Raw genomic sequence first — 42,860 nt, forward strand, 5'->3', positions numbered from 1 at the left:
CTTCGGTCTTGCGTTTCCGACTCTATCAGATCTTTTCTCGACCCGATTTCCTCGGTGCTTTCCAGGTTCCCGCTCTCGCGGTTTCCTTTCCGGCGGTTCCGACTTTATCAGAAGTTCTGAGTCGGTTTTCCGCCCCCTCCGGGCACCTGTGTTCAGCGCATGAAGTGCTGGGGTTCCCGGTTGGGCGGAGCCGTAAACGTACTGGAGCGGGGCTCCCCGATGCAAATCGAGGGGCCCCGCTCCAGGATCGCGCGTGCGAGCGGTCGTGGGACCGTCAGACCTCCACGACCACCGGGAGGATCATCGGCCTGCGGCGATACGTGTCCGAGACCCACTTGCCGAGGGTGCGGCGGATGAGTTGCTGCAGCTGGTGAGGCTCCACGACGCCGTCCTGGGCGGAACGCTCCAGGACTTCCGTGATCTTCGGGATGACGTCGGTGAAGGCCGAGTCCTCGATGCCGGAGCCACGGGCCTGGACGTGGGGGCCGCCGGTGATCTTGCCGGTGGAGGAGTCCACGACCACGAAGACCGAGATGATGCCCTCGTCGCCGAGGATCTTGCGGTCCTTGAGGGCCGGCTCGCCGACATCACCGACGGAGAGGCCGTCGACGTAGACGTAACCGGCCTGGACCTTGCCGGAGATCTTGGCCTTGCCCTCGATCAGGTCCACCGCCACGCCGTCCTCGGCGATGACGATCCGGTCGTGCGGGACGCCCGTCATCGCGCCCAGCTCGGCGTTGGCGCGCAGGTGGCGCCACTCACCGTGGACCGGCATCAGGTTCTTCGGGCGGCAGATGTTGTAGAAGTACAGCAGCTCGCCCGCGGACGCGTGCCCGGAAACGTGCACCTTGGCGTTGCCCTTGTGGACGACGTGGGCACCCCAGCGGGTGAGGCCGTTGATCACGCGGTAGACCGCGTTCTCGTTGCCGGGGATGAGGGACGACGCCAGGATCACCGTGTCGCCGTGGACGATGCGGATCTGGTGATCCCGGTTCGCCATGCGCGACAGCGCGGCCATCGGCTCGCCCTGGGAGCCCGTGCAGACCAGGACGATCTCGTGGTCCGGGAGGTCGTCGAGGGTCTTGACGTCGACCACCAGGCCCGGGGGGACCTTCAGATAACCCAGGTCCCGGGCGATGCCCATGTTGCGGACCATCGAGCGGCCGACGAAGGCGACCCGGCGGCCGTACTCGTGGGCCGCGTCCAGGATCTGCTGGATGCGGTGGACGTGGCTGGCGAAGCTTGCCACGATGATCCGCTTGCGGGCACCCGCGAAGACCTGGCGCAGGACGTTGGAGATGTCCCGCTCGGGCGGGACGAACCCCGGAACCTCGGCGTTCGTCGAGTCGGAGAGGAGAAGGTCGATTCCCTCCTCGCTGAGCCGTGCGAACGCATGGAGGTCGGTGAGGCGGTTGTCCAGCGGCAGCTGGTCCATCTTGAAGTCGCCGGTGTGGACCACCATGCCGGCGGGCGTGCGGATGGCGACCGCCAGGGCGTCGGGGATGGAGTGGTTGACCGCGACGAACTCGCAGTCGAACGCGCCGATCCGCTCGCGGTTCCCCTCCGCCACCTCCAGGGTGTACGGGCGGATGCGGTGCTCCTGGAGCTTGGCCTCGATGAGGGCGAGGGTCAGCTTGGAGCCGATCAGCGGGATGTCCGGCTTCTCGCGCAGCAGGTAGGGGACGCCACCGATGTGGTCTTCGTGGCCGTGCGTGAGGACGATGCCCTCGATGTCGTCGAGGCGATCCCTGATGGACGAGAAGTCCGGCAGGATCAGGTCGATTCCGGGTTGCTCCTCCTCGGGGAAGAGCACTCCGCAGTCGACGATCAGCAGACGGCCGCCGTACTCGAAGACCGTCATGTTTCGGCCGATCTCGCCGAGACCGCCGAGCGGGGTGACCCGCAGTCCGCCCTCGGGGAGCGGCGGGGGCGAGCTGAGTTCAGGATGCGGATGACTCAAAAGACTCTCCTCACCACGCACGCCACGTACCGGTAGGGCACGTGGCGCGCATGACGTTCGTGCAGAAGCAGTTGTCGTTGTGGGTTCAGGCACCGGTGGCCTGCGTATGCGGTTGTTCTTCAGTTGTGAAGCTCGGGTGGTGCCAAGTCTGTTGTCAGAGCTGTACCCCGCCGGCGGCAAGATCGATCTTGAGCTGGGCGATCTCCTCGGCCGAGCACTCGACCATGGGGGCGCGCAGGGGCCCGGCGGGCAGGCCCTGGAGGGCGAGCGCGGCCTTGGTGGTCATGACGCCCTGGGTGCGGAACATGCCGGTGTAGACCGGGAGCAGCTTCTGGTGGATCTCGGTGGCCTTGACGACGTCGCCCGAGGTGTACGCGTCGACGAGGGCGCGCAGGTCGGGCGTGACGACGTGGCCGACGACCGAGACGAAGCCGACCGCGCCCACGGAGAGCAGGGGCAGGTTGAGCATGTCGTCGCCGGAGTACCAGGCGAGGCCGGACCGGGCGATGGCCCAGCCGGCCCGGCCGAGGTCGCCCTTGGCGTCCTTGTTGGCGACGATCCTGGGGTGCTCGGCGAGGCGGACGAGCGTCTCGGTGTTGATCGGCACGCCGCTGCGGCCGGGGATGTCGTAGAGCATGACCGGCAGGCCGGTGGCGTCGGCGATGGTGGTGAAGTGCCGGTACAGGCCCTCCTGCGGGGGCTTGTTGTAGTACGGCGTGACGACGAGGAGGCCGTGGGCGCCGACGCGCTCGGCCTCGCGGGCCAGCTCGATGCTGTGGCGGGTGTCGTTGGTTCCGACGCCGGCCACCACATGGGCGCGGTCGCCGACCGCCTCCAGTACGGCTCGTACGAGGTCCGATTTCTCCGCGTCACTGGTGGTGGGGGACTCGCCGGTGGTGCCGTTGATGATCAGGCCGTCGTTGCCTGCGTCCACCAGGTGGACGGCGAGCCGCTGGGCGCCGTCGAGGTCGAGTGCGCCGTCCGCCGTGAAGGGCGTGACCATGGCGGTGAGGACCCGCCCGAAGGGGGTCTGCGGAGTGGAGGTCGGAGCCATGGGTAACACGCTACTCGGTGCTCCATGCGTGGTCTGCCCGTGGGGTGCCGGGAAAGTCATGACAAATGCGGAGCCCGGCACTGCCTGCTCGGGGGTTCAAGCAGTGCCGGGTCCGTTTGATCAGGCTAGATGAACTTCTCCAAATGCCGCAATCCGGACGCTTCGCGAGGCTGACTCGTACATCCGTTCCGGGTGGGCGAACAGGGCTTCGTTACGGGGCCACACGCCCGTTCGCGTTGAAGGCGGCGTACGTCAGCGGCATGAGCTTCGCCCACTCCGCCTCCATCTTCTCGCCGACCATCTCGATCTCCCGCTGCGGGAAGGACGGCACCTTGGCCAGCTCGTGCTGGGTGCGCAGGCCGAGGAAGTGCATCAGGGAACGGGCGTTGCAGGTGGCGTACATCGAGGAATAGAGGCCCACGGGGAGGGCCGCGCGGGCGACCTCCCGGGCCACGCCCTCGGCGAGCAGCTTCTGATAGGCCCCGTACGCCTGCTCGTAGGACTCCTCCAGGGTGCCGCGGACCGTCTCGTGCTGGGCGGCGGTGCCCTCGACGAAGACGTACTTGCCCGGGCGGCCCTCCTGGACGAGCTTGCGGGAGGTGTCCGGAACGTAGAAGACCGGCTCCAGCTCCCGGTAGCGTCCGGACTCCTCGTTGTACGACCAGCCGACCCGGTGCCGCATGAACTCGCGGAAGACGAAGATCGGGGCGCTGATGAAGAAGGTCATCGAGTTGTGCTCGAACGGGCTGCCGTGCCGGTCGCGCATCAGGTAGTTGATCAGGCCCTTGGAGCGCTCGGGGTCCTTCTTCAGCTCGTCCAGGGACTGCTCGCCGAGGGTCGAGACTCGGGCGGCGAACAGGACATCGGCGTCCGAAGCGCTGGACTTCACCAGCTCGACGGTGACGTCACTACGGAACGTGAGCGACTCGGTGGTCACGGGGGTTGGGGTCCTTCCCATCACTTCTGTGGTTCGCGCCCACCTTACGGGGCACCCGCTGGGCCCGGAGCAGCACCTCGCCCCGGAAGACGCACCGGCGATTTTTTCGGACATGGGCACCCTTTGTGCCACTCGATCGTCTGTATCGGTGAGGACTGCACGTTTGATCCGAAACCCTGAAAGGAGAGGCAACCGCGATGTTCCGTCGCCGCGAGCCCGTACCCTTCGCCTTCCTGGCCGAGGCTGACCGGTTCCGCAGCAATGTCACTCCCCCGCCCCGTCAGCGGGGGTCCTTCGGCGAGATAGCCGGGCGCTGGCTGCTGGGCCTCGCCCTCGTCGCCGGGCTGGTCGGCGCACTGATCCTCGGCATGCCGGCGCTCTCCACGCCGTCCGGTACGCCGGTTCAGCAGTCCCAGGCGTCCCAGGGGCACTGACCCTTCCGGACCCTCAAGGCTGGTGAGCGTGAACCGGGCCGGATAGCCTCACCGGGCACAGCCCACGCGAGGACCGAGTGAGGACCAGCCGTGCCCCTGCCCTTTCTGACGGCCGACCGTACCTTCGAGGCGGCATCCGAGAGCGCGCTGCCGTACGACGACCGGGAGCGCTGGCGGCGCCCCTACCGGCCCGGGCCCTGGCGTGTGGGCGTGGCCGCGCTGGGGCTGCTGCTCGCCTCGTTCGTGCTCTTCGCGGCGGTCCTCATCGCCCTGACCGGCTCGGCGTCCTCCGCCGGGGTGATCCTCGGCATGGGGCTGGCCCTCATCGCCGGTGCGCTGCGGCTGCTGCGCATGGGGGCGTGGGTGAGCGGGCACGGGGTGCGCCAGGTCGGTCTTCTGGTGACCCGGACGGTGCCGTGGGCGCGGGTCGTGTCCGTGCGGACGGTGCAGCAGCCGGTGCGCTGGCTGGGGCTGCCGCGCACGGTGCAGGGGCAGGCGCTGGTACTCGTCCGCAAGGACCGGCGCGCCGAGGACGCTGCTCCCCTGCTGACCACGCACGGCCTGGACTTCCTGGGCCGTCCGGCGGCCTTCGACCGGGCGGCGGACTCGGTGGAGGCGTGGGCCGCGGAGTACCGGCGCGGCTGACCCGCCTGGACACGGCGAAGGGGCCGGCCGCTGTGCTGCGGCCGGCCCCTTCGGCGTATCGGTCCGCTGATCCGGGCAACTTCCGCCAGGCGGTGCGTAGGGAGCCCGTGCGGCTAGGCCTGGACGGTCCTGTCGTCGTGCAGGGCGATGGCACGCTGCATCGCCTTGCGGGCGCGCGGGGTGTCGCGGGCGTCGTGGTAGGCGACGGCGAGCCGGAACCAGCAGCGCCAGTCGTCGGGGGACGCCTCGGTCTCGGCCTTGCGCCTGGCGAAGACCTCGTCGGCCGAGTCACGGTCGATGCGGCCGCTCTCGGTGCGCTTCAGCTCGTCGACGGGCAGGCCGCCCTCGGCGTCGAGTTCGGCGGCGAGCTGGTTGGCCCTGCGGACGAACTGGGTGTTCTTCCACAGGAACCACAGGCCGATGACCGGCAGGATCAGCACCGCCACGCCGAAGGTGACGGTGAGCACCGTGCCGGACTGGATGAGCATGACGCCGCGGCTGCCGACCAGAAGGAAGTAGAAGACGAGGACGGCGGCCGTGACGAGGTAGGTGATCTTCGCGCGCATCGGAGTGTCAGCTCAGGTCCAGGAAGTTCTCCAGGCCGAAGGTCAGGCCCGGAGTGGTCGCCACGCGGCGGGCGCCGAGCAGGATGCCCGGCATGAAGCTGCTGTGGTGCAGGGAGTCGTGGCGGATGGTCAGGGTCTCGCCCTCGCCGCCGAGCAGCACCTCCTGGTGGGCCAGGAGACCGCGCAGCCGGACGGCGTGCACCGGGACCCCGTCGACACTGGCGCCCCGCGCGCCGTCCAGGGCGGTGACCGTGGCGTCGGGCGCCGGGGCGGTACCGGCTGCCCGGCGTGCCTCGGCGATGAGCTGGGCCGTGCGGGTGGCGGTACCGCTCGGGGCGTCCACCTTGTTCGGGTGGTGCAGCTCGACGACTTCCACCGACTCGAAGTAGGGCGCGGCGAGCTGGGCGAACCTCATCGTCAGGACGGCGCCAATGGAGAAGTTCGGCGCGATGAGCACGCCGGTCTCCGGAGACTGGGCGAGCCAGCCCTTCAGCTGCGCGAGGCGCTCCTCGGTCCAGCCCGTCGTGCCGACGACCGCGTGGATGCCGTGGCGCACGCAGAAGTCGAGGTTGCCCATGACGGAGGCGGGGGTGGTCAGCTCCACGGCGACCTGGGCGCCGGTCTCCGCCAGCGTCTCCAGCTTGTCGCCCCGGCCGAGGGCGGCGACCAGTTCCATGTCCTCGGCGGCCTCGACCGCCTTGACCGCCTCGGACCCGATCCGGCCCTTGGCACCGAGGACCGCCACGCGCAGCTTGCTCATCTTTGCTTCCTTACCGACTTACCGAATCCGACGACGGAGGGGCTCAGGCGACAGCATCGCGCAGTCGCGCGGCCTGTTTGTCCTTCAGCGGGCCGATGACCGACAGCGACGGGCGCTGTCCCAGGATGTCGCGGGCGACCGAGCGGACCTCGTCCGGGGTGACCGCCGCTATCCGGGCCAGCATGTCGTCCACGGACATCTGCTCACCCCAGCACAGCTCGCTCTTGCCGATGCGGTTCATCAGCGCGCCGGTGTCCTCGAGCCCGAGGACCGTGGAGCCCTGGAGCTGGCCGATGGCGCGGCTTATCTCGTCGTCGGAGAGGCCGTTGACCGCGACGTGGTCGAGTTCGTCCCGGCAGATCCTCAGCACATCGTGGACCTGGCTCGGGCGGCAGCCGGCGTACACGCCGAACAGACCGCAGTCGGCGAAGCCGGAGGTGTACGAGTACACGCTGTAGGCGAGGCCGCGTTTCTCCCGGACCTCCTGGAAGAGGCGGGAGGACATGCCGCCGCCGAGGGCGGTGTTGAGCACACCCATGGCCCAGCGGCGTTCGTCGGTGCGGGCGAGGCCCGGCATGCCGAGGACGACGTGCGCCTGCTCGGTCTTGCGGGCGAGCACCTCGACCTGGCCGGCCGTGCGGATCGTACGGCGGCCGTCGCGCGGGGCGACGGGTCGCGCGTCCGGATCCTTGAGGACGCCCGCCTTCTCGAAGGCCGCGCGAACCTGCCGTACGACCTTGTTGTGGTCGACGTTGCCGGCGCAGGCGACCACCAGGTGAGTCGGGTCGTAGTGCTTCTTGTAGAAGCGGCGGATGCGGTCGGCGGTCAGGGCGTTGACCGTGTCGACGGTGCCCAGGACCGGGCGGCCGAGGGCGTTGTCGCCGAACATGGTGTGCGCGAACAGGTCGTGCACGCAGTCGCCCGGATCGTCCTCGGTCATGGCGATCTCTTCGAGGATCGCCCCGCGCTCGACGTCGACGTCCTCTTCGAGGATGAGCGAGCCGGTCAGCATGTCGCAGACGACGTCGATGGCGAGCGGCAGGTCGGTGTCGAGCACGCGCGCGTAGTAGCACGTGTACTCCTTCGCCGTGAACGCGTTCATCTCGCCGCCGACCGCGTCGAGGGCGGAGGAGATGTCCAGCGCGCTGCGCCTCGAGGTGCCCTTGAAGAGCAGGTGCTCCAGATAGTGCGTGGCGCCGTTCAGGGCGGGGGTCTCGTCGCGGGAGCCGACGTGCGCCCAGATGCCGAAGGTCGCCGAGCGGACCGAGGGCAGCGTCTCGGTGACGATGCGCAGGCCGCCCGGGAGGGTGGTCTTGCGGACCGTGCCGATGCCGTTGGCCCCCTTGATGAGGGTTTGGGTACGGGCGACGGCCCGCGCCTCCGAAGAGGTGCGGGCCGTCGCCTTGGAGCTACGGGACGTCACTGGTCGGCGTCGTCCTTCGTGGTCTCGTCGGAGGAGCCTTCCTCGCCCTCGATCACGGGGATCAGGGAGAGCTTGCCACGGGAGTCGATCTCGGCGATCTCGACCTGGACCTTCTGGCCCACACCGAGGACGTCCTCGACGTTCTCCACGCGCTTGCCGCCGGCGAGCTTGCGGATCTGCGAGATGTGCAGCAGACCGTCCTTGCCGGGCAGCAGGGAGACGAACGCACCGAAGGTGGTCGTCTTGACGACCGTACCGAGGTAGCGCTCGCCGACCTCGGGCATCGTCGGGTTGGCGATGCCGTTGATCGTGGCGCGGGCGGCCTCGGCGGCGGGGCCGTCGGAGGCGCCGATGTAGATCGTGCCGTCGTCCTCGATGGTGATCTCGGCGCCGGTGTCCTCCTGGATCTGGTTGATCATCTTGCCCTTGGGGCCGATGACCTCACCGATCTTGTCGACCGGGATCTTGACGGTGATGATCCGCGGAGCGTTCGGGGACATCTCGTCCGGACGGTCGATGGCCTCCATCATCACGTCGAGGATGTGCAGGCGGGCGTCGCGGGCCTGCTTGAGGGCCGCGGCCAGGACGGAGGCCGGGATGCCGTCCAGCTTGGTGTCGAGCTGGAGGGCGGTGACGAACTCCTTGGTGCCGGCGACCTTGAAGTCCATGTCGCCGAAGGCGTCCTCCGCACCGAGGATGTCGGTGAGGGCGACGTAGTGCGTCTCGCCGTTGATCTCCTGGGAGATCAGACCCATGGCGATACCGGCGACCGGGGCCTTCAGCGGCACACCGGCGTTCAGCAGCGACATGGTGGAGGCGCAGACCGAACCCATGGACGTCGAGCCGTTGGAGCCGAGGGCCTCGGACACCTGACGGATCGCGTACGGGAACTCCTCACGCGTCGGCAGGACCGGCACGATGGCGCGCTCGGCGAGAGCGCCGTGGCCGATCTCGCGGCGCTTCGGGGCGCCGACGCGGCCGGTCTCGCCGACGGAGTACGGCGGGAAGTTGTAGTTGTGCATGTAGCGCTTGCGGGTCACCGGCGAGAGGGTGTCCAGCTGCTGCTCCATGCGGAGCATGTTGAGGGTGGTGACGCCCAGGATCTGCGTCTCGCCACGCTCGAACAGCGCGGAACCGTGCACCCGCGGGATGGCCTCGACCTCGGCGGCCAGGGTGCGGATGTCGGTGACACCGCGGCCGTCGATGCGCTTCTTCTCCTTGATCACGCGCTCGCGGACCAGCTGCTTGGTGAGCGAGCGGTACGCGGCGGAGATCTCCTTCTCGCGGCCCTCGAACTCCGGCAGGAGCTTCTCGGCGGCGAGCGCCTTGACGCGGTCCAGCTCGGCCTCGCGCTCCTGCTTGCCGGCGATGGTGAGCGCCTGGGCCAGCTCGGGGCGGACGGCGGCCGTCAGGGCCTCGAACACGTCGTCCTGGTAGTCCAGGAAGATCGGGAACTCGGCGGTCGGCTTGGCGGCCTTCGCGGCGAGGTCGGCCTGCGCGCGGCAGAGGACCTTGATGAAGGGCTTCGCGGCGTCCAGACCGGCGGCGACGACCTCCTCGGTCGGCGCCTCGGCGCCGCCCTCGACCAGCTTGATGGTCTTCTCGGTGGCCTCGGCCTCGACCATCATGATCGCGACGTCGCCGTCCTCCAGGACGCGGCCGGCGACCACCATGTCGAAGACGGCGTCCTCGAGCTCGGTGTGCGTCGGGAAGGCGACCCACTGGCCGCGGATCAGCGCGACGCGGACGCCGCCGATCGGGCCGGAGAAGGGCAGACCGGCCAGCTGCGTGGACGCGGACGCGGCGTTGATCGCGACGACGTCGTACAGGTGGTCGGGGTTGAGCGCCATGATCGTGGCGACGACCTGGATCTCGTTGCGCAGGCCCTTCTTGAAGGACGGGCGCAGCGGGCGGTCGATGAGGCGGCAGGTGAGGACCGCGTCCTCGGAGGGACGGCCCTCACGGCGGAAGAAGCTGCCGGGGATCTTGCCGGCGGCGTACATCCGCTCCTCGACGTCCACCGTGAGCGGGAAGAAGTCGAGCTGGTCCTTGGGGTTCTTGGATGCGCTGGTGGCCGACAGCACCATGGTGTCGTCGTCCAGGTAGGCCACGGCGGAGCCGGCGGCCTGCTTGGCCAGGCGGCCCGTCTCGAAGCGGATCGTACGGGTGCCGAAGGCGCCATTGTCGATGACGGCCTCGGCGTAGTGGGTCTCGTTCTCCACTAGTGTTTTCTCCTCGTCTTCGTCCCTCGGCTGCCCGTGTGGCAGGGGGACGGTTGCGGAGAAGCGCTCCGTCTGGTGCGGGCCGGTCTTCGATCGAAGCACCCGGGGCTCGCTTCCCCCCGGGGGCCACTACCGAGGACCGGCGGCGGCGAGGTGCGCTTCTCCTCGTTCTCAGTCGTACGTGTTCTGTCTCGTGCCTATTGCGTTGTGCTACCACACTACAAAGCGTGTGTGACACTCCGCACGTTTCCGCGCGTACGGCAAAGGGAGCGGCCCCCGATCCTCTCGGGAACCGCTCCCTTACGGCGTCTTACTTGGCGCCCGCCGCACCGCGGCGGATGCCGAGGCGGTCGACCAGCGCACGGAAGCGCTGGATGTCCTTCTTCGCCAGGTACTGCAGCAGGCGACGGCGCTGACCGACCAGGATCAGCAGACCACGGCGGGAGTGGTGGTCGTGCTTGTGGGTCTTGAGGTGCTCCGTCAGGTCGGAGATCCGACGGGAGAGCAGAGCGACCTGGACCTCGGGGGAGCCGGTGTCACCCTCCTTGGTACCGAACTCGGCGATGATCTGCTTCTTCGTAGCGGCGTCGAGCGACACGCGTACTCCTCATAGTCTGTGAGTGGCCACCGAGTGCCCCTGGTCTTCTTCTCAGGGGGGCTTCCGTTACTCGGGAGGCGGGGATCCGCTGGGCGCGGCCGCCAGAACCCTGAGGGTTCCGGGGGTGCGTACACGAACGGCCGTCGACCAGGGTACCAGGGAGTGGCGGGCGCTCTCTCCGGCGTTCCGGATCGGCATGGGTCCGGCAGAGGCGGCCACTAGGGTGAGCCTGCTGATCGTACGCACGTCGGGAAGGGGTCGCTGCGGCATGGCGGAGACGGAAGAGGAACTCAAGGCGCGCAAGGAACGGGAGCGGGACGAGCTGTACGCGCTCGACATCTCCGGCGTCGAGTGGCAGAGCGCGCCGGGTACGGAGGAGCACGAGGAGCGGGTGGAGATCGCGTACCTGCCCGGTGGTGCCGTGGCGATGCGTTCCTCCCTCGACCCCGACACCGTGCTGCGCTACACCGAGGCGGAGTGGCGGGCGTTCGTCCTGGGCGCGCGGGACGGGGAGTTCGATCTGAAGCCGATGCCGCACAACGGGGGGCTCGGGGCGCAGTGAGCGGTGCCGGACAGCGGTGACCGAAGCCCCGGCTCGTTCTGCGCCGGGGCTTCTTGCCGTCACTTGCTCGTCATCGCCCGCGCGGTCGCGTACACGTCGAAGACCGCCAGGGTGAGCGGGATCAGCGTCAGCAGGAGGAAGCCCTCGCAGATCTCCAGGAAGCGGCCCCAGAACGGGGTCAGCCCGCCGCGCGGCAGGATCAGGCCCAGCGCCGTCACCAGGGCGGTGGCCGCGGCGATGACCGCGATCAGCCAGATGGTGCGGATGTCCAGGTCGGTTCGGTCGCCGGCCAGCGCCGCGAGCATCACGTGCCGCGGCGGGTTGAGGGCGAGGCCGAGGCCGAGCAGGACCAGGGAGCCGAGACCGGCGGCGAGGACGGGCGCGACCTGGGCGGTGTAGCGGAAGAGCCCGGCGCGCATCAGCATCGCCACACCGGTGGCGAAGGCGAGCAGCTGGGCCCAGATGTCGTCGGAGAAGCCCAGTACGGCCGAGGCACCGACGGCGAGGAGCGCACAGCCGCCGACCAGGCCGACGAGGAGTTCGTGGCCGCGCCGGGCCTGCGCCTCGATGCGCTCGGTGTCCACGGGCTCCGGCGCGGCGGACTCGGTGCCGTAGGCGGAGCGGGGGGCACTGCTGCTGGGGTTCTCGAAGCCGATCGGCAGCCGGGCGAAGCGCATCGACATGCCGGGCAGGAAGGCGAGAGCACCGACGGCGACGGGCGCGCACAGGCCGGCCATCTCGGTCGGGGCCCAGCCGGTGAGGGTGGCGACGAAAACGACGATCAGGGCGATCGCCGACGCGAAGACGAAAGCCACGAAGGGGCCGTCGCCGTGCGGCGAGCACAGGGCGAGGATCAGCGCGGCGACGAGGACGGCCGCACATGCCAGCAGGAACTGCAGTCTGCCGATGCCCTCCCCTCCGTTCAGGGGCAGCAGTCCGCTGCCCGCGACGCCGATGTTCGGCAGCGCGCCGAGGCCGAGGGCGAGGGCCGAGCCGCGGTCGTCGTAGACCCGGGCGCGGACCGCGGACAGCACGACCAGGAGGACGCCGGTGACGGCGGCGAGGATGCCGGCCAGGCCGTGCATGTCGTGGCGCGGGTCGGCGGTCCAGGCGACGAACGCGAGCAGCGCCGGCAGCACTCCGCCGCCGACGAGGCCCGCTGCCCGGGTCAGGTCGCCGCTCCACAGCTTGTGCTGCTTCGTGACGGCGGAGGCGACGGCCTCGGCGACGTCGTCGAAGACGGCCGGCGGCAGAGACTCGGCGAACGGGCGCAGGGTGAGGAGTTCGCCGTCGAGAATGCGCTGCGCCGCGAAGGAACGGGCGCTGTCCAGCACGGTGCCGTCGGTGCGGACCAGGTGGTAACCGACCGGGGCGCCCGCCTCGGAGCTCTGCTGGGACAGCCGGAGGATCTCCGGATAGAGGTCGGCGACCGGGACGTCGTCGGGCAGTGCCACGTCGATACGGCTGTCCGGCGCGACGATGGTGACCCGGCAGAAGCCGAGTCCGGTGCCGGACCCGGAAGGGGCTCCCGTCCCGGGTCCGCCGGTGGCGGCGGCCGTCATGCTCACCTGCTGCTCCCCCTCAGTGGTGGTGGTGCGTCTATGTCGTGAAGGTCTCGTGCCGGTTCGCGCCGCGCACGGCGGCACGGGTGCCGTAGGGCGGGGTTCCGGGGCTCTCCTGCTCCGACATCGGGCGGGTTGACCCGGTTTGTTCAGTCTGCTCGGCGTGTGCTCACGCGAACATCCGGCACCCTACCGCTCACCCGTGTTCCGTGAACTCAGTAGGATCACGCGGCGGCCTGCGCCCGCCGGACACGGGGCGGTGGGGTGGAAAGCCTGGGTCGGGCAAGGGAATTGGTGAGCGGTGAGCCAGATTGTCGTCAAGCGCCCTGCTAGGGCGCTGCCGTCCGAAGTGCCCACGGACGAGGTCGTTGTCCAGCCACCGCCCGAATTGCCGCGGGGGCCACAGGAGAGCGTGCTGATGCAGCTCCTGCCCACGCTGGGCATGGGTGGCTCGGTGGTGTTCTTCTTCACGAACGGCCAACCGTTCATGAAGATCATGGGCATGATCATGATCGCCTCGACGGTGGCGATGTCCATCGCGATGGTGGTCCGCTTCCGCCGCGGCTCGCAGGGCCAGCTGGCCGACATGCGGCGCGACTACCTCAGTTATCTGTCGCAGACGCGCAAGTCCGCCGTGGAGACGGCGAAGGCGCAACGGGACGCGCAGTACTACCTGCACCCCTCCCCCGAGCAGCTGTGGGCGTTCGTCGCCGAGGGCAGCCGGGTGTGGGAACGGCGGCCGGGTGACGAGGACTTCGCGCATGTGCGCATCGGCCTGGGCCCGCAGCCACTGGCCACTCCGCTCGTCGCCCCGGAGACCGGGCCGGTCGAGCAGCTCGAGCCGCTGACCGCGGGCGCGATGCAGCGATTCCTCGCCGCGCACCACACCGTCGGCGACCTGCCGATGGCGGTGTCGCTGCGCGCCTTCTACCACGTCACGGTGAGCGGTGAACCGCAGTCCGTCCGGGCCTCGGCGCGCGCCCTGGTCGGCTCGCTGGCCTCACTGCACTCCCCCGAGGACCTGGTCATCGCGGTGGCCGCGGGCCGGGAGGCGCTGCCGCACTGGGACTGGGCCAAGTGGCTGCCGCACGTGCAGGCGTCCGGCGAGGTGGACGGCGCAGGCTCCCGCCGGCTGATCGGCCCCGACCCGCGCGAGTTGGAGGACCTGCTCGCCACCCGGCTGACCGGCCGCCCCCGCTTCCATCCCGGCGCGGCCCCGCTGCTGGACGAGCCGCACATCGTGCTCGTCCTGGACGACCTGTCGCTGCTGCCGGACTCGGTGCTCGCCAACCCGGAGGGTCTGCAGGGCGTCACGGTGGTCGAGGTGGTGCCGGGCGAACTCACCACAGCGGGCGGTGACCTGTCCGTCGTCGTACGGCCCGGCGCCCTCCGCCTGGACTCCGGGCACGGCATGGTCTACGAGGGCGTCCCCGACGCCCTGTCGTACGAGTCCGCCGAGGCGCTCGCCCGGCAACTGGCGCCGCTGCGCATCGCGTCGGGCGGTGACGACGACGAACCGCTGCTCGCCAACCTGGAGTTCACGGACCTGCTCGGCCTCGGCGACGCGGCGTCCGTCGACACCAAGCGGACCTGGCGGCCGCGCGCTCTCGCGGAACGGCTGCGGGTGCCGATCGGTCTCGGTGAGGACGGCCGGCCCGTGATGCTGGACCTGAAGGAGGCCGCGCAGGAGGGCATGGGCCCGCACGGCCTGTGCGTCGGCGCGACCGGTTCCGGCAAGTCGGAGCTGCTGCGCACCCTGGTGCTGGGACTCGCCGTCACGCACTCCTCGGAGACCCTGAACTTCGTCCTCGCGGACTTCAAGGGTGGTGCGACCTTCGCCGGCATGGCGCAGATGCCGCACGTGGCCGCAGTCATCACCAACCTGGCCGACGACCTGACCCTGGTCGACCGCATGGGGGACTCGATCCGCGGTGAGCTGAACCGCCGCCAGGAGATGCTCCGCGACGCGGGCAACTACGCCAACATCCACGACTACGAGAAGGCGCGCGCGGCGGGTGCCCCGCTGCAGCCGATCCCCTCCCTGGTCCTGGTGATCGACGAGTTCAGCGAACTGCTGACCGCCAAGCCGGACTTCATCGAGATGTTCGTGCAGATCGGCCGTATCGGCCGTTCGCTGGGCGTACACCTGCTGCTGGCCTCGCAGCGCCTGGAGGAGGGCCGCCTGAGGGGGCTCGAGACCTATCTGTCGTACCGCATCGGTCTGCGCACCTTCTCCGCGGCGGAGTCCCGCGCGGCGCTCGGTGTACCCGACGCCTACGAACTCCCGAACGTCCCCGGTTCCGGCTTCCTGAAATACGGCACGGACGAGATGGTCCGCTTCAAGGCGGCGTACGTCTCCGGGGTCTACCGCTCGGGTTCGCAGCGCGCGGCGGTGGGCGGCGGGCCGCTGCCGGTGGACCGGCGGCCGGTACTGTTCACGGCCACCGAGGTGCCGGTGCAGTACACGGCCATCCCGCAGCAGCGCCAGGAGCCCCAGCCCGAGGTGGACGAGGCGCTGGCCGACACCGTTCTCGACGTCATCGTGCGCCGGCTCGAGGCGCAGGGCCCGGCGGCACACCAGGTGTGGCTGCCGCCGCTGGAGAGTCCGCCGTCACTGGACGCTCTGCTGCCCGGCCTGGCCGCGGTGCAGGGACGCGGGCTGACCCAGCCCGGCTACGAGAGCGCGGGCCGCCTGATCGTGCCGGCCGGCCTGGTCGACAAGCCGTACGAGCAGCGCCGCGACCGGCTGATGCTCGACTTCTCGGGCGCGGCGGGCCACATGCAGATCATCGGCGGCCCGCAGTCCGGCAAGTCCACCCTCCTGCGCACGCTGATCTGCTCCTTCGCGCTCACCCACACCCCGTACGAGGTGCAGTTCTACGGCCTCGACTTCGGTGGTGGCGGTATGGCCGCGCTGGACGGCCTGCCGCACGTCGGCGGTATCGCCTCCCGCCTGGACCCGGAACGCGTCCGGCGCACGGTCTCCGAGGTCTACGGCGTGCTGACCCGCCGCGAGGAGCACTTCCGCTCGGCCGGCATCGCCTCGATCGCCGACTACCGCGCCCGCCGTGCCCGTGGCGAGATCTCGGTCACCGACCAGCCGTGGGGCGACGTGTTCCTCGTCATCGACGGCTGGGGCAACTTCCGCACGGACTACGAGGCCCTGGAACCGGCGGTCCTCGACATCGCCGCCCGCGGTCTCGGCTACGGCATCCACGTCGTCATCACGGCCTCGCGCTCGATGGAGGTCCGCGCGAATCTGAAGGACCATCTGATGAACCGCCTGGAGCTGCGCCTGGGTGACGTCATGGACTCGGAGATCGACCGCAAGGTGGCGGTGAACGTCCCCGCGGGTGTCCCGGGCCGCGGTCTGTCCCCCCAGAAGCTGCACTTCATGGCGGCGGTCCCACGGATCGACGGCCTCACCTCCGACACCGACCTGGCCGAGGCCACGGCGGCGCTGACCACCGAGGTCGGCCGGCACTGGCAGGCGCCGGGCGCCCCCAAGGTACGGCTGCTGCCGCGTCAGCTGGAGGCGGTCAAGCTGCCGTCGGGCGACCGCTTCCCGAAGCGGGGTATCGCCTTCGCGCTGGACGAGGACAACCTGGAGCCCGTGTTCCTGGACTTCGAACAGGACCCGTTCTTCCTGATCTTCGGCGAGAGCGAGTCCGGCAAGTCCAACCTGCTGCGGCTGCTGATCAAGCAGCTGACGCTGCGGTACGGGGGCGACGAGGCGAAGTTCTTCGTCGTCGACAACCGGCGCTCGCTGCTGGACATCACGCCGTCCACGCACCTGGCGGAGTACATCCCCATGTCCAGCCAGATGGACCATCACATGGTGGCCCTGGCCGACCTCATGCAGCGCCGCACCCCCACCGCCGACGTCACCCCGCAGCAGCTGCGGGACCGAAGCTGGTGGCGGGGCCCGCAGGTGTTCGTGGTCATCGACGACTACGACCTCGTCTCCACGTCCAGCGGCAACCCGCTCAGCGGCCTGACCGAGATGCTGCCCTTCGCCCGCGACGTCGGCGTCCGCTTCATCATCGCCCGCTCCTCCGCGGGCGCGGGCCGCGCCTCCTACGAGCCCTTCATGCAGCGCATGAAGGAACTCGGCGCCCAGGGCATCGTCCTGGCGGGCGACCCGGCAGAGGGCGACATCCTCAACGGCGTCCGGCCCCGGCCGATGCCTGCGGGGCGGGGCGTCTTCGTGTCCCGGAAGCGGGGGAAGCCGTTGGTTCAGACGGGACTGGTAAATGTGGAGTACTGACCCCGGGCCGCGCGCCGGCCACAGAACGCTTACATCCGGCGGCCACGGCCGCCGGATGCGGCGTTCTACGGATTGTCCACGTCAGAACACCGGAAGCGCGTACAGGGAACCGGCGCTTGCCACGAAGACGCGATTGCCGTCGGCTGCGAAGGCCACATCGTCATCGCCGCCCTCCAGTTCGTAGGACCAGACCTCGCGTGCCGTGTCCTTGCTCAGGGTCTTCACAGTGGAGCCATCCAGCAGCCAGACTCCGTTGCCCTGCGCAAGGATGGGTTGATCATTGCTGGTCAGTGCCAGGCGACCGTCCCACTGCTGCTTTCCGTCCTGGACGTCGAAACCATAAGGGTGGCCGTAATCGTCGCAGGCACTCGCATAGAGCAGGTTGCCGTGGACGCAGGGCCGGGACCACTCGTAGTTCTCGCTGTCGTAGTAGTGCTTCTTCGTGCGTGACCACAGTCGCTTGCCGTCCGAGATCCTGCGCCCGGAAAGCGCCTTGCCGTTGAGATAGACGACGCCGTCCCGGACCGCCGGGAAGAGGGACCGCTCCTTCGCCAGGTCGCGGGCAGTCCACTCAGTGCGTCCGTTCTTCGTGTTCACGGCCATGGCATGCCCTGTGCTCGTGGTGACGACCAGCCTTCCCTGATGCGCGACGGACCTGGGGAGGATCTTGCTGCGGAAACCTTCCGGTAGCGGTGCGGTCCAGCGGATCCTGGCGTCCGAGCGGCCTACGGCCCGCAGTCGCTGGTCTTTGGTCAGCAGGTAGATCGTTTCCGCGTCCGCGGTCAGCAGCGTCTTGGCATCAGCCTTCGCGGTCCACTTGGGCTCTCCGGTGGACGGGACGAAGGTGTGCAGTGTGCCGTGGTCGTCGGCTGCCAAGAGCAACCGGTCGGACAACGAGAGATAGCGGCACGTCATCTGCATCGCCGGAGCGCTCCAGCGGCGCTTGCCGTCGACGACGTTGAGAGCCACCACGCCGGTGACAGGGCTGCCGACGATGACGACGTCCCGTATCGGCAACGGTGCCGGTGACATGGAGCTGGACACGTCGGTCGCTTGCCACAGGGACTTGGGTGAGCCCCCGATGATGTAGTCGCCCTCGTCGGCGGAGAGCAGGCGGGCGGCCGGTGTCTGCGCGGCGGGCGGGTAGGTGAAGAGGTCGTTCCGGTGCCGGTCGCCCCCGCTGCCGCGAAGCAGCCACCAACCTGTCCCGGTGCCGGCGGCCGCGAGTACGGCGCCGGCGGCGACACCGGTGAGCAGGCGCCGCCTGCTCGGCCCCGTCCTCGTCTCCGTCGTGGACAACAGCGGGGCGGTGAGATTCCGTACCTCACGCTCGCGCTCCTTGATCGCGTCCGCCACGGGCCCGCGCTTCCACACCGCGTCGGCCTTCTTCGGCCCGGCGAACGCGATGGCGATCTGTTCCGGGGTGGGCCGGACCGCCGCGTCCTTGGCCAGGCAGGGCGCGATCAGCGCGTGCTGCTCGGGGGCGATGCCCTGCCAGTTGGGCTCGCCGTGCACGACCTCGTACTGGACGGCGGCCACGTGCGAGCCCTCGAACGCGCGGTGGCCGGTGGCTGCGTAGACGAGGAGGGCGCCGAGGGAGAAGACGTCGGCGGCAGGGGTGACACGCCGGCCCAGCACCTGTTCGGGGGCGCCGTACCCGGGGGTGACCGGGATCTGGCCGGTGATGGTGAGGGTGAGGCCGTGTTCGGGGCGTGCGATGCCGAAGTCGATGATCCTCGGGCCGGTCGCGGTGAGCACGACGTTCGGCGGCTTGAGGTCGCGGTGGACGAATCCGGCGGCATGGATGTCGCGCAGGGTGCGCGCGACCGAAACGGCCAGGGCACGCAGCTTCGCGTCGTCGAGCGGCCCGTGCCGGTCCACGATCTGGTCCAGCGTCGGACCGGCGAGGAACTCGGTGGCGATCCATGGCCGACCGCCCTCGGTCTGGGCTCCCAGCACCGCCGCAACGCCGGGGCTGCGGACGGCCTGCGCCGCCAGCGCCTCGCGCACGAACCGCTGGACGAGGCCGGCGTCATGAGCGAGTTCCGGGCGGAGCACCTTCACGGCGGCGACGGTGCCCGCGTGGTCCTGGCCGACGTACACCTTGCCCATGCCGCCCTCACCCAGCACACCGAGCAGCCGGTACGGGCCGAGGCGGATCGGGTCACCCGTCCCCAGGGGTCTCATCGCTGATCGCTTTCTCTTCTCACCGGACGGCTCACTGCAGAGGGAAGGCCGCCAGGAAGCCGCCGCCCTGTGCGATGACCGCCTTGGCGTTCTCATGGGCTATGAAGCGGTCACCGGTGGTCTTGTACGAATGTGCAGGGGCGTGGGAGGAGAGTTCCACGGCCCAGAGCTTCGACCCGCGCTTGCTGTACGCGTAGTCGGTGCCGATCACAGGCGCGCAGTTCACGTCCGCTTGGGTGCCCTGGCCGCCCTTCTCCTCCCACTTGACCCGTCCGCTCGCGGGATCGAAGGCGACCAGCCCGAGCCCCTTCTCCACCGCGTACAAGATGCCGTCCTTCACATCCGGCGGCCCGTAGGTACGACCCGGACGGGAGGCCTTGGAGTCCCAGACCACCTTCCCGTCGCTGAGCCGCAGAGCCCGAAGCCGTCCGGTACCCACATACAGGTGCTGTGCGTCGGTGGTCAGGGGCAGGCGTACGCGATTCGCCTCGACGCCGTCGAGCGGGCGGTGCCAGCGAACGGCACCGTTGCGGGTGTCGCGTACGACGGCATGCACGGTGCCGTCGTTGGCCTCCTGGAGTGCTGCCAGGTGGCGTCCCACGACGCCGGCGGTGAGGAAGTAGAACCGCTCGGTGCCCGGGCGACGCGCGGGCAGCGGTGTCCGCCACAGCAGCTTGCCCGTGCCGATGTCGACGGCGAGCAGGTACCAGGACTGAGCAGCCGAGAATGTGTTGTGGACGTACCGTCCGCGGCCGGCCGCTACATAGGCGACGCCGTTGGCGATGCACAGCAGCTGACTCGGGAAGAGATCGCCGTTGAAATCAGACAGGTGAGCGAAGGGTGCGTTCATCTCGCCCCTGAGGAGGTCGAGGGATGCCAGGAGCAGCGCGGGTCCGCCGGCGGTGCCACGGTCGGCGGCGGGCTCGTCCGAAGCGACCAGCGCGACGAGACGCTCGCCGTCGGAGGCGATTTGCCAGGCCATGTCCATGTACGGCACCGTCCATGCCCTGCGCCCCGTCTGCCCCACGACTCCGGTCAAGTCGCCGATCACCGTCGTCACCAGGTTCGCCAGCACGTGCGGATGCGACGGCATGTGACTCTCGAAGTGGTCCTGCTCGCCGATCTGAATCTGCCAGATGGAGTCCAGCTGCTTCTTCGGCAGCAGGCTGTTACTGGGCCCGGGGGCGGGCTGCGGTTTCGATCCTCCGGTCCCTTGCGTCAGGGCCCACGCCCCGGCACCGGCCGCCGTCAGCGTCGCTGCCGCGCCCGCTCCGGTGAGCAGCAGACGCCGGCGCGACCAGCGACTGGGCACTGCCGTGGACGCCACGTCCAGCTGATCGACCGGAGCCGGCAGCCGCTGCGGAGTGACCTGCCAGACCTCGCTCGCCCGCCGCGCGATGTCGGCCAGCAGCGCGTCCGGCAGATGGTCGGCGAACTCACCGCTCCCGTCGTGCAGCCGGGAGGCGAGCCACTCGGTCGTCGGTCGGCGGAAGGCGACCTTGTCCAGGCACTGCGCGAGGACGGGCGCCAGGCTGTCGGGTACTCCGGTCAGGTCGGGCTCGGTGTACTGCACCCGGTAGAGCAGGTCGGCCGTCTGACCACGGCCGAAGGGCGGATGCCCGGTGGCGGCGAAGACGAGCAGCCCGGCGAGCGCGAAGACGTCGCCCGCCGCCGAGTGCTCCTGCCCGCTCGCCTGCTCCGGCGACATGAAGGCCGGGGTGCCGATCGCGACCCCGACCCGGGTGAGGTGCTCGTCCCCGGCCGCGCGGGCGATGCCGAAGTCGATGACCTTGGGGCCGTAGGCGGTGATGAGGACGTTGGACGGCTTGAGATCGCGATGGACGACGTCGGACGCGTGCAGCTGGCCCAGGGCTCCGCACAGCGCGGCACCGAGCGCCCGTACGGTTCGTTCGGGCAGCGGACCGCACAGGTCGACGGCGTCGTCCAGCGGCGGCCCGAGCACATACTCCGTGGCCAGCCAGGGTGTCTCGGCCCGTGCGTCCGCGTCCACCACCCCGGCGCCGTACCGCTCCCCCACGACCCGTGCCGCGTCGGTCTCCAGCCGGAACCGGGTGCGGAAGGCCGGGTCGGAGGCGATACGGGCGTGCATCGTCTTCAGCGCGACGGTACGGCCGCCTGCGGTACGGGCCAGGTAGACGGTGCCCATACCGCCGCTGCCCAGGCGGGCGACGGGCCGGTAGGGGCCGATCGTCCGGGGGTCGTCGTGGGTGAGAGGAGAAGGCATGGCCGTCGTCAGTTCGGGTGGGTGTTCGGTGCGGGTACGCCCTCGACGGAGATCTCCGCCATGAGGACGGCGGCCGACTGGTGCGCGAGGGCGGCGACCACCCGGCCGGGGAGCCAGCCGGGGGCTGGGACGGTGGTGGAGCGGTTCTCCGCCGGGACGTCCGGACCATCGGACAACATGTCGATCAGCTCGGCCAGTTGAGGGCGTGCGCCCGGGTCGCGGGCGAGGCACCGGGTGATGACGGTACGGAAGGCGGCCGGGAGCTCGTCCCGCTCGGGAGTCGTGTAGCCCGTGGCGGCGTACGCGAGCGTCGCTCCGAGGGCGTACACGTCCCCCAGGGGGCGCGGGCGCCCACCGGACGCCTGCTCCGGCGGCAGGCTGCCCGCTTCGAGGCCCGGCAGTCCGGAGCGGGGCGTACCGTCCGGGGCGGCGGCTCGTACGGCGCCGAAGCAGGAGAGGCGAGGGCCGTCGGCAGCGAGCAGGATGGCCGCGGGGGACACGCCCGCGAAGGTCAGGCCCTGCCCGTGCAGGATGGCCAGGGTCTCGGCGAGGGCCACGCCGAGCGTGCGTACCGTCCGCTCGGGCAGCGGACCGCCGTGTACGGCGAGGGCCGTCGGCAGCGGGAGGAAGGGCAGGTAGGGGCGTGCGTACCACGCGGCCTCGCCTGGGGCGGAGAGGGCCGTGGTGGGTGCGGCGCAGGGGCCGAGGAGATAGCGGGAGCCTTCGGCTTCGGCGAGGAAGCGCTGGGGATCGCCGCCTGGGTGCGGGAGGGAAAGCAGGACGGTGTGCTGACCGTCGGCGCTGCGGGCGATGTACCGCCGCTCGGGGACGGGAACCTTGGTACGGGGGTCGTCCAAGGCGGTGATCAGGGTGTACGGGCCCACCCGTCGCCTCGACGAGGCGGCTCTGCCCGCTCCTCCCCCGGCGGCCACGCCCACGGCGCCCTCTGTGGCATGCATTCCCTGTCCCGCTCTTGTTCGTTCTGCTGGGGCCGTCCGGCACGACAGAGGGTGGGCACCTCCCGTGCGTGCCCACCCCGCTGCTGACGTGTCGTTCGGTACGGCCGACTCACATGAAGTAGCTGGCGGCCTTCCGGTCGCCGCCCTGGTAGTCACCGCCGGCCGCGTGCACGACCTTGCCGATCTGGACCAGGGCCTCGTGGATGCCCTTGGCCTCACGGTCCCAGGCGGCCTGCTGCTCGGTGTACGCGTTGTGGGCCTCGCCCTCCCACATGCTGGCCACGCCGGCGACCTTCTGCTTGATGGCCTCGAGGCCCTCTTCGAGTCGCCGCGCCTGGTTGGCCAGCTGGGTGGCGGTCTCGTCGAGACTGCTGTAAGAGACTTCGAGCTCGCCGCTGTTGTTGACGCCCATGATTGCTCCGTTGCTGAGAAGTGGTGGCTTGGCGGGATCAGTAGCTGGACAGCGCCGAGTGCGCGCCACCGAGGTCGACGTCGATGCTCTGGACCTGCGAGCGGACCTCGTCCTCGGTGCCGTCCTTGATCTTCCGGGTGGTGCTCATGGCCTCGATGAACTTGGCGAGGATGTTGCCGATCCGGACCATGCGCTCGTTGATCTCGGTCTGCTTGGTGTTGAACGCGCCGGCGCCGATGCCCTTCCAGTTGCCCTCGAGGCTGTCGATGAGGGCCTGCAGTTCCTTGAGCTGGCCCTTGATGCCCTCGAAACGGTGCAGAAGCTCCTTTTCGAGGACGATAATGTCCTTGTCACTTACCTTCTGGCGCCCTGTGGCCATTTTCCATGCCTTTCGTTCTGAACTGACCTTGCCGGGTGCCGAGCCATGAGCCAGGCATCAGCACGGACGGCAAGCGGACTTCTGCTCACTCGGCGAACGAGCAGGTATACGGGAGACCACTCAGGCGTTACGGCGTGCGCGCAGCACGGCGAAACCAGCGCCTCCGATGATGAGTACGGCTGCTGCGGCGCCGATGATCACCCAGGTCTGGGTGCCGCTGCCGGACTCGGCGTCCTTCGCGGCGGCGGAAGAGGAGCCGGTGGAGGAGGAACCGGCGGAGGAGCCGGCCTCCTTGGTCGGCTTTGTCGACGCCCCGGAAGAGGGCGCGGCCGAGACACTCGGCGCGGCCACGACGTCCTTGTCCGGGTCCGTTCCGTTCTCGGCGGCGAGGGGGTCCCTGTTGGCCGGGCCCGGATCGATGTCCTTGTCGATCAGCACTCGGCGGGGGCGGACGATGCCGTAGCCGAGGTACTTGCTTGGATCGTCCTTGGGCCAGTCCCGGCCGGCGGTGTCGATGAGGGAACGCAGCACCTGGTTGGCCGTCCAGTCGGGGTGAGCGGACCAGATCAGGGCTGCGGAGGCGGAGGCGACGGCGGAGGCGTTGCTCGTGCCCTCGGTGACGCAGTACTTGGTGAACGTGGTGTCGCACCAGCCGGGGAAGTTGAGACCGGGCGCGGAGAGGTCTACGTAGCCCCCGTAGGTGGAGAACTTGCCGACGGTTCCGGTCTTGTCGATGGCTGCTACGCCCACGGCGTAAGGGTCTTTGGCCGGATAGTCGGGCTTGTTACCCGAGTCACCGGTGTTGCCCGTGGAGGCGAACAGCAACTTGCCCTTGGAGGCGGCGTACTTCAGTGCGGCCTCCTCCTCAGAGGTGTAGTAAGGGCTGCCGTAGGACATGTTGATGATCTTGGCGTCACTGTCGGCGGCAGCCCTGATCGCCTTCTCGGAAGTGAGGGACCTCGCCCGCTCGTCCTCGTCCTTCAAGCTGTCGAGCCCCACACGAATCGGGATGATCTTTGCTCCGGGGGCAAGACCCTTTATGCCACCGCCGGCTCCTGTACCGGCGATGATTTCGGCCATCGAGGTGCCATGGCCGTTGTAGTCCTGCGTGACGTGGTACTTCGCTGCTTTCGGCACCTCGTCGACAAGTACCTGCCCCTTGAGCGAAGAGGTCGCCGGATTCACCCCGGTGTCGATGACGGCGACCTTCACTCCTTTGCCGGTGCTGTACTTCCATATCTCGTCGGCGCCCATGGCGTCGAGATACCACTGCTTGGACTGAGCGCCCGAGGCCGCGTCGGCTGCCGGAGCCAGTCCAGCCGACGCGATGACCAGCGTGCCCAGTGCCGAGCACACAGCAGACAGCCGTCTCGCGTTATGCCTCGTCAGGAAGGCATTCTTCATGCCGCGTCGGCCGGTCCCTGGCTTCATGCCTGTGTACGTCCTCGCTCGTGATCAGTCGCTCGTCTGTGGCACGTCACGCCGCTGCTGCGACGGGCGGTGCTGTTCCTTCGGGGTGGTCCCGCCGGTGCGGCCGGGCTCACCGCCCGGACCTTGGCGGCTGCCCAGCGCACCACGGCCGAGTCCCGCACCGCCGGACTCGGAGTTCCTGGCGGTGTTGCGGGGGGCACCGATCACGCCCTGGGAATTACCCGCCGAGCGCGCCCGCGCCTGGCCCGCGCCAGCCTCCGCCTGAGCCGCAGGCGCACCCACGACTCCTCGCTGGCCGAGGGCGCCCCTCGACGGCGTGGTGGCGGCCGGTTCCTCGGCGCCGACGACCGTACCGCGCGGCACACGCGGATTGGCCGTCCCTCCGGACGTACGCCCCGTGACGGGCTTGCCGCCCACGACACCGTTGCGCACCGGACCGGTGGGGCCAGTTGCTCCCGTACGTCCGCCAGGCGTGTTGACCGTCCTCGGCGTTCCGCCGGTGACAGGGTGCCCCATCGGTGAGCGCCCGGGCTGAGCAGCCCCCCGTGCACCCGGCTGGCCCGTCGGAGTCGCGCGTCCCATGGCACGGGCGGCCTGCCCCGTCGGGCTCTGGGGCACTCGACCGCCGGCGGCGCGCCCCGCCTGGCCCGCGGGCCCCTGAGACACTCGTCCGCTCCCGGCACCCGAAGGACCACTACGCCCTTGGGCCGAGACGGGAAGCCTGCCGGCCGGTCCGTAGCCCGGGGTGCGACCGGCGGTCGGCGCGATAGGGGGTCCCATCGGCCCCGTGGGCAACGGCGGCAGTCCTCCGCCGCCACCGGACGTCGGCAGACTGGGCGCGGGGGAGGCGGGCGGTGAAGCGGGAGCCTGGGGAGGCAGGGTGGTCGTGGTGTTGATCTCCGTGCCGACATCTCCGCCGGCAGGAGTGTTGGGCTGGGGAATCTCCTTCACAGGCGAAACGTGTCCACCGGCCTCTGTACCGTGCGAGGCAATCGTCCCGTGGTGGCCCTCACCCGCACTGGCGTAACTCTCCCCGGAACTTGCGTGGCCCTCCGCGACACCACCGTGTATCGCAGCCGGGGTGGTCGATCCCGAACCTCCGACGAAGCGGTCCCTATGCATCGACGGCTGCGGCACCCCCACATCCGGAATGGGCGTGTACGGCTTCGGGTCGGTCTCCATCGCCATGCCCAGTGCCATGGCGGACACCGAGTAGAACGAGGCCAACCGGTTCACCTGGTTGATCGCCTCTTGCCGGTTCTTCTCGACCGCCAGCGCGGCGGCGTAGTCCGGGTTCCCGTCGACCTGCTTGGCCTTGGGCAGCTCATGGGGACGCTTCTGCTCGTCCGCGGGCCGGGTGTCCCGGGGCGGCATGGCCTTGCGCACGGAGGCCAGGCCGGAGGCTGCGGCCGAGATCTCCGTGGCGGCGACATCGGCGAAGGTCGCGAGCCCCTTGGTCCAGTCGACGAGTCCGGTGGTCCACGAGCGGAACGTGTCGGCGCCGTCGCCTTCCCAATCGACGCCCTTGAGGTCCGTCTCCAGGTCCTTCGCCGCGTCGTGGATGGCCGTACGGGCGTCCCACAGGGCCCGGCTGGCCGTCTCCAGGTGCTCGGGGTTGGAGTGGTGGACCAGGTCAATTATGGCGTTCAGATCGTGGTCCTCGAAGTCGGTCCTGCCGAGGGACAGCGCCGCTCCGATCGGTGTGCCCCGGAACCCGTTCTGCAGCCGGCTGATCTTGTTGACCATGCCAACCTGACGGTTGGCCTGCTCGACGTCCGTCTTGTACTCGGGCTTCTGCTGCCAGTTGTCGCTCAATGGATCTTGCCCCCCGCGGACTTGTCGTCGCCGCTGTGCTCACGAGCCTCGACGGGCTTCTTCTCCGCGTGCTTGTCCTCGGACCGGGTCGCCTTCTGATGCTCCTCATCGAGATGCGTCCGGATCTCCCAGAATCGACGCCGCACCTCGTCCTCCGTGCCGTCGTACGTGACGTCGGCCGCGTGCGTCGCGAGCCTCAGGGCCTCGATCTGCAGGCCCAGGTTCTTCGACAGCGAGGTGAGGCGCTCGTGCACCTGCTCGTACTTGCCGTGCAGCTCGGTAGCCTCCTGGAAGGGGATGTTCGAGCCGCTGAACGAGCCGGCGCTGAGCTTGTGCTCCGCGAGTCTCGACGGATTGCCCGGAGCTCCCTCGAAGGCCTCCAGCGCCTTGTCGACATTCCCCTTGAACTTGGCCAGCGCGTCGATGCCGCGTCTCATGCCCGAGCCGTCGCCCACCACGACCCCTTCCCCGTTTCCCCGTTGATACAGCCGGACGGACCGGCGGCGCACGGCCGCGCCTCCCGATCCATCGCCGACCACTGTAGTCACTGTGTAAATCGCGGCCAACTGAACTCTGCCACGGTTCAGTTGCAATGGCGCTCCCAAGTGACCGGGCCAGCGCCACCCGAGACCGACAAGGCGGTCAATAAAGACAGAGGGGGCCACGCATCTGCCCAGAAGCTTCACATGAAGGTGACGGACGAGACGCTCACGGCGCTTCGGCGGGAAACTTTGCAACCACAAAACCTCACCCCGCGGGAGCCGGTCCGGCGTTGCCGAACCGTTCGGACCTCGCCCGTCGGAGGCGCCTCCGCCGAATGTTCACACTCGACAGACCGCGCATAGCAGGCATGGTGCACTGCTGGCAGGGGCGGACATCTACGGCGTCGCTGAGGTAACAGTATCCGTGCCTCGCTGAGACCTGATCGCCTGCGGCCGTCACACGACGAAGAGGGCCGGACACCGCGTCCTCCGCACCGTGCGGCACATCGCCCTCGGGGGCACCTCCGCTGGAATTTCACGCCCGACAAGGCGCCCATGACCGGCATGATCCGGAATCCGGCCGGGCCCGGTTGCTAGCTTGGCCCCACACTGGTCTATCCGCAGGGGAAGGGGCCCTTCCATGGCATGGGGCGAGTGGGAGCAACTCAAGGCGCGGGCGGCCGGCGGGGAGTCGGCCCACATGCGGCTCAACCAGCTGGTGGCGGACGGCGGGGGCGGCGCCGGTGACCTGGTCGTCCACCAGGACGACCTGGGCGCGGTGGGGCACGAGGCCGACCTTCTCTACGACGACGTGAAGAGCCAAGCCGACATCGCCGCCGCCGGCTCCGGCAACGGCTCGGCCGGCTCGACCATGCAGGCCGCGGCCACCCTCAAGACGCACGGCTTCGAGATGGGCGGCGCCCTGGAGACCACCGTGGAGATGTGGTCCTCGCAGGTCAAGGCCGTACTGCAGGCGTGCGCGCACATTTCCGACCACTTGGACTTCGCCCAGAAGCTGCATGCGCAGGACGACGCCAGGATCGGTGCCGTGCTCCGTGGCCATGACGGTTCGGCCGTGTCCGTGTCCCAGCTCAACGAGTACTTCAAGTAGGTGACCCCTGGTGGCCATTACTTCCAGCGACCTCATGGAGGTCGACCCGACATGTCGATCGACGCCACCGACGCCGACGCGACCAAGACCCGGCTCAACGAGGTGCAGGACCTGCAGAAAGTCATGGGGTACACGCTCGCCAACGCCACCGACCCCGATCACCGGCACCACCTCCCGGACGAGTGGGGCGCGGAGTTCCGGCGTCTGGGCACCCGGCAGATCGGCTGGGAGCCCGGGCAGTGGAACAAGCCCTACGGCTACCAGGTGCTGGGCGGTCTGCTGCGCTACGGCAACTACGACTCGCGGTTCCTCACGCCAATCGCGGAGCACATCACCCAGCTCCACAAGAAGGACCCGTACTTCTTCCTGTCGAACAAGCCGGTCGGGAGCCCGGACACGTACGGCTTCAACCCCGCGGGCGAGCTGGGCACCGGCAACGATCCGTTGAACAGCGTGCTGGAGGCGCTCGGGCACAGTCCCGAGGCGTCGGAGAAGTTCTTCACCGGAACGCCGACGGCGTACAACGAGGACGGTACGGTGTGAAGAAGGGCGGTGATCCGGGCTTCAGCTCCTACCTGGACCTGTTCACCGACAAGGACTTCGAGTGGGCGGTCGACACGAACGCCGCGAACGTCCTGGCGGACGAGGACAAGACCAAGGCGGCGCTGAACTTCGGCCCGGAGGCACTCGGCCACGCCCTGGAGTCCGCGACCACGGGCCGCCCGTACGACAGCGACGACACCGCCGACGCCATCAGGCACAGCGACACGCAGGCGCACCTCGTGAGCGACATCGTCAACAAGTTCGGCGAGCACCCCGAGTTGATCAGGCACAACGAGAACGGGGATCTTGAGGACGAGGAGTCGGGTCCCCTTTATGCGATGCGGGAGAGTCTCGGTGACATCACGGCCGAGTACATGGGCGATTTCCAGCGGGCCATGTACCGGGAGAGTCCCGACAACGACCTCTTCAGCACCTTCGGTGCCGCTGCGGACCTGGACTCCGGTTACGCCCAGCGTTTCCTCGGGGAAGTGGGCCAGGACCCGCACCCCTACGCGTCGATCACCAGTGCGCAGCAGGCGTACACCGCTCAGCTCGTAGACCACGTCGTCAACGGGGGCAGTCATTCTGCGGCCTCCCTCGACGGCCGCGTGGGCAATGCGGTCGCGCCGGGGGCGGCGCTCGCCGGCATCATGAGCGACGCCCGGGCCCATGCGATCTACGAGTACCACACCGCGAGTGACACCGAGTTCAACGAGGCGGCGGCCGACAAGCAGAAGTGGGTGAACCGCATCCTCGGTATGGGGCTGGAGAAGGTGGGCGAGCGGGTGCCGATCGCCGGGGCGCCTTTGGAGTGGGCCTCCGAGGACATCCAGGAGTCCATCATGAAGAGCATCGAGCACGACACGACGACGGAAGCCCAACTGGAGGCGGGCAACGAGTACTCACGGGGCCGTGACGCCGCCATCGACTCCGCCCGGGCGGCCGTCGATCACGCGTTGGTCAACAATCAGCGGATCAGTCCCGACACGGCCGACGACCTGCGCTCGACGGCTGGTGTCTCAGCGGGGAACAGTCATTCCGCCGGCGCTCAGTGGAACTCGGAGAGTAACGGAAAGTGAGACAGAGGACTCTGACCTCGTTGCTGGCCGCGGTTGTCCTGGGTGCTGCGGCCGGCTGCTCCTCGGGCGGCCAGGAACGCGAGTTCGCCATTCCCAAGAACCTGTGCGGTGTCGCCGTGCCGTCCGGCCCGCTCGCTCGTATCCTGCCCCCGACGGGCAAGAGCCTGGACCAGCGGAAAGGGACTCCATCGGCTCAGGCCGTCACCGGATGCGAAGTGACGGTCGACGGCGATGTGGTGCTCACCGTCGAGGGGGAGCGCATCAAGTCCGGCCGCTCCGCATGGATCATCGCCTCGTACGATCACCGTATCGGTCACGTGAAGTCCGGTGACGGCGGTGCCATCGCGTACGTCGGCAGAGCGGCAGTCTCGGTCGTGCCCTGCCCGCGCGAGGGGGACCGGCAAGAGGCCGTCAGCACGTACATCAGAACGCTCAAGCCCTGGCGTCAGGACGAGTCGGCCATGCGGCAGTTGATCCGGGGATACACCGCGTCCTTGAAGACGCTTCAGCCCTGCCGGACCGGGTCCTGACGGCCGGGCGCCGAAGGGCGTTCGCCCCGGAGCGGGGGCGTGGTACCCGCGCCTCCGCTCCGGATGGTGACCAGTCGCTCGCTGTCGGCGTCGCCCATGCGTGGAACATGGCGCCCCGGGCGCGGAGGCTGGGAGGTCAGCCCCGACCCCCCACAACCCGGCGTCTCCGGCGGGCGTCCCGTAGCGCCACCGCTCCCCCGCCCAGGCCGGCCACCAGCACCGCCACGCCGACGGCCACGTATGTGGCGATGCGGGCGGTGCGTTCCTGGGGAGTCTCGCCGAGGGTGAGTGTGGCGGGGGTGGGGGCCTCCGCATGGGTGAGGCCCGCGTCGGAGTGGGGGGACTCGATCGGGTGATCGTCCTCCGTCAACGCGCGGACCGGGTCCACCACGCCCCAGCCGACCAGGCGGTCATGGCCGGAGATGGAGCGTTCTGCCGTCTGCTCGATCTGGGCCACGACCTCGCGGGCCGTCCACTTGGGGTGCTTGGCCTTGATCAGGGCGGCCACTCCGGCCACGTACGGCGCGGAGAAGCTGGTGCCGTTGTCGGTGCAGTGGCCGCCCTTGGGGACGGTCGAGATCATGTCGACCCCCGGGGCGGCGATGCCGACGAAGTCGCCCGACTGGGAGAAGGCCGCGCGTTCGTTGTTGCGGTCGGACGCGGCGACCGCGAGGACTCCTTCGTAGGAGGCGGGGTACGTCTTCTTGACGTTGCCGCCGAGGCCGCCGTTGCCCGCCGAGGCGACCACGACGATGTCGTTCGTGAGCGCTTCGTTGATCGCGTTGTGCAGGTCCGGTGCGTCCACGGCGTTCGCCGTGTCCTGGGAGATGTTGATGACCTGGGCCTTGGCCTTGATCGCGTGCTTGATCCCCTCGGCGAGGGTGTCGGCCGTGCCGTGCCCCTCGGCGTCGTTCTGCTTGATCGGGATGATGGTGGCCTCGGGGGCGAGGCCGGCGAAGCCCGTTCCCTTCATGGGGCGGGCGGCGATGATGCCCGCCACGCGGGTGCCGTGGCCGACCGTGTCGGTCGTGCCGTACTTGTTGCCGCGTTCGATCGGCTGGCCCTTCTTGTCCTTGGAGGGCAGGAGGTTCGTGCCCAGGGACGCGTCGACGGCTTTGGTGAGCTGCGGGTTGGCCGTGTCGACGCCCGTGTCGATCACGGCCACCCGCACGTTCTTGCCTTTCGACTGGCGCCACAGCTCGTCCAGGTTGACGCGCTGGAGAGCCCAGGGGGTGCCGGCGTACTTGTGATTCTTCTTGGAGAACGTGCACTGGTCAGAGGCGGAGTCCGCCGCGGCCACCGGCGCCGACAGCACGGTGGCCAGCAGGGTGGCGGCGGTCGTCGCCAGCGTCGTACGGGTGCGGAACGTGGAGCGCATCGCCGTACCCCTCAGGAGCCCTGCGGCTGACGTGCCGCGGCGGTCGACAGGCGGGGGCCCGTCGGCAGGAACTGCGACCAGGGCGCGGGGATGGGTGCCGGGTTCACGTCGGCGTAGCCGAGGCGGGTCTGCGCCAGTTTCGCTTCCTGCTGGAGCTGCTTGCGCTGCTTCGCGGAGACGCCGATGCCCTTGTCGTCGGTGACGCTGTCGTCGTTGGACTGCAGTGCGTAGCGCAGGCCGGTGTCGGTGACCAGGAAGACCGGGCCCACTTTGGTCGCCTTGCCCTGGAACTGGCGGTAGAGCTGGCCGGATCCCGCGGTGACGTAGCCGCTGGAGGAGCCGGTGGGCAGGACGGCCGGGAACTCGGTGCCCGCCCAGGTGCTCAGGGTCGTCTCGCCGTGGTCGGGGTCGACATGGAGCAGGACGTTGCAGACGGTGTTGCGGCTGCCGTCGGCGGTGGAGGGGTCGTTCACCGCGCTGGGCCTCTCGGTCGGCCATGTGTACTCGGAGGCGAAGGGCTTGCCCGGCTGGTCGATGGCACCCGCGCTGACCTCCTGCGGGTGTCCGGCCTGGCCGAGCTTCACGAGGTCCTTGCTGACCAGGAGCAGCTGGGCGACGAAGTCGGAGACGGGTGCGACCCGGCCGGGCAGCACCACGTAGTACTGCTCCTGGCCGTTGACCGGCGCCCTGAGGACCATGCCGACGCGGTTGGCCTGCTCGGCCAGCTGGCCGGGGGCGTTCGCCGCGGCGCCCGGGACGCCGGTGATGGAAGGAAAGCTGATCCGGTCGCCCGCGTGCAGGGTCGCGATCCACTCCCTGGTCACCTGCTGGGGCTTGCGGTCACGGCCGACGATGGTCTGCAGCAGGAGGGTGTCGGTGGAGGGCACCTGGTACGCCCGGCCGCTCGCGTCGACGACGTACTGCTTCTTGTCCGGCGTGGCGACGTAGAGGAGTTCGCCGCCGTGCAGTTTCTCCTTCGTGCCCTGGAGCTTGCGCTGGTCGCGCTCGGCCAGGACGAACGTGGCCTTCCGGATGGAGCTGCCGGAGCCGCTCGGCCGTTCGCAGACGGCCCACTGCTTGGCCGCACCGGCCTCCTTGCCGGAGGGCAGCCGGTCGGGGGCGTAGGGAATCCCGATGGTGACGCCGTGCGGGATCTTGCCGTTGTCGAGGACCGACTCGTCGACGGTGACGATGTCGACGTTGCTCTGGGTGTCGAGGACCAGCTTGGCGGACGCCATGTTGAGGACCGGGTGGAGCTGGGTCTTGTGGTCCGTCTTCAGCACCACGTACCGGGTGGTGGACTTGCTGGCGATGATCACCTTCTGTCCCGGATCGTCCCACCCCTGCGGGGCCGTCGGTTTGAACATGCCCCAGGCACCGAAGGCCGCGAGGACGACCACGCCGACGATCGCGCCGGGCAGGACGGCGCGCAGCGGCCGGGGCGCCCCCTCGTCCGAGGCATCCGGTGACGACTGCACGAACGACGCGAGCATGCGCCGCTTCGCGAAGGTGTAGGCGTTGAGTTGGTCCCGCCGAGATGCCATCTGTGCCTGTTTCTCCCCGTGTCTCACACGGAGCGCGCCCGGGGACCACGCTCCCCCGCCCTCCGTTGTCGGACCCGGCCCCTACTATGCCTGGTACGGAGCGGGCCTCGTGGAGCGGGTAGGGTACCTGGGCCCTCAAGGGGCTTGTTCAGTGGCCTGGTTCCAGCGAGTTGTGAGCAAAACGGGGGGATGGAGTGATGGCTTCCGGAACGCGGACGCGAGCGCGCGGCCGGGCGGCGGCACGAGGTCATGCGGCCGGGCCCGCGCCGAGCCCGCGCGGGGCGTCCGCTCAGCGCGGCACCGCCCAGCAGCCGGTCACACTCGGCCTCAGGTCCCGGCCGGGGCAGGCCGGTTCGTTCCGTTTGCAACGGCTCGTGCTGGTGGAGCTGGCGGCCGCTGTGCTGCTCGTCGGCTGGGTCCTCGGAATGGTGGTCCTGGTGCCGGCCGCGGTCGTCGCGGTGACGCTGGTGCTGCTGGCCTTCGTACGGCGGCGCGGCCGCTCCCTGCCGGAGTGGCTCGCCACCGCGCGGGAGCTGCGGGCACGCCAGAAGCGGGCCGAGAACACCCCGATACCTCCGGGTACGGAGCCCGGGCTGGTCCCGGCGGTGGAGTGCGAGCCCGCCCTGCGCACCCACTCCTACGGCTCGCGCGACCGGCGGCTGGTCGGCATCGTCGGGGACGGCACCTTCGTCACCGCCGTGCTCCAGGTGGAGGCCGACGCGACCGCGCTGCGGGCCGAGCGGAGCCGGCAGCCGCTGCCCCTGGCGCTGGTGCGGGACGCCCTGGAAGTGGACGGGATCCGGCTGGAGTCGGCCCAGGTCGTGCTGCACACACAGCCCGCGCCCGCCCTGCACCTGCCGCAGCAGTCCGTGGCCGTCGCCAACTACCTGCCGCTGCAGGAGCTGACGGGAGCCCCGGCCGTGCGGATCACCTGGATCGCGCTCAAGCTCGACCCCGAGCTGTGCGCCGAGGCCGTGGACGCGCGCGGGGGCGGGCTGCTCGGCGCGCAGAAGTGTGTCGTGCGGGCTGCGGACCATCTGGCGAGCCGGCTGACCGGTGCCGGGTTCCGGGCCCGAGTGCTCGACGAGGAGGAGCTGATCGCTGCGCTCGCCACCTCGGCCTGTGCCAATCCGCTGGTCACCGCCGAGGCGGGGCGCAGCGAGGCGCGTGAGCGGCGGACGGAGGAGTCGGGGCGCAGCTGGCGCTGCGACAACCGGCGGCACACGACCTACTGGGTCAGGCGGTGGCCCCAACTGGGGGGCGGGGGCGAGTCACTTCCCCAGTTCGTCGCCCAGGTCACGGCGATACCCGCGCTGGCCACCACCTTCAGCCTCACCCTCGCGCGCGGGGAGCGGCAGGAGGTCTCGCTCTGCGGGCACCTGCGGGTGACCGGACGCAGCGACGACGAACTGGTTGCGGCACGGCGTGCGTTGGAGGGCGCGGCACGACAGGCCGGTGCCGGTCTCGCCCGCCTCGACCGTGAGCAGCTTCCCGGCATGCTGGCCACACTGCCCCTCGGAGGTGTGCGGTGACGACGATTCCGACGACTTCCGTGGCACCGGGTGCGCAAGGCGCCCGGGAGCCGTCCGGGCTGCGCCGGATGGGCGAGCGACTGCGGCACGGCCTCGGACTGGTCGGCCCCCGGCACGGGCGGCACGGACTGTCCGTGCAGCAACTGGACGCGCTGGCCCTGCCCATCGGGGACGACGGCGTGGTGGCCGGCGTCGACGCCGAGGGACACCCGGCCGTGCTGGGCATCAACCGGCCCACGCCGTACGACGTCGTGCTGATCGGCGGCCTGTGGACCGCGCAGGTGCTGGCACTGCGCTCGGCGGCCACGGGCGCCCGGGTCGCCGTGGAGACCGGCCGGCCGCAGGCCTGGATGCAGATGGTGCACGCCATGGGCGGCGGGCAGAACGGCCTGTCCGTGTATGACGTCGGGCGGGTACCGCCGCAGGGTGCGTCCGCCGGTACACCCGTACTGGTGGTGCGGGACTGCGGTATGCGACCCCCGCGGGGGAGAGTGGTGTCCGGGCCCTGGCAGTCGGTACTGACGCTGCTGCCGTATCTCAGCCCGGTCGCGCCCCGACTGCTGCGGCAGGCGCGGCTCGCCGGCATCCAGCGGGTCTCGCCGGACGAGGCAGCCGAACTGGGGCGCACCATGGGGCTGTCGCGAACCGAAAGGGAGTCGCTGCCGACGCTGCCCGACGGGGTCACACTTTGGTGCACCGATCGTGACCGGCAGTACGTCCTGACCCAACCCACTGATGCCGAGATCGGATTGTTGGGCACACCGCGCCGGATGGACTGAACTGCGCCTTCATGTCCGCTTTCTCACAACCACTCTGTTTACGGTTCGTCACATGTCTGCCGTTTGCTCCCTGATTCCTCCGGCACGGCGCGAAGCGGACAGGGTGGTTCCGGGGGTGCTGTGACCCGGCGTGCACCTGCTGAGAGGTGGACGGGCCTGCCGAGGTGTGGCTCGTGGTGATTAGGCTGGGAGCGGGCGCGATGACAGGACCCGTGGACCGGGCGTCGGTGTCCCAGGGGGAGGACCGCTGAACGGGCCTGCCCCGAACGACTACGGACGACTCGGAACGACACGACATGGTCGCCCCGGCACGGCATGAGGGTGCTCGACCACACCAGGAGGAACTGTGAGCAGCGATCGGGACGGGATGCGCGGGGGCTGGGCCACACCCGGCGATGACCAGCCCGACGCGGAGGCCGTCGAGACGACCGGCGAGTTCACCATCGACTACGCTCCCCCCGCCTGGTACACGCAGAACGCGTCCGGGACGTCGGGCTCCGCCGGTACGGCGGCGGGCTCGGGGGGCGTAGGCGGTTTCGCCGGGTCGAACGCTCCCGGCACTCCGGGCGAGCCGGGCGCTTCGGCTGCTTCCGGGGGTCCTTCGTTCCCCTCGAACACACCGGTTCCCGGACCGACTCCCCCGGCGCCCGCCGCTCAGCCGTCCGGCACCCCGCCGCAGGGGACGCCGTTCACGCCGCCGCAGGGCACTCCGTTCACGCCGCCGCAGGGCACTCCGTTCGCCCCGGCCGAGCCGCCGCAGGGGTCCCCGTTCACCCCGCCGCCTCCGCCCGCGCCAGCGGAGGGAGCGACCTTCGCCCCGCCGGCCGCGCAGCCCGCGCCGCCGGTCGGCGACCCCGTCCCGATGCCGAAGCTGCCGGAGGGCTTCGAGCCGCAGCAGCCGCAGCCGGCCCAGCAGGTCGAGCCGGAGAGTACGGCTGCTTCCGCCGCGGTCGAGCCGGAGACGGACAACGGTGATCTGGAGAGCGGGGCGACCATGCGGTTCTCCGCCGTTGCCCTGAAACGCGAGATGGCCGAGATCGCCGAGCGCGCTGCTGCCGCGGAGAAGCCGGGCGAGTCCGGTACCTCTGGTGCTTCTGGTCCCTCGGGCGTCGCCGGTGTCTCCGGTGGCGAGGGCTCCGCTGAGGGTGCGGATCCGGGCGACGGGGAGGCCACGGGGATCGCCGGTGCCACGGCCGTCGATACCGAGGGCCCCTCTGGGACCGACGGTGACAAGGCCGAGGAGGCGGATTCCGTGAGCGCATCGGGGGCTGCCGCAACGCCGGGCGGGTCCGTCGAGGGCGCCGCCGGGGATTCCGACGGCGGGGCTTCCGGGAGGGACGGCTCGGCAGCGGATGCCGCCGACGATGCTTCCGACGCCGCAGACACCGTGGGTCAGGGCGGGACCTCGGCCGAGGGCAATGCCGTGTCCGATGCCGCGGAGACGGCGTCCGCCCCGGGAGGTCCTGGCGAGGACGCGCCGTCCGGCGCGCCCGAGTCCGCGGCCGCCGCGGCATCAACCGCTGATGCACCGGACGCCGTGGCACAGGGCCCGGCGCCCCAGGACAGCACGCCTCAGGCGGGTACATCTGAGCATGGCCGCCCTGAGACCGGCGCACAGCAGGAAGCCGCCGGACCGGACGGCACCCCGCAGGCAGTCGTCGCGCCCGCTTCCCAGGACGCCCGGCCCGGCTGGACTCCCCCGCCGGCGCCGCAGAGCGGGGTGCCCCCGCTGCCGCCCTCGTACCAGCCCGCCGCCCCGGCGCCCGCGGCCCAGTGGCCCGTGCAGCCCACGGCGCAGCAACCGATGCCCGGTCAGCCGCAGCCCGCGCCGCAACAGCCCGGCCCCATGCCCGGCCCCATGCCCGGTCAGCCGCAGCCCGCGGCCGCTCAGGGCCCTGTCGGCGTGCCCGGCCAGCAGCCGCCGTTCCAGCCGCAGGCCCCGCAGCCCGCGCCCTCGGCCTGGAACCAGGCGCCCGAGACGCACCAGCCGAACCAGCCGGGCGCGCCCACCCCGCCGGCGCCCGTGCAGGCCGCCGGACCCCTGCCGGCCCCCAACGGTCCCACCCCGCCCGGCGGCTACGGCTTCCCGCAGCCCGGCACCCCCAATCCGCAGGGCCAGGCCGGTGGTTACGGCTTTCCGCAGCCCCCGGCACCACAGTCCCAGGCACCGCAGCCGAACCCCCAGCCGCAGCCGCAGCCACAGCCCGGAGGGGACGGTTTCCCCCAGTCGGCCCCGAACGGTCCCACCCCGCCCAGCGGCTACGGCTTCCCGCAGCCCGGCAAGCCCAACCCGCGCAACCCCAACCCGCAGGACCAAGCCGGTGGTTACGGGTTCCCGCAGCCTCCCGCAGCACAGGCGGCACCCGGCTCCCAGCCGCAGCCGCAGCCAGGTGGTTACGGCTTCCCGCAGAACCCGGAGTCCGCGCAGGCCGCCCAGCCGCAGCCTCCGCACGCCGCCGTCGATCCGCGGTCCGGTGCCGCGTGGCCGCAGCCCATACAGCACGACCAGCGGCAGCCGACCAACCCCGGTGCCGCGCCGCTGGGTTACACCGCCGCCGTGGAGCTGTCCTCGGACCGGCTGCTGAACAACAAGAGGCAGAAGGCGAAGAGCGGCAGGCCCGCTGCGGCGGCCTCCCGGTTCAAGCTCGGCGGCAAGAAGGAGGAGGCCGAGCGGCAGCGCAAGCTGGAGCTGATCCGCACGCCGGTGCTGTCCTGCTACCGGATAGCGGTCATCAGCCTCAAGGGCGGCGTCGGCAAGACGACCACGACGACCGCGCTCGGCTCCACCCTCGCCACCGAGCGGCAGGACAAGATCCTCGCCATCGACGCCAACCCGGACGCCGGCACTCTCGGTCGAAGGGTGCGCCGGGAGACGGGGGCCACCATCCGCGACCTCGTGCAGGCGATCCCATACCTGAACTCGTACATGGACATCCGCCGGTTCACCTCCCAGGCGCCCTCCGGTCTGGAGATCATCGCCAACGACGTGGACCCGGCCGTCTCGACGACGTTCAACGACGAGGACTACCGGCGCGCGATCGACGTGCTCGGCCGGCAGTACCCGGTCATCCTCACCGACTCGGGAACGGGCCTGCTGTACAGCGCCATGCGTGGCGTGCTCGACCTCGCCGACCAGCTCATCATCATCTCCACGCCCTCCGTGGACGGCGCGAGCAGCGCCAGTACGACCCTGGACTGGCTGTCCGCGCACGGGTACGCGGACCTCGTCTCGCGGTCCCTGACGGTGATCTCCGGGGTCCGCGAGACCGGCAAGATGATCAAGGTCGAGGACATCGTGTCGCACTTCGAGACACGGACCCGCGGAGTCGTGGTGGTGCCCTTCGACGAGCACCTGGCCGCCGGTGCCGAGGTCGACCTCGACATGATGCGGCCGCGGACGCGCGAGGCCTACTTCAACCTCGCCGCGCTGATCGCCGAGGACTTCGTACGGCATCAGCAGGCGCACGGGCTGTGGACCAGCGACGGCAACCCGCCGCCGGTTGCCGCCCCGCCGATGCCGGGCCAGCCGATGCCGGGCCAGCCGTATGCGCAGGGTCAGCAGCCGTACCCGCCTCAGGGTCAGCCGTACCCGCCGCAGCAGGGTCAGCGGCCGTATCCGCAGGCGCAGCAGCCCTATCCGCCCCAGCAGGGGCAGCCCTACCCGCCGGCCGCTCCCGGCCAGCCGTACCCGCCGCAGCAGGCGCAGCCGGCACAGCAGGGCCAGCCGTATCCGCCCCAGGCCGGCTACCCGCAGCAGCCCGGGCAGCCCCAGGCCCAGCCGCCGCAGGCCCAGCCGCCGCAGGCCCCGCCGCCGCAGCAGTAGGGCGGTACGACGAAGGGCGGCCGGTGCTCACCGCACCGGCCGCCCTCTGCGTCGTAGAGCTGAAGAGCTGACTACGCCTCCGCCGCCACGATCTCCCGGCATCGCTTCACGTCCGCGGCCATCTGCTCCAGCAGTGCCTCCAGGGACTCGAACTTCGCCTGGCCGCGCACGTAAGCGAGAAAGTCGACGGCGACGTGCAGGCCGTACAGGTCGAGGCCGACGCGGTCGATGGCGTACGCCTCCACCGTGCGCTCGGTGCCGTCGAACTGCGGGTTCGTGCCGACGGAGATCGCGGCCGGCATGGCCTCGCCCTCGACGTGCAGGTAGCCGGCGTACACGCCGTCGGCCGGGATCGCGGTGTGCGGGAGCGTCTCGACGTTGGCCGTCGGGAAGCCCAGCTCGCGGCCGCGCTGGGCGCCGCGCACGACGACACCCTCCACCCGGTGCGGGCGACCCAGGATCTCGTGGGCGCCCTCGACATCGCCCTCGGCGACCAGGCGGCGCGTCAGGGTCGAGGAGAACGGCTCACCGCCGCCCGCCGCGCCGGTGACGTACAGGTCGACGACCTCTACCTCGAAGTCGTAGATCTTTCCCTGCTCGACGAGGAACTCGACGTTGCCGGCCGCCTTGTGGCCGAAGCGGAAGTTCGGGCCCTCCACGACCGCCTTGGCGTGCAACTTGTCCACCAGGACCTTCACGACGAAGTCGGCGGGCGACAGCTTCGAGAACTCGGTGGTGAAGGGGAGGATGAGTACCGCGTCCACGCCCAGTTCGGCCATCAGCTCGGCGCGGCGGTGGTGCGGGGCGAGCAGCGGCGGGTGGCTGCCGGGGCGGACGACCTCGCTGGGGTGCGGGTCGAAGGTGACGACGACGGCCGGGACGCCCAGCTCGCGGGCGCGGTCGACGGCGTGCCTGATGATCAGCTGGTGGCCGCGGTGGACGCCGTCGTAGGAACCGATGGTGACGACGCTGCGCCCCCAGTCCTGGGGGATGTCCTCCAAGCCACGCCAGCGCTGCACTGTGACCGCTCCTCGAACCCGTGTCCGTGACTACCTTGACCTCTTGTGCAGGTCTAAGGGTGCCATGCCGGGTGCTCCGGTCCGGCATCGGCATGGGGGCTGTGACGGGGCGCACGTCCACGGGCGTGGCTCAGCGCGGTCACCCGGCCGTCCCGCCCGCCCCCACCCACCGAGTCACGCCGGTACGCGTACACCCGCCAGGTTCTCGAGCATGCGGCGGGTGCTCGGGCCCACCACGGCGGCCCAGTCGTCCGGGGCCTCCGTCAGCCAGCGGGCCATGAGCGCGGCGAAGCCGGGCACGTGCCGGCCCAGGTCGACCAGGGCCCGGTCGAAACGGGTGGCGCCCTCGGGGGTGCGCACGAGGAGCAGACCGGTGCGGTGGACGAGTCCGCGGGCCTCTTCCTCCCTGCCGCTACCGCCCCCGTGTCCGGCCGCCGCGTGCAGGACCGCCTCGAGGACCGACGGCTCCTGCTCGTGTGTGAACAGGGATTCCAGGAGTTCGCGGCGCAGCGGGCGGGAGTCGGGGCTGTCGGCGGCTGCGAGGACGCCGGCGAGGGCCGCCCGGACCTGTTCGGGGCCGCCGTCGAGCAGGCCCGCGACGAGGGGCAGCAGGACCGGACGGGCGGTGGGGCCCTGTTCCAGGCGGCGGTCGACGTAGGCGGCGACGTGCCCGGCGGTCTCCGGGCGCCGCCGCGCCGTCTCCCCGACGAGGGCGGCCGTGCGGCGGGCCAGGGTGGGGGTCGTGACGTCGGCGAGGGCGCGCAGGGCCTCACCGGCGTCCGGGCCGCGCAGGCGGCCGTGAAAGGCTTCCAGGACCGGTTCGGGGTGGGTGGCCAGGGCGGGGACCAGGGCGCTCGGCGGGAAGTGCGGGTCGCCGTCGGCGAAGTGGCGCAGGGCCGCGGCGAGGTGCCGGTCACGGGTGTGCGGGTCGCGGACCAGGAGGGCGAGGGCGCCGCCGTGCAGGGTGGAGTCGGCGGGGCGGGCGAGCAGGGCGAGTGCGGCGTAGCGCAGCAGCTCGCGGTCGGCCGCCGAGCGGACGTACGGGGCCGCGCGCAGCCCGAACGTCACCGCCGCGACCCGGCGGGCGGGGCGCTCGTCGTGCGCCCAGCGGTCCACGGCCCGGCAGAGCGCCGACGGCTCGTCCTCGGCGAGGGTGGCGAGCAGCTCGTCGGCGCGCCGGTGTGCGCTCGCCACGAGCACCTCGGTGAGTTCGTCCAGGGCGATGTGCCGGTGGGTGTGCAGCAGTGCCTGCGCCGCGGTCGCCACGGTGGCGTGCGGGGTCGCGGGCAGTGGCCGCTCGTCGTCGAACCAGTGCGTCAGCTGCCGCTGCACGGCGGCGGGCTGGAGGGCGAGCAGCCGGGCGACGGCGTCGAGGAAGCGCTCGCCGGGCGCCGGCGGCGCCAGGTCCGCGAGCACGAGCCTGCGCAGCAGGTCGAGCCGCTCGGCGTCGCGGACGGGCACGGCGGTCCAGAAGAGCGGGCCGAACTCGGCCGGCACGGACCGCTGTTCGCGGCGCCAGGCGACGATGCGGTCGGCGAGCGGGCGCAGTACCTCGGTGTACGGCGTCGCGTCCGGCACCTGCAGCAGAGTCCGTGCGAGCAGCCGGGCGGCCCACCAGCATCCGGCGTCACGGTCCAGGGCCTCGGTCAACTCCCTCAGGCGGACGGCGAGTTGCCGGGGGCCCTGCTGGCGGGCGAGGAGGAGCAGGGCCTGGACGACCGGCCCGATCCGGTGATGCGGTACGGGACCGGGACCGGCCTCGCCGGCGCGGCGGGGGCGGTGGACCAGGGCCTGCAGGGCCTCGTCCAGGTCGAGGTGCATGCCCTGGATCCAGTCGGCCAGTTCCTCGTGGGCGAAGCGGTAGCCGCCGCCGGCCGGGACGAGGAGGCCTTCGGCGAGGACGGCGGAGGCCCAGCCGGTGCCGCCGCCGAGCCGGGCCGGGGCGGGTCCCCAGGGGAAGACCGCCTCGAACGAGGCCCGGTCCAGTTCGCCCTGCCCGGACCCGAGGCTCCGGCGGGCGGCCTCGTGCACCTGTCCGGCCACCCGCGCCGCGAGCCGTCGTACGGCCGTGCCGCGCAGACCGTTCTCGGCGGCGAGGCGGACCGCGATGCGCAGGCACATCAGGTCGAGGTGGGCGGCGAACACCTCGTGCCGGTCGACGGGGCCGACGGCGGCCGTGGCGTCCGGGACGGCCGCGCGGACCTCGGACAGCAGGCGCAGGACGAGTGGGTGCCGGGCGTCGCGATCGGTGAGGGCGCCGGCGGGGATGCCGTAGCGGGCGCGGGCCCGGCGAGCCTCGTCGGCGGTGAGGTCGGCGAGCCGCACACAGGGCGGCAGCGGCTCGACCCGACCGACCGTGGCGGCCGGGGCAGCGGGCGGGTCCGCGTGACCGGCCGGCGCACGGACGGGGTCGACGTGACCGACCGAGACGGCCGAGGCAGCGGGTGGATCTGCGTGACCGGCCGGCGCACGGACGGGGTCGACGTGACCGACCGAGACGGCCGAGGCAGCGGGCGGGTCCGCGTGACCGGCCGGCGCACGGACGGGGTCGACGTGACCGACCGAGACGGCCGAGGCAGCGGGCGGGTCCGCGTGACCGGCCGGCGCACGGACGGGGTACGT

At 70.7% G+C, this 42,860-nt stretch carries 31 protein-coding genes and 1 pseudogene; 11 read left to right on the top strand and 21 right to left on the bottom strand.

The window, feature by feature from the left end:
- Positions 1–274: 274 nt before the first annotated feature.
- From ABZ079_RS24455 to thyX, 3 genes are all read right to left on the bottom strand, one after another.
- Positions 275–1,960, bottom strand: a complete 1,686-nt coding sequence (locus ABZ079_RS24455; protein ID WP_356941584.1) for a ribonuclease J — start codon at positions 1,958–1,960, stop codon at positions 275–277.
- A 154-nt stretch (positions 1,961–2,114) separates the two neighbouring features.
- The gene (gene dapA / locus ABZ079_RS24460; protein ID WP_356941585.1) at positions 2,115–3,014 is read right to left on the bottom strand and encodes a 4-hydroxy-tetrahydrodipicolinate synthase; all 900 of its coding nucleotides are present in this window, start codon (positions 3,012–3,014) and stop codon (positions 2,115–2,117) included.
- A gap of 211 nt (positions 3,015–3,225) precedes the next feature.
- Positions 3,226–3,951: an FAD-dependent thymidylate synthase gene (thyX, locus tag ABZ079_RS24465; protein WP_356941586.1), complete on the bottom strand. Its 726-nt coding sequence runs from the start codon at positions 3,949–3,951 to the stop codon at positions 3,226–3,228.
- 197 nt (positions 3,952–4,148) lie between these two features.
- Between thyX and ABZ079_RS24470 the strand changes: the two genes are divergently transcribed.
- Positions 4,149–4,385: a hypothetical protein gene (locus ABZ079_RS24470; RefSeq protein WP_356941587.1), complete on the top strand. Its 237-nt coding sequence runs from the start codon at positions 4,149–4,151 to the stop codon at positions 4,383–4,385.
- A 90-nt stretch (positions 4,386–4,475) separates the two neighbouring features.
- Positions 4,476–5,030: a hypothetical protein gene (locus ABZ079_RS24475; protein ID WP_356941588.1), complete on the top strand. Its 555-nt coding sequence runs from the start codon at positions 4,476–4,478 to the stop codon at positions 5,028–5,030.
- A gap of 113 nt (positions 5,031–5,143) precedes the next feature.
- Here ABZ079_RS24475 and ABZ079_RS24480 read toward each other — a convergent pair whose 3' ends face one another.
- The 5 genes from ABZ079_RS24480 to rpsO form a co-directional block, all read right to left on the bottom strand.
- Complete coding sequence (locus ABZ079_RS24480; protein ID WP_356941589.1) at positions 5,144–5,596, bottom strand: hypothetical protein; 453 nt, start codon at positions 5,594–5,596, stop codon at positions 5,144–5,146.
- A 7-nt stretch (positions 5,597–5,603) separates the two neighbouring features.
- The gene (gene dapB / locus ABZ079_RS24485; RefSeq protein WP_356941590.1) at positions 5,604–6,356 is read right to left on the bottom strand and encodes a 4-hydroxy-tetrahydrodipicolinate reductase; all 753 of its coding nucleotides are present in this window, start codon (positions 6,354–6,356) and stop codon (positions 5,604–5,606) included.
- Between the two features lie 43 nt (positions 6,357–6,399).
- The gene (locus ABZ079_RS24490) at positions 6,400–7,779 is read right to left on the bottom strand and encodes a pitrilysin family protein (RefSeq protein WP_356941591.1); all 1,380 of its coding nucleotides are present in this window, start codon (positions 7,777–7,779) and stop codon (positions 6,400–6,402) included.
- Positions 7,776–10,001 (bottom strand): polyribonucleotide nucleotidyltransferase, encoded by a 2,226-nt coding sequence (locus tag ABZ079_RS24495; protein WP_356941592.1) that lies wholly within the window; start codon positions 9,999–10,001, stop codon positions 7,776–7,778. Before ABZ079_RS24495 ends, ABZ079_RS24490 begins: the two co-directional genes overlap by 4 nt.
- A 310-nt stretch (positions 10,002–10,311) precedes the next feature.
- Positions 10,312–10,599, bottom strand: a complete 288-nt coding sequence (rpsO, locus tag ABZ079_RS24500) for a 30S ribosomal protein S15 (RefSeq protein WP_003997419.1) — start codon at positions 10,597–10,599, stop codon at positions 10,312–10,314.
- 268 nt (positions 10,600–10,867) lie between these two features.
- Here rpsO and ABZ079_RS24505 point away from each other — a divergent pair, with 268 nt between their 5' ends.
- A complete protein-coding gene (locus ABZ079_RS24505) occupies positions 10,868–11,161 on the top strand; it encodes a DUF397 domain-containing protein (RefSeq protein WP_356941593.1) in 294 nt (97 codons plus the stop codon).
- Positions 11,162–11,220: 59 nt separating this feature from the next.
- Here the strand turns inward: ABZ079_RS24505 and eccD are convergent, their stop codons facing one another.
- A complete protein-coding gene (gene eccD, locus ABZ079_RS24510) occupies positions 11,221–12,723 on the bottom strand; it encodes a type VII secretion integral membrane protein EccD (protein WP_356941727.1) in 1,503 nt (500 codons plus the stop codon).
- Positions 12,724–13,024: 301 nt separating this feature from the next.
- Between eccD and eccCa the strand changes: the two genes are divergently transcribed.
- Positions 13,025–16,990, top strand: a complete 3,966-nt coding sequence (eccCa, locus tag ABZ079_RS24515) for a type VII secretion protein EccCa (RefSeq protein ID WP_356941594.1) — start codon at positions 13,025–13,027, stop codon at positions 16,988–16,990.
- An 81-nt stretch (positions 16,991–17,071) separates the two neighbouring features.
- Here eccCa and ABZ079_RS24520 read toward each other — a convergent pair whose 3' ends face one another.
- The 8 genes from ABZ079_RS24520 to ABZ079_RS24555 form a co-directional block, all read right to left on the bottom strand.
- Complete coding sequence (locus tag ABZ079_RS24520) at positions 17,072–19,177, bottom strand: PQQ-binding-like beta-propeller repeat protein (RefSeq protein WP_356941595.1); 2,106 nt, start codon at positions 19,175–19,177, stop codon at positions 17,072–17,074.
- A 31-nt stretch (positions 19,178–19,208) separates the two neighbouring features.
- On the bottom strand, positions 19,209–21,422 hold the full coding sequence (locus ABZ079_RS24525) for a serine/threonine-protein kinase (RefSeq protein WP_356941596.1): 2,214 nt from the start codon (positions 21,420–21,422) through the stop codon (positions 19,209–19,211).
- An 8-nt stretch (positions 21,423–21,430) separates the two neighbouring features.
- A complete protein-coding gene (locus tag ABZ079_RS24530) occupies positions 21,431–22,381 on the bottom strand; it encodes a serine/threonine protein kinase (RefSeq protein ID WP_356941597.1) in 951 nt (316 codons plus the stop codon).
- Between the two features lie 109 nt (positions 22,382–22,490).
- Entirely contained in the window at positions 22,491–22,793 is a 303-nt protein-coding gene (locus ABZ079_RS24535; protein ID WP_356941598.1) for a WXG100 family type VII secretion target, read from the bottom strand.
- A 37-nt stretch (positions 22,794–22,830) separates the two neighbouring features.
- Positions 22,831–23,172 carry a WXG100 family type VII secretion target gene (locus tag ABZ079_RS24540; protein WP_356941599.1) on the bottom strand — a complete coding sequence of 114 codons (342 nt, stop codon included), beginning with the start codon at positions 23,170–23,172 and terminating at the stop codon, positions 22,831–22,833.
- Between the two features lie 120 nt (positions 23,173–23,292).
- The gene (locus ABZ079_RS24545) at positions 23,293–24,426 is read right to left on the bottom strand and encodes a S8 family serine peptidase (protein ID WP_356941728.1); all 1,134 of its coding nucleotides are present in this window, start codon (positions 24,424–24,426) and stop codon (positions 23,293–23,295) included.
- 201 nt (positions 24,427–24,627) lie between these two features.
- Complete coding sequence (locus ABZ079_RS24550) at positions 24,628–26,418, bottom strand: hypothetical protein (protein WP_356941600.1); 1,791 nt, start codon at positions 26,416–26,418, stop codon at positions 24,628–24,630.
- Positions 26,415–26,855 (bottom strand): hypothetical protein, encoded by a 441-nt coding sequence (locus tag ABZ079_RS24555; RefSeq protein ID WP_356941601.1) that lies wholly within the window; start codon positions 26,853–26,855, stop codon positions 26,415–26,417. The genes ABZ079_RS24550 and ABZ079_RS24555 overlap by 4 nt, the downstream gene beginning before the upstream one ends.
- A 685-nt stretch (positions 26,856–27,540) precedes the next feature.
- Between ABZ079_RS24555 and ABZ079_RS24560 the strand changes: the two genes are divergently transcribed.
- The 4 genes from ABZ079_RS24560 to ABZ079_RS24575 are packed head-to-tail and all read left to right on the top strand — an operon-like array spanning position 27,541 to position 30,163.
- A complete protein-coding gene (locus ABZ079_RS24560) occupies positions 27,541–28,011 on the top strand; it encodes a hypothetical protein (RefSeq protein WP_356941602.1) in 471 nt (156 codons plus the stop codon).
- A 51-nt stretch (positions 28,012–28,062) separates the two neighbouring features.
- The gene (locus tag ABZ079_RS24565; RefSeq protein WP_356941603.1) at positions 28,063–28,554 is read left to right on the top strand and encodes a hypothetical protein; all 492 of its coding nucleotides are present in this window, start codon (positions 28,063–28,065) and stop codon (positions 28,552–28,554) included.
- A complete protein-coding gene (locus tag ABZ079_RS24570; RefSeq protein ID WP_356941604.1) occupies positions 28,551–29,633 on the top strand; it encodes a hypothetical protein in 1,083 nt (360 codons plus the stop codon). The genes ABZ079_RS24565 and ABZ079_RS24570 overlap by 4 nt, the downstream gene beginning before the upstream one ends.
- On the top strand, positions 29,630–30,163 hold the full coding sequence (locus ABZ079_RS24575; RefSeq protein WP_356941605.1) for a hypothetical protein: 534 nt from the start codon (positions 29,630–29,632) through the stop codon (positions 30,161–30,163). The genes ABZ079_RS24570 and ABZ079_RS24575 overlap by 4 nt, the downstream gene beginning before the upstream one ends.
- A 136-nt stretch (positions 30,164–30,299) precedes the next feature.
- On the opposite strand, the gene mycP is transcribed toward ABZ079_RS24575, so the two are convergent.
- Positions 30,300–31,541 carry a type VII secretion-associated serine protease mycosin gene (mycP, locus tag ABZ079_RS24580; RefSeq protein ID WP_356941606.1) on the bottom strand — a complete coding sequence of 414 codons (1,242 nt, stop codon included), beginning with the start codon at positions 31,539–31,541 and terminating at the stop codon, positions 30,300–30,302.
- 11 nt (positions 31,542–31,552) lie between these two features.
- The gene (gene eccB / locus ABZ079_RS24585; RefSeq protein WP_356941607.1) at positions 31,553–33,085 is read right to left on the bottom strand and encodes a type VII secretion protein EccB; all 1,533 of its coding nucleotides are present in this window, start codon (positions 33,083–33,085) and stop codon (positions 31,553–31,555) included.
- 197 nt (positions 33,086–33,282) lie between these two features.
- Here eccB and eccE point away from each other — a divergent pair, with 197 nt between their 5' ends.
- The 3 genes from eccE (at position 33,283) to ABZ079_RS24600 (ending at position 39,219) form a co-directional block, all read left to right on the top strand.
- Positions 33,283–34,617 carry a type VII secretion protein EccE gene (eccE, locus tag ABZ079_RS24590; protein WP_356941608.1) on the top strand — a complete coding sequence of 445 codons (1,335 nt, stop codon included), beginning with the start codon at positions 33,283–33,285 and terminating at the stop codon, positions 34,615–34,617.
- Between the two features lie 68 nt (positions 34,618–34,685).
- Positions 34,686–35,396, top strand: a complete 711-nt coding sequence (locus ABZ079_RS24595; RefSeq protein ID WP_356941729.1) for a hypothetical protein — start codon at positions 34,686–34,688, stop codon at positions 35,394–35,396.
- 346 nt (positions 35,397–35,742) lie between these two features.
- A complete protein-coding gene (locus tag ABZ079_RS24600; protein WP_356941609.1) occupies positions 35,743–39,219 on the top strand; it encodes an SCO5717 family growth-regulating ATPase in 3,477 nt (1,158 codons plus the stop codon).
- A 71-nt stretch (positions 39,220–39,290) separates the two neighbouring features.
- Here the strand turns inward: ABZ079_RS24600 and ABZ079_RS24605 are convergent, their stop codons facing one another.
- Positions 39,291–40,238 carry a bifunctional riboflavin kinase/FAD synthetase gene (locus ABZ079_RS24605; protein ID WP_356941610.1) on the bottom strand — a complete coding sequence of 316 codons (948 nt, stop codon included), beginning with the start codon at positions 40,236–40,238 and terminating at the stop codon, positions 39,291–39,293.
- Positions 40,239–40,412: 174 nt separating this feature from the next.
- Positions 40,413–42,860 (bottom strand): annotated as a pseudogene (locus tag ABZ079_RS24610) (hypothetical protein); the annotation flags it as partial.

The sequence above is a fragment of the Streptomyces sp. NPDC006314 genome (assembly GCF_040613075.1).
In the GTDB taxonomy this organism is placed as follows: Bacteria; Actinomycetota; Actinomycetes; order Streptomycetales; family Streptomycetaceae; genus Streptomyces.

Coding starts and splice junctions, on each gene's coding strand:
- ABZ079_RS24530 (WP_356941597.1), bottom strand. CDS start 22,381: ATGCATGCCACAGAGGGCGCCGTGGGCGTGGCCGCCGGGGGAGGAGCG.
- eccD (WP_356941727.1), bottom strand. CDS start 12,723: ATGACGGCCGCCGCCACCGGCGGACCCGGGACGGGAGCCCCTTCCGGG.
- mycP (WP_356941606.1), bottom strand. CDS start 31,541: ATGCGCTCCACGTTCCGCACCCGTACGACGCTGGCGACGACCGCCGCC.
- ABZ079_RS24595 (WP_356941729.1), top strand. CDS start 34,686: ATGGGCGAGCGACTGCGGCACGGCCTCGGACTGGTCGGCCCCCGGCAC.
- ABZ079_RS24535 (WP_356941598.1), bottom strand. CDS start 22,793: ATGGGCGTCAACAACAGCGGCGAGCTCGAAGTCTCTTACAGCAGTCTC.
- ABZ079_RS24560 (WP_356941602.1), top strand. CDS start 27,541: ATGGCATGGGGCGAGTGGGAGCAACTCAAGGCGCGGGCGGCCGGCGGG.
- ABZ079_RS24540 (WP_356941599.1), bottom strand. CDS start 23,172: ATGGCCACAGGGCGCCAGAAGGTAAGTGACAAGGACATTATCGTCCTC.
- ABZ079_RS24470 (WP_356941587.1), top strand. CDS start 4,149: ATGTTCCGTCGCCGCGAGCCCGTACCCTTCGCCTTCCTGGCCGAGGCT.
- dapA (WP_356941585.1), bottom strand. CDS start 3,014: ATGGCTCCGACCTCCACTCCGCAGACCCCCTTCGGGCGGGTCCTCACC.
- eccB (WP_356941607.1), bottom strand. CDS start 33,085: ATGGCATCTCGGCGGGACCAACTCAACGCCTACACCTTCGCGAAGCGG.
- eccE (WP_356941608.1), top strand. CDS start 33,283: ATGGCTTCCGGAACGCGGACGCGAGCGCGCGGCCGGGCGGCGGCACGA.
- ABZ079_RS24565 (WP_356941603.1), top strand. CDS start 28,063: ATGTCGATCGACGCCACCGACGCCGACGCGACCAAGACCCGGCTCAAC.
- ABZ079_RS24520 (WP_356941595.1), bottom strand. CDS start 19,177: ATGAGACCCCTGGGGACGGGTGACCCGATCCGCCTCGGCCCGTACCGG.
- ABZ079_RS24505 (WP_356941593.1), top strand. CDS start 10,868: ATGGCGGAGACGGAAGAGGAACTCAAGGCGCGCAAGGAACGGGAGCGG.
- ABZ079_RS24555 (WP_356941601.1), bottom strand. CDS start 26,855: ATGAGACGCGGCATCGACGCGCTGGCCAAGTTCAAGGGGAATGTCGAC.
- ABZ079_RS24545 (WP_356941728.1), bottom strand. CDS start 24,426: ATGGGCGCCGACGAGATATGGAAGTACAGCACCGGCAAAGGAGTGAAG.
- dapB (WP_356941590.1), bottom strand. CDS start 6,356: ATGAGCAAGCTGCGCGTGGCGGTCCTCGGTGCCAAGGGCCGGATCGGG.
- ABZ079_RS24480 (WP_356941589.1), bottom strand. CDS start 5,596: ATGCGCGCGAAGATCACCTACCTCGTCACGGCCGCCGTCCTCGTCTTC.
- ABZ079_RS24525 (WP_356941596.1), bottom strand. CDS start 21,422: ATGCCTTCTCCTCTCACCCACGACGACCCCCGGACGATCGGCCCCTAC.